The organism is Cognataquiflexum rubidum (genome assembly GCF_022538115.1).
In the GTDB taxonomy this organism is placed as follows: domain Bacteria; phylum Bacteroidota; class Bacteroidia; order Cytophagales; family Cyclobacteriaceae; genus Cognataquiflexum; species Cognataquiflexum rubidum.
Window position 1 is genome coordinate 287,768 of sequence record NZ_JAKZAL010000003.1, and the last position, 57,671, is coordinate 345,438.

The 57,671-nt window shown below is 41.0% G+C and carries 58 protein-coding genes and 1 pseudogene (2 of these 59 running past the window's edge); 36 read left to right on the forward strand and 23 right to left on the reverse strand.

Going from position 1 to position 57,671, the window contains the following annotated elements; genetic code table 11:
- The 8 genes from MMU05_RS05515 to MMU05_RS05550 all read left to right on the forward strand — a co-directional run.
- Positions 1-2,081, forward strand: partial view of a sodium-translocating pyrophosphatase gene (locus MMU05_RS05515; protein WP_241140672.1) — the 3' portion only. 151 nt of this gene lie to the left of the window's left edge; 2,081 of the gene's 2,232 nt are visible here — the last part of the coding sequence; its start codon lies off the left edge, out of view; it ends in the stop codon at positions 2,079-2,081.
- Positions 2,082-2,193: 112 nt separating this feature from the next.
- On the forward strand, positions 2,194-4,290 hold the full coding sequence (locus MMU05_RS05520; RefSeq protein ID WP_241140673.1) for a S9 family peptidase: 2,097 nt from the start codon (positions 2,194-2,196) through the stop codon (positions 4,288-4,290).
- Positions 4,290-5,252, forward strand: a complete 963-nt coding sequence (locus MMU05_RS05525) for a D-alanyl-D-alanine carboxypeptidase (protein WP_241140674.1) — start codon at positions 4,290-4,292, stop codon at positions 5,250-5,252. Before MMU05_RS05520 ends, MMU05_RS05525 begins: the two co-directional genes overlap by 1 nt.
- Positions 5,239-5,574 carry a D-alanyl-D-alanine carboxypeptidase gene (locus MMU05_RS05530; protein WP_241140675.1) on the forward strand — a complete coding sequence of 112 codons (336 nt, stop codon included), beginning with the start codon at positions 5,239-5,241 and terminating at the stop codon, positions 5,572-5,574. The genes MMU05_RS05525 and MMU05_RS05530 overlap by 14 nt, the downstream gene beginning before the upstream one ends.
- A gap of 189 nt (positions 5,575-5,763) precedes the next feature.
- Positions 5,764-6,159 (forward strand): hypothetical protein, encoded by a 396-nt coding sequence (locus MMU05_RS05535; protein ID WP_241140676.1) that lies wholly within the window; start codon positions 5,764-5,766, stop codon positions 6,157-6,159.
- Positions 6,160-6,237: 78 nt separating this feature from the next.
- Positions 6,238-7,011 carry an EcsC family protein gene (locus tag MMU05_RS05540; protein WP_241140677.1) on the forward strand — a complete coding sequence of 258 codons (774 nt, stop codon included), beginning with the start codon at positions 6,238-6,240 and terminating at the stop codon, positions 7,009-7,011.
- Between the two features lie 127 nt (positions 7,012-7,138).
- Positions 7,139-7,762: a hypothetical protein gene (locus MMU05_RS05545; protein ID WP_241140678.1), complete on the forward strand. Its 624-nt coding sequence runs from the start codon at positions 7,139-7,141 to the stop codon at positions 7,760-7,762.
- 94 nt (positions 7,763-7,856) lie between these two features.
- Complete coding sequence (locus MMU05_RS05550; protein WP_241140679.1) at positions 7,857-8,270, forward strand: NUDIX hydrolase; 414 nt, start codon at positions 7,857-7,859, stop codon at positions 8,268-8,270.
- Positions 8,271-8,297: 27 nt separating this feature from the next.
- On the opposite strand, the gene MMU05_RS05555 is transcribed toward MMU05_RS05550, so the two are convergent.
- Complete coding sequence (locus tag MMU05_RS05555; protein ID WP_418884461.1) at positions 8,298-9,065, reverse strand: 3-keto-disaccharide hydrolase; 768 nt, start codon at positions 9,063-9,065, stop codon at positions 8,298-8,300.
- 177 nt (positions 9,066-9,242) lie between these two features.
- Between MMU05_RS05555 and MMU05_RS05560 the strand changes: the two genes are divergently transcribed.
- Entirely contained in the window at positions 9,243-10,145 is a 903-nt protein-coding gene (locus MMU05_RS05560; RefSeq protein WP_241140680.1) for a DUF1684 domain-containing protein, read from the forward strand.
- A 136-nt stretch (positions 10,146-10,281) separates the two neighbouring features.
- Positions 10,282-10,422 carry a DUF2256 domain-containing protein gene (locus MMU05_RS05565; protein WP_241140681.1) on the forward strand — a complete coding sequence of 47 codons (141 nt, stop codon included), beginning with the start codon at positions 10,282-10,284 and terminating at the stop codon, positions 10,420-10,422.
- A 52-nt stretch (positions 10,423-10,474) separates the two neighbouring features.
- On the opposite strand, the gene MMU05_RS05570 is transcribed toward MMU05_RS05565, so the two are convergent.
- From MMU05_RS05570 to MMU05_RS05585, 4 genes are all read right to left on the reverse strand, one after another.
- Positions 10,475-12,922 (reverse strand): zinc-dependent metalloprotease, encoded by a 2,448-nt coding sequence (locus MMU05_RS05570; RefSeq protein WP_241140682.1) that lies wholly within the window; start codon positions 12,920-12,922, stop codon positions 10,475-10,477.
- Positions 12,923-12,987: 65 nt separating this feature from the next.
- On the reverse strand, positions 12,988-15,090 hold the full coding sequence (locus MMU05_RS05575) for a ComEA family DNA-binding protein (RefSeq protein WP_241140683.1): 2,103 nt from the start codon (positions 15,088-15,090) through the stop codon (positions 12,988-12,990).
- Positions 15,087-15,917, reverse strand: coding sequence for a PorV/PorQ family protein (locus MMU05_RS05580; RefSeq protein ID WP_336246858.1), 831 nt, complete (start codon positions 15,915-15,917; stop codon positions 15,087-15,089). Before MMU05_RS05580 ends, MMU05_RS05575 begins: the two co-directional genes overlap by 4 nt.
- Before the next feature lie 101 nt (positions 15,918-16,018).
- The gene (locus MMU05_RS05585; RefSeq protein WP_241140684.1) at positions 16,019-17,473 is read right to left on the reverse strand and encodes a POTRA domain-containing protein; all 1,455 of its coding nucleotides are present in this window, start codon (positions 17,471-17,473) and stop codon (positions 16,019-16,021) included.
- A gap of 73 nt (positions 17,474-17,546) precedes the next feature.
- On the opposite strand from MMU05_RS05585, the gene yidD reads away from it, so the two are divergent.
- Entirely contained in the window at positions 17,547-17,768 is a 222-nt protein-coding gene (yidD, locus tag MMU05_RS05590; RefSeq protein WP_113925465.1) for a membrane protein insertion efficiency factor YidD, read from the forward strand.
- Here yidD and MMU05_RS05595 read toward each other — a convergent pair.
- The 5 genes from MMU05_RS05595 to MMU05_RS05615 are packed head-to-tail and all read right to left on the reverse strand — an operon-like array spanning position 17,765 to position 23,058.
- Positions 17,765-18,871, reverse strand: a complete 1,107-nt coding sequence (locus MMU05_RS05595; protein ID WP_241140685.1) for a prolipoprotein diacylglyceryl transferase — start codon at positions 18,869-18,871, stop codon at positions 17,765-17,767. The genes yidD and MMU05_RS05595 overlap by 4 nt on opposite strands.
- Before the next feature lie 40 nt (positions 18,872-18,911).
- The gene (nadE, locus tag MMU05_RS05600; RefSeq protein WP_241140686.1) at positions 18,912-20,759 is read right to left on the reverse strand and encodes an NAD(+) synthase; all 1,848 of its coding nucleotides are present in this window, start codon (positions 20,757-20,759) and stop codon (positions 18,912-18,914) included.
- Between the two features lie 43 nt (positions 20,760-20,802).
- Positions 20,803-21,543 (reverse strand): ribonuclease III, encoded by a 741-nt coding sequence (rnc, locus tag MMU05_RS05605; protein ID WP_241140687.1) that lies wholly within the window; start codon positions 21,541-21,543, stop codon positions 20,803-20,805.
- Positions 21,544-21,545: 2 nt separating this feature from the next.
- On the reverse strand, positions 21,546-22,799 hold the full coding sequence (gene fabF / locus MMU05_RS05610; protein ID WP_241140688.1) for a beta-ketoacyl-ACP synthase II: 1,254 nt from the start codon (positions 22,797-22,799) through the stop codon (positions 21,546-21,548).
- A gap of 22 nt (positions 22,800-22,821) precedes the next feature.
- Positions 22,822-23,058, reverse strand: a complete 237-nt coding sequence (locus tag MMU05_RS05615; RefSeq protein WP_113925470.1) for an acyl carrier protein — start codon at positions 23,056-23,058, stop codon at positions 22,822-22,824.
- Positions 23,059-23,209: 151 nt separating this feature from the next.
- On the opposite strand from MMU05_RS05615, the gene MMU05_RS05620 reads away from it, so the two are divergent.
- The 6 genes from MMU05_RS05620 (at position 23,210) to MMU05_RS05645 (ending at position 29,181) form a co-directional block, all read left to right on the forward strand.
- Positions 23,210-23,638: an IPExxxVDY family protein gene (locus tag MMU05_RS05620; protein WP_241140689.1), complete on the forward strand. Its 429-nt coding sequence runs from the start codon at positions 23,210-23,212 to the stop codon at positions 23,636-23,638.
- A 13-nt stretch (positions 23,639-23,651) separates the two neighbouring features.
- Positions 23,652-25,082: a pyruvate kinase gene (gene pyk, locus MMU05_RS05625; RefSeq protein WP_241140690.1), complete on the forward strand. Its 1,431-nt coding sequence runs from the start codon at positions 23,652-23,654 to the stop codon at positions 25,080-25,082.
- A 177-nt stretch (positions 25,083-25,259) separates the two neighbouring features.
- Complete coding sequence (locus tag MMU05_RS05630; protein WP_241140691.1) at positions 25,260-26,684, forward strand: fasciclin domain-containing protein; 1,425 nt, start codon at positions 25,260-25,262, stop codon at positions 26,682-26,684.
- Between the two features lie 404 nt (positions 26,685-27,088).
- Positions 27,089-28,060, forward strand: coding sequence for a sensor histidine kinase (locus MMU05_RS05635; RefSeq protein WP_241140692.1), 972 nt, complete (start codon positions 27,089-27,091; stop codon positions 28,058-28,060).
- Entirely contained in the window at positions 28,035-28,805 is a 771-nt protein-coding gene (locus MMU05_RS05640; protein ID WP_241140693.1) for a LytR/AlgR family response regulator transcription factor, read from the forward strand. Before MMU05_RS05635 ends, MMU05_RS05640 begins: the two co-directional genes overlap by 26 nt.
- Positions 28,806-28,812: 7 nt before the next feature.
- Positions 28,813-29,181: a hypothetical protein gene (locus tag MMU05_RS05645; protein WP_241140694.1), complete on the forward strand. Its 369-nt coding sequence runs from the start codon at positions 28,813-28,815 to the stop codon at positions 29,179-29,181.
- A 37-nt stretch (positions 29,182-29,218) separates the two neighbouring features.
- On the opposite strand, the gene MMU05_RS05650 is transcribed toward MMU05_RS05645, so the two are convergent.
- The 5 genes from MMU05_RS05650 to MMU05_RS05670 are packed head-to-tail and all read right to left on the reverse strand — an operon-like array spanning position 29,219 to position 32,965.
- Positions 29,219-30,784 carry an NFACT RNA binding domain-containing protein gene (locus MMU05_RS05650; RefSeq protein ID WP_241140695.1) on the reverse strand — a complete coding sequence of 522 codons (1,566 nt, stop codon included), beginning with the start codon at positions 30,782-30,784 and terminating at the stop codon, positions 29,219-29,221.
- Positions 30,785-30,786: 2 nt separating this feature from the next.
- Positions 30,787-31,548, reverse strand: a complete 762-nt coding sequence (locus MMU05_RS05655; RefSeq protein WP_241140696.1) for an MBL fold metallo-hydrolase — start codon at positions 31,546-31,548, stop codon at positions 30,787-30,789.
- Positions 31,545-31,823 (reverse strand): hypothetical protein, encoded by a 279-nt coding sequence (locus MMU05_RS05660; RefSeq protein ID WP_241140697.1) that lies wholly within the window; start codon positions 31,821-31,823, stop codon positions 31,545-31,547. Before MMU05_RS05660 ends, MMU05_RS05655 begins: the two co-directional genes overlap by 4 nt.
- Before the next feature lie 15 nt (positions 31,824-31,838).
- Positions 31,839-32,216 carry a response regulator gene (locus MMU05_RS05665; RefSeq protein ID WP_241140698.1) on the reverse strand — a complete coding sequence of 126 codons (378 nt, stop codon included), beginning with the start codon at positions 32,214-32,216 and terminating at the stop codon, positions 31,839-31,841.
- Positions 32,213-32,965: a response regulator gene (locus tag MMU05_RS05670; protein ID WP_241140699.1), complete on the reverse strand. Its 753-nt coding sequence runs from the start codon at positions 32,963-32,965 to the stop codon at positions 32,213-32,215. Before MMU05_RS05670 ends, MMU05_RS05665 begins: the two co-directional genes overlap by 4 nt.
- A gap of 72 nt (positions 32,966-33,037) precedes the next feature.
- Here MMU05_RS05670 and miaA point away from each other — a divergent pair, with 72 nt between their 5' ends.
- Complete coding sequence (gene miaA / locus MMU05_RS05675; protein ID WP_241140700.1) at positions 33,038-33,934, forward strand: tRNA (adenosine(37)-N6)-dimethylallyltransferase MiaA; 897 nt, start codon at positions 33,038-33,040, stop codon at positions 33,932-33,934.
- 57 nt (positions 33,935-33,991) lie between these two features.
- On the opposite strand, the gene MMU05_RS05680 is transcribed toward miaA, so the two are convergent.
- The 3 genes from MMU05_RS05680 to MMU05_RS05690 form a co-directional block, all read right to left on the reverse strand.
- Positions 33,992-34,219: a hypothetical protein gene (locus MMU05_RS05680; RefSeq protein WP_241140701.1), complete on the reverse strand. Its 228-nt coding sequence runs from the start codon at positions 34,217-34,219 to the stop codon at positions 33,992-33,994.
- Positions 34,220-34,367: 148 nt separating this feature from the next.
- Positions 34,368-35,342, reverse strand: coding sequence for a 6-phosphofructokinase (gene pfkA, locus MMU05_RS05685; RefSeq protein WP_241140702.1), 975 nt, complete (start codon positions 35,340-35,342; stop codon positions 34,368-34,370).
- 245 nt (positions 35,343-35,587) lie between these two features.
- On the reverse strand, positions 35,588-35,935 hold the full coding sequence (locus MMU05_RS05690) for a single-stranded DNA-binding protein (RefSeq protein WP_241140703.1): 348 nt from the start codon (positions 35,933-35,935) through the stop codon (positions 35,588-35,590).
- Between the two features lie 441 nt (positions 35,936-36,376).
- Between MMU05_RS05690 and MMU05_RS05695 the strand changes: the two genes are divergently transcribed.
- The 17 genes from MMU05_RS05695 to hisIE all read left to right on the forward strand — a co-directional run bounded on the left by MMU05_RS05695 (position 36,377) and on the right by hisIE (position 55,583).
- Positions 36,377-37,249, forward strand: a complete 873-nt coding sequence (locus MMU05_RS05695; protein WP_241140704.1) for a C1 family peptidase — start codon at positions 36,377-36,379, stop codon at positions 37,247-37,249.
- Positions 37,250-37,302: 53 nt separating this feature from the next.
- Complete coding sequence (locus tag MMU05_RS05700; RefSeq protein WP_241140705.1) at positions 37,303-37,641, forward strand: protease inhibitor I42 family protein; 339 nt, start codon at positions 37,303-37,305, stop codon at positions 37,639-37,641.
- Positions 37,642-37,696: 55 nt separating this feature from the next.
- Positions 37,697-38,680 carry a trypsin-like serine peptidase gene (locus tag MMU05_RS05705; protein WP_241140706.1) on the forward strand — a complete coding sequence of 328 codons (984 nt, stop codon included), beginning with the start codon at positions 37,697-37,699 and terminating at the stop codon, positions 38,678-38,680.
- A gap of 92 nt (positions 38,681-38,772) precedes the next feature.
- A complete protein-coding gene (locus MMU05_RS05710) occupies positions 38,773-39,012 on the forward strand; it encodes a carboxypeptidase-like regulatory domain-containing protein (protein WP_241140707.1) in 240 nt (79 codons plus the stop codon).
- Between the two features lie 70 nt (positions 39,013-39,082).
- Positions 39,083-40,588 (forward strand): S10 family peptidase, encoded by a 1,506-nt coding sequence (locus MMU05_RS05715; protein WP_241140708.1) that lies wholly within the window; start codon positions 39,083-39,085, stop codon positions 40,586-40,588.
- A 184-nt stretch (positions 40,589-40,772) separates the two neighbouring features.
- Positions 40,773-42,116, forward strand: a complete 1,344-nt coding sequence (locus MMU05_RS05720) for a DUF418 domain-containing protein (RefSeq protein ID WP_241140709.1) — start codon at positions 40,773-40,775, stop codon at positions 42,114-42,116.
- Between the two features lie 7 nt (positions 42,117-42,123).
- On the forward strand, positions 42,124-42,606 hold the full coding sequence (locus MMU05_RS05725) for a DinB family protein (RefSeq protein WP_241140710.1): 483 nt from the start codon (positions 42,124-42,126) through the stop codon (positions 42,604-42,606).
- Between the two features lie 280 nt (positions 42,607-42,886).
- A complete protein-coding gene (locus MMU05_RS05730) occupies positions 42,887-44,041 on the forward strand; it encodes a baeRF3 domain-containing protein (RefSeq protein ID WP_241140711.1) in 1,155 nt (384 codons plus the stop codon).
- Positions 44,042-44,370: 329 nt separating this feature from the next.
- A complete protein-coding gene (locus MMU05_RS05735) occupies positions 44,371-46,506 on the forward strand; it encodes a S9 family peptidase (protein WP_241140712.1) in 2,136 nt (711 codons plus the stop codon).
- A gap of 414 nt (positions 46,507-46,920) precedes the next feature.
- The gene (locus MMU05_RS05740; RefSeq protein WP_241140713.1) at positions 46,921-47,706 is read left to right on the forward strand and encodes an SDR family NAD(P)-dependent oxidoreductase; all 786 of its coding nucleotides are present in this window, start codon (positions 46,921-46,923) and stop codon (positions 47,704-47,706) included.
- A 66-nt stretch (positions 47,707-47,772) separates the two neighbouring features.
- Positions 47,773-48,861 carry an efflux RND transporter periplasmic adaptor subunit gene (locus tag MMU05_RS05745; protein ID WP_241140714.1) on the forward strand — a complete coding sequence of 363 codons (1,089 nt, stop codon included), beginning with the start codon at positions 47,773-47,775 and terminating at the stop codon, positions 48,859-48,861.
- The gene (locus tag MMU05_RS05750) at positions 48,858-50,117 is read left to right on the forward strand and encodes an ABC transporter permease (RefSeq protein ID WP_241140715.1); all 1,260 of its coding nucleotides are present in this window, start codon (positions 48,858-48,860) and stop codon (positions 50,115-50,117) included. Before MMU05_RS05745 ends, MMU05_RS05750 begins: the two co-directional genes overlap by 4 nt.
- 348 nt (positions 50,118-50,465) lie before the next feature.
- On the forward strand, positions 50,466-51,149 hold the full coding sequence (locus MMU05_RS05755; protein ID WP_241140716.1) for an ABC transporter ATP-binding protein: 684 nt from the start codon (positions 50,466-50,468) through the stop codon (positions 51,147-51,149).
- 79 nt (positions 51,150-51,228) lie between these two features.
- Positions 51,229-52,326, forward strand: a complete 1,098-nt coding sequence (locus tag MMU05_RS05760; protein WP_241140717.1) for a serine hydrolase domain-containing protein — start codon at positions 51,229-51,231, stop codon at positions 52,324-52,326.
- 54 nt (positions 52,327-52,380) lie between these two features.
- Positions 52,381-53,799 (forward strand): Glu/Leu/Phe/Val family dehydrogenase, encoded by a 1,419-nt coding sequence (locus MMU05_RS05765; protein WP_241140718.1) that lies wholly within the window; start codon positions 52,381-52,383, stop codon positions 53,797-53,799.
- Between the two features lie 153 nt (positions 53,800-53,952).
- Positions 53,953-54,708, forward strand: a complete 756-nt coding sequence (hisF, locus tag MMU05_RS05770) for an imidazole glycerol phosphate synthase subunit HisF (RefSeq protein ID WP_241140719.1) — start codon at positions 53,953-53,955, stop codon at positions 54,706-54,708.
- Positions 54,709-54,971: 263 nt separating this feature from the next.
- Positions 54,972-55,583 carry a bifunctional phosphoribosyl-AMP cyclohydrolase/phosphoribosyl-ATP diphosphatase HisIE gene (hisIE, locus tag MMU05_RS05775; protein ID WP_241140720.1) on the forward strand — a complete coding sequence of 204 codons (612 nt, stop codon included), beginning with the start codon at positions 54,972-54,974 and terminating at the stop codon, positions 55,581-55,583.
- 57 nt (positions 55,584-55,640) lie between these two features.
- On the opposite strand, the gene MMU05_RS05780 is transcribed toward hisIE, so the two are convergent.
- Together MMU05_RS05780 and MMU05_RS05785 are read right to left on the reverse strand one after the other, a co-directional pair.
- Positions 55,641-55,952: a helix-turn-helix domain-containing protein gene (locus MMU05_RS05780; RefSeq protein ID WP_241140721.1), complete on the reverse strand. Its 312-nt coding sequence runs from the start codon at positions 55,950-55,952 to the stop codon at positions 55,641-55,643.
- A complete protein-coding gene (locus MMU05_RS05785) occupies positions 55,930-56,286 on the reverse strand; it encodes a type II toxin-antitoxin system RelE/ParE family toxin (protein ID WP_241140722.1) in 357 nt (118 codons plus the stop codon). The genes MMU05_RS05780 and MMU05_RS05785 overlap by 23 nt, the downstream gene beginning before the upstream one ends.
- Before the next feature lie 88 nt (positions 56,287-56,374).
- On the opposite strand from MMU05_RS05785, the pseudogene MMU05_RS05790 reads away from it, so the two are divergent.
- Positions 56,375-56,470: pseudogene (locus MMU05_RS05790) on the forward strand (bifunctional phosphoribosyl-AMP cyclohydrolase/phosphoribosyl-ATP diphosphatase HisIE); the annotation flags it as partial.
- Between the two features lie 98 nt (positions 56,471-56,568).
- On the opposite strand, the gene MMU05_RS05795 reads toward MMU05_RS05790, so the two are convergent.
- From MMU05_RS05795 to MMU05_RS05805, 3 genes are all read right to left on the reverse strand, one after another.
- The gene (locus MMU05_RS05795; protein WP_241140723.1) at positions 56,569-56,841 is read right to left on the reverse strand and encodes a hypothetical protein; all 273 of its coding nucleotides are present in this window, start codon (positions 56,839-56,841) and stop codon (positions 56,569-56,571) included.
- Positions 56,842-57,029: 188 nt separating this feature from the next.
- Positions 57,030-57,476: a YqhA family protein gene (locus MMU05_RS05800; RefSeq protein WP_241140724.1), complete on the reverse strand. Its 447-nt coding sequence runs from the start codon at positions 57,474-57,476 to the stop codon at positions 57,030-57,032.
- A gap of 44 nt (positions 57,477-57,520) precedes the next feature.
- A protein-coding gene (locus tag MMU05_RS05805; protein ID WP_241140725.1) for an arylsulfatase crosses the window boundary here: on the reverse strand, positions 57,521-57,671 show its 3' portion. 1,526 nt of this gene lie beyond the right edge of the window; the window shows 151 of its 1,677 coding nt (coding positions 1,527-1,677); its start codon lies off the right edge, out of view; the stop codon is at positions 57,521-57,523.

Here is a 57,671-nt window from a genome sequence, read left to right on the forward strand (position 1 = left end):
TTTTGAGAGCGGAATGGAAAATTCTTTTCTATTTCGTAGTTATTGCAGGTATTATTTTGGCTTGGTCAGGGACACTCGTAGACAACTCGAGTCCGATCATTGCCATCTCTTTCGTGATCGGTGCGGTGCTTTCCGCTTTTGCCGGATACCTCGGGATGAACATTGCCACCAAGGCGAATGTCAGGACTACCCAAGCTGCCAAAACAAGTTTGAAAAAGGCGCTTGATGTGTCCTTCACCGGTGGTTCTGTGATGGGAATCGGTGTAGCAGGTCTGGCTGTATTGGGAATGGGCTCGCTCTTTATTGTATTCTACAACATGTTTGTAGTCTCTACAGGTGGCGATGTCAACGGTGCTGCCATGGCAACAGCCTTGGAAGTATTGGCAGGATTTTCTTTGGGTGCTGAATCCATTGCGCTTTTTGCAAGAGTCGGTGGAGGTATTTATACCAAAGCAGCTGACGTAGGCGCTGACCTTGTAGGTAAGGTGGAAGCAGGTATTCCTGAAGATGATGTGAGAAACCCTGCAACCATTGCAGATAACGTCGGCGATAACGTCGGTGACGTGGCTGGTATGGGAGCTGACCTTTTCGGTTCTTACGTAGCTACTATCTTGGCATCCATGGTATTGGGAAGAGAAATCGTCTCTGATGATAATTTTGGAGGAATCGCCCCTGTATTGTTGCCATTGGTGATCGCAGGCATGGGATTGTTGTTTTCCATCATTTCCACCTTTTTTGTTAAGATCAATAAAGACACAGACAGTGTTCAGGCTGCTTTGAACAAAGGGAACTGGATTTCTATATTATTGACGGTTACAGCTTCCTATTTCCTGATTGACTACATGTTGCCTGCTGGTGAATTGGTGCTTTCAAGAGGAGGTTCCATTGCATTCACCAAAATGGGTGTTTTTGGAGCTGTTGTCATCGGTCTGATCGTGGGCGCACTCATGAGTGCGATTACTGAATACTACACTTCCATGGGCAAGCGTCCTGTGAATTCCATTATCAAGCAGTCTTCCACAGGTCATGCGACCAATATTATCGGAGGTCTTTCCTTGGGTATGGAATCCACTGTTGCTCCGATCTTGGTATTGGCAGCAGGTATTTATGGCTCTTTCCTAAGTGCGGGATTATACGGTGTGGCTATTGCTGCAGCAGGGATGATGGCGACTACTGCGATGCAGTTGGCGATTGATGCTTTTGGCCCGATTGCGGATAATGCAGGTGGTATCGCTGAGATGTCAGGTTTGCCAAAAGAAGTAAGAGAAAGAACTGACATCCTCGATGCTGTCGGTAACACTACCGCTGCTACAGGAAAAGGTTTTGCCATAGCCTCAGCGGCATTGACAGCTTTGGCCTTGTTTGCAGCTTATGTAGGCATGGCAGGAATTGATTCTATCGATATTTACAAGGCAGATGTATTGTCCGGATTGTTTGTCGGGGCGATGATTCCGTTTATCTTCTCTTCCTTGGCCATTGCGGCAGTGGGAAGGGCAGCGATGGACATGGTCAACGAAGTGAGAAGACAGTTCAGGGAAATCCCCGGCATCATGGAATACAAAGCCAAGCCGGAATATGAGAAGTGCGTAGAGATTTCTACCAAAGCATCTTTGAGGGAAATGGTTGCTCCGGGAGCAATTGCATTGCTTTCTCCGATTATTGTAGGATTTGCTTTTGGTCCTGAGGTATTGGGTGGCTTGTTGGCAGGTATTACAGTGTCAGGTGTGTTGATGGGAATCTTCCAAAACAATGCCGGCGGTGCTTGGGACAATGCCAAGAAGTCTTTCGAAAAAGGTGTTATGATTGATGGCGTGATGCAGTACAAAGGTTCTGATGCGCACAAAGCTTCTGTAACAGGTGACACTGTGGGTGATCCTTTCAAAGATACTTCCGGTCCTTCGATGAATATCCTGATTAAATTGACTTCTATCGTCGCTTTGATCATCGCGCCGCATATTTCTGAAGGAGATGGTCATGGCCATGTTCAGATCAAGGCTGAGGATATCAAAGTAACCCAAGAAATTACGCATGAAGACGGCAAGGAAATTGAAAAAATCGTTACCGTGACGATCAATAAATAATCAAAAAACCATTCATTATTAGAGCCACCTGTGTATAGCGGGTGGCTTTTTTTGTTTTTTGTAAAGGATAGCCGTTTTTTTAGTATCTTTTTAAATCTAAAACCACCACGCTATGAAATTTTCCCAATCAATTCTTTTGTTGCTGTTTGTCCTTTTGACAAATGGGCTTTTCGCCCAATCCTTTACCATGGAGCAGGTATCTTCCTTTTCCTTTCCTTCAGAATTGGTCACGTCCAATTCCGGAAATAAAATGGCTTGGACCATGAATGAGAGAGGACTTAGAAATATCTACTTGGCTCAGGCTCCGGATTTCAGCCCAAGAAAAGTCACAGCTTTTGACAAAGATGATGGACAGGAGATCAGCAGTCTGCAGTTTTCCCCGGACGGAAATTGGTTACTGTTCGTCCATGGCGGAGAGCATGGTAGCAATTGGGATCCGAATGTGGGATTTAATCCTGCACAATCCATCACGATGCCCAAGGTGGAATTATGGACAGTTTCTTTTGAAGGTGGTAATGCCAAAGCCTTGACGGAAGGGGATTATCCCACTATTTCTCCTGACAGCAAAACCATAACTTACATCAAAGGAGGTCAGGTTTGGTCGATTTCCCCTCAGGACGGAAAAGCGTCTCAATTGTTTGAAGCCAAAGGAAATATCTCCTCCATGGAATGGTCACCTTATGGAAAAAAATTACTTTTTGTAGCCAATAGAAGTACACATTCATTGATTGGAATATTTAGCGGTGCTTCCAATCCTATCCAATGGGTCGCTCCATCTTTCAGCCGCGATGTCAGCCCGAGATGGTCCGCAGATGGCTCCAAGATCGCTTTCGTGAGATTACCAGGAGGCAAAGGGCAAGAATTGCCAATATTGGAGCAAAGACATAATCCTTGGGAAATCTGGGTGGCAGATACCGATTCAGGGACGGCCTACAAAAGGTGGAAAGCTCCCGAAACCCTAAGAGGTTCTGTCCCGACAGTCAATGGAGGCTTTAATCTCCATTGGACAGCAGACAATAAAATTGTGTACCTGTCTTACGAAGATGGTTGGCCTCATCTCTATTCCATGGATGCTTTAAGTGGGCAATCGAAACAATTGACCAAAGGCAGCTATATGGTAGAGCATGTCAGGTTGAGTCCTGATAAGAAATTTTTGGTTTTCTCAGCCAATACCGGGCAATCCAAAGAGGACATCGACAGAAGACACATCGGTATGGTGTCTGTCAATGGGGGAGAAATGAAGCTTTTGACCGAAGGGGAGGGTATTGAAGCCATTCCTGCTGTCCTTTCTGATAACAAGGCTGTTGCCTTTTTCTCCGCTACTGCAAAGCGATCTCTCCTACCAGCTGTGGTAGACATTCAAAGTAAAAAAACCAAGTTGCTAGCGGAGAACTTGGTTCCTGCAGATTTCCCTTCAAAAAATCTGGTGGTACCCAAGCAGGTAACTTTCAAATCTCCAGATGGCCTCACGGTTCATGGACAGCTTTTTGAGAAAGAAGGTGGTCCTGCCAAAAAAGCAGCGGTGCTTTTTGTCCATGGCGGTCCGCAGCGACAGATGCTGTTGGGCTGGAGCTATATGGATTATTATTCCAATACCTATGCTGTGAACCAATACCTCGCAGAGCTTGGATTTGTAGTCCTTTCTGTCAACTTCAGGTTAGGGATCGGATATGGGTATGAATTTCACAAACCGGCAAGGACCTATTGGCAGGGAGCGGAAGAATACTTAGATGTCAAAGCTGCAGGAGAATATTTGGCGGGTTTATCTCAAGTGGATGCAAATAGGGTTGGGATTTATGGTGGTTCTTATGGTGGATACTTGACAGCCTTGGCTTTAGGGAAAGATTCTGGTCTATTCAAAGTAGGGGTAGATATCCATGGAGTACACAACCTTTCGGGCAGATTGGAAATGCCGGAAGGCTACGAAAAAGCACCTGATTTTGACGAGGCCGTAAAGACTGCTTGGTTTTCATCTCCCCTCGCTTATCTCGAGACTTGGACTTCGCCCGTACTTTTTATCCATGGTGATGACGACAGGAATGTTCAGGTCAGTCAGACCACTGACTTGATCAGAAGATTTGAGGAGCAGAAGAAGCCTTATGAATACCTGATTATTCCCGGTGACAGCCACCATTGGATGGTGTTTTCCAATATGGTCAAAGTCAACCAAGCCACTGCTGATTTCCTCAAAAAACACCTTAAGCCTTGATGAAAAAAATAGTAATCTCTTTAATCTTAACAGTAATATTTTCTGTACAGCTCACTCATGCCCAAAAACTGAACTCTCGAAAAGTCCGCAAGATGTTTGAGCAATCCGACATCATGCAGGAACACTTTGTCGGATTTATGCTTCAGGAAGAGGGAGGCAAAGTCATTTATGAACAAAATCCGGATCGATATTTTGTACCTGCTTCCAATACCAAGTTATTGACGCTGTATGCTGCTTTGAATATTCTCGGAGATTCCATTCCTGGCTTGAAGTACCATATCAATGGAGATTCATTGATCGTTTGGGGTACAGGAGACCCTTCTTTTTTGCATCCCAGATTGGACAACAGAAAGGTTTATGATTTTCTCTCCAAAAGCCCTCAAACCCTTTATTTTGCCAAAGATCCTGACATAGAATTTGAGCCAAATGCGTGGAGGGCAGATTTGAGCCACTTTCCCATGTACGGCAATGAGACAATTATAAAATCAGATTCGAGCAGAAACCTCCTAGTTAGTCCAAAATCAATTCAGAATTACATCAGGGTAGACTCTTCCCTGGCCACCACTAGATTTAGATTTCAAAGGTCAAAAGCAGGGAATGAATTATTGGTACCAAATCTTCCGGTGCCGGAAGGTTTTAATAGCCAGATTCCATTTTCAATGGATATGGAAGTCACAAGGGTTTTGTTACAGGATACTTTAAAGAGGAACATAATCCTGATCAAAAGACAAAAGCCACTTGAGGTCAAAACACTTTTTAGCATCCCATCGGATAGTTTGTACAAGCACATGATGCTGCCAAGTGATAATTTTCTTGCCGAGCAGATATTACTGCTTTGTTCAGGCATTTTGGGAGATACTTTGGATGTGGCAAAGACCATTGAATACAGTTTGGAAAACCATTTGCAGGATTTAAAAAAACAAACCTGTTTGGGAAGATGGATCTGGTTTGTCAAGGTTTAATCTCTTTACTCCACAGACCGTATTGGATGTTTTAAATAAACTGGAGCAAAAAATACAATACAAAGACAGGCTTAAACTTTTTCTCCCCGCCGGTGGAGTCTCAGGAACACTGAGAAATGCTTATAAAACTGATAACGGAACCCCTTTTGTTTGGGCAAAGACCGGTTCACTCAGGTACATGCATTTGCAGAGTGGCTGGATAGAAACCCGTAAGGGGAAAACTTACCGGTATGTATTTATGAATAATAATTTTGTGAGACCGACTTCCGAAATCAGAAATGAAATGGTCAGATTAATGACCGAAATTCATGAAAAGTACTGACGGGGAGAATTTTTTGGAAATTTAATAAATTGAACTTTTCAAATTTTAACATTGATTTTTACAATCATTATAACTGTTTTCCTTCTTTTTAACAGAATAAATACCCAGTTCTGGGTATTGTTTTAAACTAAGCTGATAAATATATTTAGGTCTGTCATAAGTGATTATCGGACCTTTTAATTGATTGTTATGGATTTGGATAAAAAACAATGCCATTATTGCGGAAAGTCAATTCTTGGAAGAGTGGACAAAAAGTTTTGTGATGATTATTGCCGCAACAGCCATAACAACCAACGACGGATTGGCGACAGTCCGGATGTGAGAAACATCATGGCCTATCTCAAAATTAACCGCAACATTCTTGAAAGCATTCTTGTGGATGGTGTAGAGAAGGTTAAGGTTCCCAAAGAGCGTCTTCAGAGGCTTGGATATTATTTTAAATACCATACCCATACCTATATCAATTGGAAAGGGAATGTGTACACCTATAGTTTTGACTATGGATTTGTGGAATTAGAGGATGGTTGGATTCTTGTGGTAAGAGATCTTGGGGATAATTCTTCAAAAACAGCCAACAGAAATTAATTGGTTTTAAGTATCCGAAAATCGGTACAAACCGTAAAACATACTGCATACCGGAATCATACCCAATGCATAATCTATTTGAATAACAAGAACCTATATAATTCGGGAGTTTCACAGCCTTCGACAAGTTCGTTTTATGACGATATAGCCTTTGCGGAACTGCAGGGATGGTTGGTCAAAACGAGGAAAAAGCCTGGATTTATCAATAAAATCACCAAAAGCACCCAAGAGGGGATCAACAGTTTTATTCCTGAAAAAGTCCATCAAGTCATCACCTATGCGATAGAAAAAATGGTAAAGGGAGTTCTTTTTGGCACCAAGTACATGACACCCGCACCTATGAAGGCGATGACCTTGGAAGAAAGGGAAGTTAAAGTAAGGAAAATCATCAAGATCTATCAGAATACCGCATCCGTTGAGGGTGCGATCACAGGAGCAGGGGGGATTTTATTTGGATTGGCGGATTTTCCGGCATTTCTCACCATCAAAATGAAAATGCTATTCGAAATTGCGGCCGCCTATGGACATGATGTAAAACTATTTGAAGAGCGACTGTACCTTTTATATATTTTCAAACTGACATTTTCAAGTCAGGGTACCAGAAATCAGACTTTGTCCCTCCTTGAAAATTGGCAGGATTACATTTCCAAACTTCCTTCAGAAGTTTCTGATTTTGATTGGAGAGATTTTCAGTTGGAGTACAGAGATTACCTAGATTTGGTAAAATTGGCCCAACTTATCCCGATTATAGGAGCCGGTGTCGGGGCTGTAGCCAATTACCAATTGGCCAACAAACTTGGAACTAATGCCATGCAATGTTATAGATTAAGACAGTTTGATTGGGAAATTTAGTCCTCTTTTATTTGTAGATTGATGAAATTTGGCTAAATAATTGATTTTAATCTCTTTTATGTTAAATTTGCCGATCTATTTCGCTATAAAATCGTATTGCTTAGTACCCACCTAAATTAAATTTTGTATGTTAAAACCTAAGTTATTATCGCCAAAATCGGTAGTGCTAATTTTGTTGAGCATTATCGTCATCTTTTCGGGATGCGTTAAAGAAGAGAGCCCTGAAGATGTTGCAATTGGAGAACCCTTTCAAGGAGGGGTTGTAGGCCATATTTTTGAACCTGGCCAAGAAGGCTATGTAGAAGGCAAAAGGACCGGAATTATTATCGCTCCGGTAGAGGAAGTTTTTGAATCTCAATGGGGGTGCCAAGGTTCAGCTGTAGGTGGTACTTCAACAGCAGTGGGAACCGGAAGGAAAAATACTGAATTAGTCTTGGCGTTTCATGATGCGCTTCCTAATTACTACACCAACCCTACCCAATGCCATCCTGCCAACAATGGAACAGTGGCAGCGAGGCTAACCCTAGATTTTAATCTAGGCGGATTCAATGACTGGTTTATGCCAAGCCTTGAGGAAATGAACTACCTTTATGATAACAGAGATAAAATCGGAGGATTTTCAGATGTAGAATATTGGAGCTCCTGTGAAAGCAACGCTAACAACGCATGTGTGATGTCATTCATCACTGGTGAACAGTTATCAAAGCCAAAAAGTGAATTAAGAAGAGTTAGGGTTATCCGATTCTTCTAACTTTGAAATAAATAAGAAAAAAACCTGTGGGTATCTCTCACAGGTTTTTTTTTGTCAATAAATGAATTAAAATTCACAAAATACTTACATGTCTATGTCAATTCAAATTGCTGATTGCTTCTATCGTGTATCAGTCAAAGCGCTCGTTGTCAATTCGTCCAATAGGTTTCTTTTGGTAAGAGAAGAAAACGGCCTTTGGGAACTTCCCGGCGGAGGATTGGACTTTGGTGAAAAACCGCAGGAAGGATTGAGAAGAGAATTGATGGAGGAAATGGCTTTGGAGGTAAAGTCGATATCTGACCACCCGCATTATTTTTTTCCTGCCATCAATCCCAAAGGGCAACATATCGTCAATGCCGTCTATGCAACGGAGTTTTATCACCTTGATTTCAGGCCGTCTGATGAATGTTTAGAAATTCGATTTTTCAGCCCTGATGAGGTATTTGAAATCAAAGAATGGATGTATCCCAATGTTTTGGAATTTGCCAAAATTTATAAAATGACTTAACTACCAACATTAACTTCTTTATCTAGATCAAAAATCGGTACCTTTTTCTCCCAGATCGATGCTTTTGATCCAAATGTTGCGGTAAAGTACATTGTGTCCTTCAGCTTGTAATTTGATACCACCCGGACGATCTGTGATACCTTTTCCGCCATCATTGCCTCCGTCTTGTCCTGAATTGGGGCCTCCCCAAACTTGGCTTATAGACTTATCTTCATGGATTTTTTTGCCATTGAAGTAAATGGTGACGCGGGCTTTCTCAACCAACTTCCCGTCCTTGAACCTTGCAGCTTTGAAATTGATGTCGTAGGCATTCCATTTCCCCAAACCGTTGTAGGCTTGTTCCGTTGGAATGTGTTCGTTGATAATCGCTGCCAACCCATGATCGCCATAATCTCCGTCAAGTATCTGGATTTCATATCGGTTTTGAAGGTAAACTCCGGAGTTACCACCGGCCTCTTGGATCAGAAACTCGACATGCAGCCTAAAATCCCTGAATTCCTCCTTGGTGACAATATCTGCCGCACCGTACAATCCCCCTGCTGCCGCCGGGTCATTGCTGTTCATCGCTGTACCTTTGTCCACCGGATCTTTTACGATTTCCCATTTGATGGGTAGCTCGGCCTTTAATCTTGGGCCTTCCCAATAAGTCCATTTTTGGTCCAGCATTTTTCTGCTTCCATCAAAAAGCTGCTGCGCATCCTTGGGTTTTTTGGCGCTCACTCCAATTTGGGCCATAGCCAACACAGGCGAGATGATGCAAATGGCAAATAGTATTGTTCTTTTTAAAATTTTCATGGTTATCTGGTTTGATTCAATCATCAAGATAGTCAGCAATCTATTCTTTTTGAAAGAAAATTATGCAATCGGAAGTTATTTACTGTTATCCAAAGTCTTGTCAGGTAAATTTTTGGGAAAGGATGATTTTTGGAAAATAAGATTTTTAAATTGCCCAAAATTCCAACCTTCGGTTTAATGAGACGATCGCCATTCTTTCTGATTTTAGCCTTAATTACTATCGCATTTGCCTGTAATCCAAAGTCAAATCAACCAAATGAACAAGACCATGCCGCAGAAGTGGAAGCGTGGTATCAGGACCGGGTCAAATCCTTGAAAGCGGATGAGGGTTGGCTCAACCTGATAGGATTACATTGGCTTGAGGTAGGAGAAACTACTTTTGGAACGAGTTCTGAATCCGGCTTTCGGTTGGAATCGGAGGGTTTTCCTGATTCGATAGGGGTTTTTTCTTTGGAAGAAGGAAAAGTTTACTTCACGCCGCAAACTGATAGCATCTTTATAGGTGAAAGTGAAGTGAAAGAAAAAACCAAGATTTTTGATTCCGAGGGCCAACTGTCTGAGAAACTCTCCCTCGGAAGCCTCAGGTGGAACATCATCAAAAGGGCAGATGCATATGGGGTTAGATTGCGGGATTTGGAGACAGCTGCAGTAACCCAATTCGAGGTCATTGAAAGGTTTCCTGTTGATATAGAATGGAGACTTGAAGCCAAATTCGTTCCTTATGTACCTGTCCGGGAAATCCCGATCACAAATGTTCTCGGTCAGACCACACCAAATCCATCACCGGGTTACCTTGAATTTGAGAAAGAGGGGAAAACCTATAAGATTGATGCTTTGGATGCCGAAGATGAGCTTTACCTGATCATTGCCGACAATACCAGCGGGGGAGAGACTTATGGTGGAGGTAGATATATGTACGTCAAAAAACCCGTTTCAGGGGATCTTGTTATTTTGGATTTTAACAAAGCTTATAATCCGCCTTGTGTGTTTACCCCACATGCCACTTGTCCTTTGCCACCTAGACAGAATATGCTTGATTTGTCCATTATGGCTGGGGAAAAGACATTTGGAGAACATTAGTAGAAACGAGAAGCTAGAGACGAGAAGCGAGAGGCGAGAAGCAAGATCTGAGACAGAGACTTGAGATATGAGATTTGAGATAAAAGTAAGATGGGGATTTTTTAAAACCTTTTGAGGCAATAATGCTTTTTGGTATATGAAGAAATCGGAATTGCCAACCAAGACTTGCCCTGTCTGCAATCGGCCATTTGCCTGGAGAAAAAAGTGGGAGAAGAATTGGGAGAATGTGAAATATTGTTCTAAAAAGTGTGCTGGTACCAGAAAAACAGTGCAATAAAAAACCCGATTGAAGTAATTCAATCGGGTTTTGCATTTAAATAGGGAATATTTCAATACTCAAAATCGCAACTCAGATCGGTCGTTCCGATAGGGGCACCGTCAGGTATGGCTAATTCTGTGGGAATGCTGAATTCCTCTTTTTCACTGAAGAAATTATTGATTTTGTCAGCCAAATATCTGTGGAAGTCGTCAGAGGTTCCTTTTGTAGAAACGGATTTCTTTTCATTTTTATTCCAGTTCCAATAGGCAATCTCTCTTAAGTGGTTTCTTGTAATGCCTTTTACTGTGGCAGTCGCTCTTGGGTCTTTGGCAAGATTTATCAGGTGGTCTGTCAGCTTGTTTTGAACCAAAAGTTTGATTTCTCCCTGATAGGTGCCATCATAGCCATTTTCAAAAACCTGTGCGGTAACCTTTCCCAATACATCAGAAAAGGAAGGTAACCCGGCATCAAACAGATGCTGCTGATGCAGTCTGTTAGCCCTTCCTGCCTCAAACAAGAATCCAAAAATGTGGTCAACGACATTTTCCGCAGGTGCCAAAGGATCAAAGTTCAGTCCGTTTCTGGAAGGGAAAGTTTCCCTCGTCCTGGAATAACCCATCGGGCGAGGGGGAATTCTGTCCAAAATCTGTGTCGGCACTGCCAATTGTTCCGCCTGAATGGCATAAAGCAAAGCGTCCAAAGCGCCGTTTTGCTTGGATGCTTCTAACCTGGATTGAACCCTTTGGTTGTCTCCTTTGACTTTATAGGTATAATCCAATCCTCCGACAAGCTTGGTCGTTGCTTCTAATTGGTACCTGTGCATCAAAAACAAAGGAACCATCACCTCTTCCATCAATGCTTCGGGCTGGTTTTCTTCTATGGAATTCAATCCAAACGAACTCAGCTTTTTTGCGCGCATGGCCATCATCCTCATGAGCTCTTCCGGTGCGGAAGCCCCGTTGTCCCAAAGGTGAGAAGTGGGGTGGCTTCCGCTTGGATGCCTGGAATCAGTGTCAGAGATAAACGTATGTCCCGCAGCATAGGTGTCTTCAAGTAATTTTTTGAGATGCTCTTGCTCTGTTTTTCCGGCAGGAACGGTCTCATACCCATAGCGGATTGCCCATTTGTCCCATTCTCCGATTTTGTCATCATAAGCATCTGATATGTCAATGTTCCCATTGTTATCCATCTTGATCATCGGGTAAGGATAATCCATGACTGAAGCGCGGTTGGTAGGGGAGGAAGCATACGCGTGTGCCAAACCCAAAGTATGTCCTATTTCATGTGCAGAAAGTTGCCTCAGTCTCGCCAAGGCCATTTCAAGCATCTTAGGGTTTTTTGGTTTTCCATCCTCAAATGGCTGTATCAGTCCCTGCGCTATCAAATAATCCTGTCTCACTCTCAGACTTCCCAACGTCACGTGGCCTTTGATGATCTCACCGGTTCTGGGATCTGTGACCGAGGATCCGTAAGACCAACCTCGTGTAGAGCGGTGAACCCATTGGATCACATTGTACCTGACATCCATCAAATCTGCACCTTCAGGCATCAATTCTACGCGGTAAGCATTCTTGAAACCTGCGGCCTCATAAGCCTGTGCCCACCAATTTCCACCTTCCAACAAAGCTGAGCGGACAGGTTCAGGCGTACCTCTATCGAGGTAATAGATGATGGGTTCAACAACCTCTGACACGGCAGCGGTTGGATCTTTCTTTTCTAACCTATGTCTTGAGATATATTTTTTGACCATAGGTTCACCGATCGGAGTGGTAAAATCCATATAGTCTATATGAAAATATCCTGCCCTTGTGTCGAATTCCCTAGGGGTGTATTTGTCATCGGGAAGTTCGATAAAAGAATGTCTTTGTCTTACTGTTACTGATTCTGGAGAAGGAACCACAGACCTGATGTAAGCACCTGTTGGCGTGCCAGTCAGGGTGACGATGGCTTCTACCTCAGTATTTTTCGGAAAATTCTTGGTCATTGGATAGTGAAGTGCGCTTCGCGAAGGATCAGGTTTGTATGTTCCCTGTCTCGCTGACCCAAGCTTTTCACCTACCATGTGGGCATCCTGCATATAGAAGTTGGTTGCATCGATCAGGTATTTTCCACCTTCACTGTCGCTGATCTCAAAACCCCATAGCACGGATTCTGCAAATGCGTCCCTGACGGATTTGACTTCCGAGGCATTATCACTGAAAGCCCGGAAATCATAATTTTTGTGTACCAACAAAAGTTTGTTGCCGGCTTTTCTGAATTCCACGATCCGGGTTCTTCCAAGCTGTCCGCGATCAAGACCGATATCATTGGAGCCGATTCCTGCCGGCATGGAATTCACATAGAGAAATTCAAAGTCAAGTTTGTCTACTTCAAGGAAGATTTTCCCTTTGTCCTCATCTGTATAAAAGGTGAAGAAGCCTTCTTTCTTGCTGAGCTTACTTTTGTCCACTGCCTGACCCAAAAGGGGTACAGAAAGTAGAGCCATACAAATTAGATGTAGTAAAAATATTTTTTTCATAGAATGGTGGTTTGATGCCTCAATTTATCAAAAACCCAGTTTGAGGGGTGTACCGATGGTGGAAATTATCGGTTGAATTGGTATTGGAGCTGAAAAACAGTTTCAGTAATGGTGTTGCCTTGGATCTCTTGCAGCCCACTTCCGATGACATCCCGATCTGTGAAAATTGTTCGCCCAAACCTTGCCCAGAAAGTAAGTTTGGGGCTGATTTTATATTGGCCCAATATGTAATAACGCATTCCCTGACCGTTCAAGGCCGGGATGGAAAACAGCCAAAGGACATTTCTCTCAAAAATAAATTGCCTGTTGTCATAATCCTCTGTGTCAAAAAGAACAATTCTCGTCGACAGCCGCCACTTTTGGTAATCTACGTTGATGTCTTGACTTATTGCAAAACCCCTTGTTTTCTTGCCATTGAAATCAAAAGTGCTTGACATGATCCTTGATTTGATGCTCCAATGATTGTCGATGGCATAGTCGAGGTTGAAGGCATAATTCCATTTTTTCCCCTGCGAAAGCTGGTAGCTTGACTGGAAATTATTGGGTAGTTCAGAGACATTCCGGGCTTTGGATTCTTCCCTGATTTGGGCAAAAAGCAGGATTTTCCTTGAAGGTGAATAGGTGAATCTTGTTAGCCATTCGTTACCCGAAGAAGGTGCATAAACCCGATATCTCAACCAAGGGAATTTGAAGTAATCGTAATACAATGCCCATGAAAATTTTTGATTGGGCTTGTAATTCAAACCAAAATAAACTCCATGTTCATTGATGGGTCTCGTTCCTTCCGAAAAGGCATTGCCGTAAAAGCTGTGAAAATGCCGGTCAAATCGTCTCCACAAAACCGAAAAACCAAGCTTTGGATGCAGGCTGCTCATCATTCCGAGAACCGAACCTTTTCCGCCGCTTTTCGATACGGCTGTTTCTCCGAAGAAAAAGTAGTTTTGAAAATTGTAAGCAAAGTAAAGGCTATGCAGGTGGTTTTCTTTTCCAAAGAATTCATATTGGTTATAGACCTGCCTGTTTCTTTGGAAATCCTGTCCGAACTGCGTGTAAAGGCTGTTTACACCTATCTGAAAATCCCTTTTGCGACTTTGATAATGGATATTTGCCCCGAGATTCTTTTCCCTTATTCTGTTTTTGTAACTGATTTCTGTTGCAGTCCGGTGAAGTCCGCTGCTTTGAAGAGAGGTGATGATTTCTTCCTCAGTTTCCAGAGTGTCAAGTTGGATTTGGAGATTTCCATCTCTCGGTGCATTGGATGCCATCAGGGTGATATTCACAGGGCCTGCTTGATACGTCGCAGCCATTCCCCGGAAAAACCCAAATTCCAAGGCAGAGGTATAAGGTCGGATTCCAATGGTACTTCGTCTGACTGTAGTAATGGTTTCTGCGCCTTTGCCCACACCAAATCCTGCCCCGAATACCAAACCCTGTCCGGTTTGCATCTGAAAATCCCCTACCGAAATCGACCTGAATTTCCCTTGATTGTATAGGGTGAAATGGTATGATAAGAAATTGAAACCATATCTTTTTGAGTTGGGGTTCCAGATAAACTGCTCCCCGGAATCTTTGTCAATGGTAAACCCAAGGCTAAAATCCTTAGAATGTTGGATCCGAAATCTTCCATACAGGTTACTGGGATCCCCCAAATACCTGCTGGTCAGCGCTCCATTTGCCAATGTATCAGCAGGAGTATATCCTTTTCGGGTTTCCCAAACCCTGTTTTGCCTGAAAATAAAATAGGCATCCCTTGAACCTAGAATCCTGTCCTTCAATGAACCCTGCATCCGGTCAGAATCCTCCAAAACCACGAAGGGCAGCAATTTGTAGATGGTTTCTAAATCAAAATCCGGGATGGCCTGCAATTCATAGATTGAGATCAGTTTCCCGAACTGATTTTGATAGGCAATGAAGCTGTTTACTTGGGCGGGTGTCAGGATAAAAATGGATTTCAGTTCCTCTGCATTTGTTTTGTTGAGATTGATAGGGTTTAGAAAGACCTGCAAGAGACTTTCATAAAGGTCTTCGTAATTTTCATCTGTTCTCTGCATCCCAAAGAGCTCCTCCACAAAATTCTCAATGTTGATTTCCTCTTTCCGATAGGTCTGTGCCTTGCCACAAAAGCTAAAAATCAGCATCAATATTCCTATGGTCAGCAAGGTTTTCATTTGCCAAAAAATAGATAATTAAAGGAAAAATGATGGGTATTCCCTAAGGTTGAATGTTGGGTCAAGGCATAGTCGATGTGGAATCTTTTTGGCCTGAACCCGATACCGAAAAAGAATTTTCCGGGATTGGTATTCATTCCCACCCTTGCCCACACCCTTTCCAACAGGTTGTATTCCAATCCCATTTTCAATAGGGGATCAAGAAGGATGTCTTTTTCTGCCTCCAGATTCACCATTACTTTGGAAGTGGGCCTGTATGAGATCCCAGCCTTGATGGTGGTAGGTAGCCGGTCATCTGAATTTTTTCCAAATTTTGCCCTCGTGACATTATAGACATGGGCACCGAAAAACAGTTCGGGCGTCACTTCTGCCACACCTCCAAATTCGATGACTGCCGCCGCCCCTCTTCCAAACCCCTCAATGCTTGTCTGTAAATAGTTGACTTTGATCCCCAAACTTGCAATCCCCAATTGGTTGGAGAAACCGATCCCGATTTGGTTTTGGGAGAAATACTCCGATCCGAAACTAGAAATCCCAAGTCCAAAAGCTTTGTTTTTTCCTTTGATGGCAGCGCCTGCTGCCAATGTGGTGAGTTCGTCGATACCAAGTCTGTGGTCATAGGAAAATGTAGCCTGAGAAAAATCGATTTTGGACAGTCCTCCAATGTTGTTAAAAATGCTCCAAACGTCTCCTATGGTCACATTTGCATTTCCCGTGCCTATACTCCGGCCACCTCTGGGAAATGCCTCAGTACCTGTTTGGGCTGGCGCTATATTCCAAATGGAAATCAGCCAAAGAACAAGGGATAATTTGTAACAGTTTGCCATACCTTGCCAAACCGGAGAAAAACCGGTTCAATTAAAAATACAAGGACAAAAGGAAAGGAAAAAATAACTATCCGATCTTAAACGTTTAACATTCGACTAACTCAAAATGGAGCCCTGAAGTTGACGAAAAATGCCTGCTCACCTTGGTTGTTGAAGGAGTATTCAAACCTGAAAACCATGTCGTAAAGTGTTACGATATCAAGCCCGGGTCCATAGCCAAAAAGGTATTTGTTTGTCAGGCGGGCATTGTCGGGCAGGTTGTTCCTGTCATTGACGAAGCCATGATCAAAGTTAAATCCAAGATACATTTTAAGCGGAAGGTAGGAAAACTCCTCTAAAGGGACATATTTTCCTATATCATAACCCACATCGATAAACTTAAAGCGGAAGCTGTTTTTGTGAACAAGTGTCTGCTGACCTTCCACTACATTCAGTTCATAGCCTCTGATAAAATATGGATTATAACCAATACCCCTCACCAGGGTAAAGGGTTGTCTTTTTTCAAAAAATGAACTGATGGACAAGCCTGACACGAAATTGAATTTATCGCCGATCTGGAAATATTTATTGGCATTGAGGGTGATTTCTGTATCATCAATGTCATCAGCGGCGAATAAGCCAAACTTTGTCAGACCGATACTGAGCAGCTCGCCTTCAGTGGCATATTGGATATTGTTTCTCCTGTCATGCCTGAATGTATAACCCAAGACGAAGTAGTTAAGCTTGGTGCTTTCATGTAGGAAATAGTCAGGGTTTTGAACAAATACGTCGGGATTTATGATGGTATTGTTGTAACCGAACGTTACAAAATGGAAATTATAGAAACTTGCCCGGTAGCTGTACCTGAAATAAGCAGAAGAATTTTTCCTCAAGACTTCCTCATTTTCATTGGTATAAAAAACCTGTTTGTTGAAAGCTGATTTTACGGGGATTGTTTTCTGTGTAAAATATGTAAACTGACCACTGATGCCATGATTTTGGTTCCTGTCTAGGTATGGAATACTGTACATGACTTCAAACGCCTTTACGAAACCAAATTGAGCTCCGACCTTCAGTTTTTCATTCCTGCCGCCGACGTTGTTATGGACCAGTCTTGCCCCGTAATTTACCCTTGAGAAATCACGGTTTTGGTTGGTCCACCATTCAGCTATGTTCCTGTCAGCAAGGTTGAAGATTATGTTGGGGATGATGTACCACCTTTCGGTGACCGATACCAATAGCTCGATCTGTTCATTGTCGGTAAGGAGAGGGGTGATTTCTACACTGTTGAAGAGCTGGAGATTATAGATTTTTTCTTGATCAGCCTGGATGATAGACATCAGTTCATCCCAATCATAAGTCACCCCTGTCTTTAGGTCTATTTCCCTGAGGATTATATTCTTCCTGGTCTTTTCATTTCCTACAATAAAGATATTGTTGATCACGACCTTTTCGGGATGGTCTATGGCAGTACTGTCCGGCTGGGTCGGTTCCGTTTGGGCAATAGTCATCCTCACCTCAAAAAATCCAAGGAAAACGAAGAAAGCTAGAAGACTAAATTTGTAAAGTTTTTTCAATAGGAACAGTACTTAATTTAAATTTAAGGAACTTTACCTTGCCATATTTCTTTATCTCTGAAATATATCTGCTTTGAAGACAATTCTCCGCAAAATCGCCATTTTCCCTGTATTGGTATATCAATATGTGATTTCGCCGCTTTTTCCTGCCTCCTGTAGGTATACGCCTACATGCAGTCAATATACCAAAGAAGCCATATTGAAACACGGTGTTTTCAAAGGAGGATGGCTAGGAATCAAAAGAATTTTGAGTTGCAATCCTTGGGGAGGTCATGGCCATGACCCTGTTCCCTAACTGACTTTTTCTTTAAATCCTTTTTTTAATGCCAATCCCACCAAAAGCAGCCCTCCAACTACCAAAGGAATACTTAGCCATTGACCCATATTGAGAGTAAGCCCCTGCTCAAAATCAACCTGGTTTTCTTTCAGGTATTCCCAGACAAATCGCATTCCAAAAACCGAGATTAAAAACAATCCCAACAACAATCCATCAGGAAGTCTGGACTTATAGGTTATCCAAAGCCAAAGTAATACAAGGAAAATCACAAAATAGGAGGCAGCTTCGTAGATCTGGGTTGGATATCTGGCAACACCAAATGTATAAACTGTAGCCAAATAGTGGTCTCCTTTATCCATTAAATCAAAATTTAAAGGAGTTTCGGGACTCTCGGCCATATACTTTTGGGAGCTTTTGAATTTTGTCAAAACATATTTGACATCGGTATCCAAGGTCGTCTTGAGGTCTGCCTCGCTGAATCCCCCTTTTTCTATTTTGATGTCTATATTGACCGGTACTATTCCGGTACCTGTCAATTCTGCATCTCTATTTTCAGGCTTGTACGCGCGAACTTCTTGAACAGGAATCCGAAGTGTTTCCAAAATTTCTTCGCTGTCTCTGGCGTAAACGAAGCCGCTGTCGTCACCGGTTGGTTTGCCGCCGATTTCAGAGTTCATCAGGTTTCCAATCCTGATCATGGCACCTGTCATGGCCACCACAATGACTATACGGTCCACCACCCAAAGGTAAGTTTGGGTGGGTACTTTTCTTGCATAGAGGTACAGGGCAAACAAAATGGCAATTGCTGCACCATGACTGGCTAATCCTCCTTCCCACACTTTGAGGATTTCAATTGGGTTACTGAGGTATTTTTCAGGTTCATAAAAAAGCACGTGGCCCAATCTCGCTCCAATGATGGTGGCCAAAACCATGTAAATCGTCAGCTTGTCAACAAGCTTATCGTCCTGTCCTTCTTTGCGGTAAATGTAGATCATCACCTGTTGGGAAATGATAAATCCTAAAGCAAACAACAAGCTGTACCACCTTAATCTTTCAAAACTTGGAAAAACCGCAGGATTTGGACTCCATACGATATAGTCAATTATCAATTGTAATGTCATATTGTTATCTTTTTTTGGATCAGGTGATGGTTTTTATGGATCAATTATCGTCCAATTCTTTCAGTTCTTCGGCATACCCACCGGACAAAATCGGGAACCTATACCAGGTTTTCGGATCAACATTAAACTCATCCAAATGAAAAGATGGTGCTAAGCGTTCTCTTTTCCATTGGTTTCGCGACCAAAGCCGAAAGAATTTTTTGATATAGTTTTTAAGTAACTCATTTTCTACGTTCAATTCTTCTTTTAGGATTAAAAAGATGTCCAGGGGAGACCTTTTGTCCCTGATAGCAAGCCTCTCGATTTCGACAATAATGGAATATGGCATCAGATCAGCCTCATCGGTTTGTTGGTTTTCTGAAGGTCGGAGTTCAGCGGTCGGCTGCAAACCGTTGACTTTTTTCAAACCAGAATAATGGAGTTCAGTCTCTGCCCACCTAAGCCATTGAATTACAAAATGCTTGTCAACACCTGCAATGGGAGAGATACTTCCACTTGTGTCCCCGTCCATAGTTGTATAGCCTACATCCCCTTCACTTCTATTGGAAGTACTCAAAAGCAAGGCGTTTTTTACATTGGCCAGCATCCAAATAATCGGAGACCTTGCCCTTGCCTGAATGTTTTGAAGCGCTATGTCATCTTCTTTCCAAGACAGTTTCCTTCCTATGGATTTTTCGATTTTTTCTGTGTATGATTTGACCTCATCGGTGATTTCCCAGTGAAGGAACTCCGCACCTATACTTTCTGCCAGATTTTTTGCACTTTGATAGGTGGCAAATGATGAGTTGTCGGATGCCTGATAGGCTGTGGTGAGAACCTGTCCTATGATTTCTTTGACCGGATTATTTGTCAAAGGAATAAAGTTTGATCCTAGCTTTTGAAGGAAGGCAGGTACGCCGAGTTCTTCAACCCCACGTCTTACCATTTCAGAAACCAACACAGCAATGGTTGATGAATCTGCCCCACCGCTGAGTGAAAGCACAAAACCTTTGCTTTTGCTTTTTCTCAGGTAATCAAAGAGAGCTAAAGCAGAAGCCTTTACAAATTCCTCGTTCTTTTGATGCAGGCTTTCGACTTCAGGATAGTCTTCAGTTTGTTTGTTATAATCGAAGGTCAAAACCTGAAAGTCATCAAATGAAAGCAGTTTGTTTTTGAAAATAAGCCTTCCGTTTTTGGAAGCAAGGATTTCCCCATCAAAAATCATTCTTCCGGCCTCATTTCCAAGGAGGTTGATATAAAAATAAGTGGCGTCAAAAAACCTTGAGCTGTCATTTACTAGCTGTTCCCTCAACAAGCTTTTTTCCATGGCAAAGTGACTTGCACTTGGATTGAAGATAATGTCTACTTTTCTTTCTTTGAGTCGATATCCGGGTCTGACCTTTCCCCTCCAGGCATCTTCACAAATCTCAAAACCGTATTTTAATCCGTTTTTTTTAAATATCAGATCTCCAAAAGGAACCTGATTTCCTTGGAATTCGAAATTAATCACCTCCCCATGGTCCCATGGAGTAAACCAGCGAAACTCATAGTGAACACCATCGATGGCCATGAACTGCTTGGCTACAAATCCGGTGACTTTTTGGTCCTCTAGAATAGCAACACAATTGTAGACTTTTTCTTGAATCCTAACCGGAAGCCCTACAGCAATGGTTATTCCATCAGAATATGGGAGAAGCTTTTCCAGTTGTTTAAGTGCTTTTTGGGGATACCAATAGCTTAAAAATAAATCTTCACTTCCATAGCCTGTAATGGCCAATTCAGGAAAACAGATGAATTCGGCTTTCAGGGATTTGGCTTTCTCTATCGCCTGTGTGATATGCCCAAGGTTTCCCGTCCAATCTAAAGGTGTTTGGTTGACAGTGGCACAAGCGATTTTTAATGTTGACATTTTACCGGAATAAAAATTTAATTCTAGCCTCAAAGATACTCTTCTAAACAGCTATTTGGAGAATTTCACAGGCATTTTTAGCAGCTTCCTGTTCGGCTTTCTTTTTTGTTGCCCCTTTTCCAATAGCCAAAAGTTGCCTATTGACATGGAGTTCGACGATAAATTCCTTAAACCTCTGCTCTCCGTTTACTGAAATGGTTTTGAAATCAATTTCGGAATTTTCTCTTTGTCCCCATTCAATGATTTTACTCTTGAAATTGGTCGTAGTGGTAATGATATTATCCAAATCGAAATGGATGATGATCCTTTTCAATATGAATTTTTTGCAAAAATGAAAGTCCCTGTCCAGATAAACTGCCCCAACCATCGCCTCAAGGGCATCTCCATAAAGAGACTTATGCGAGCTCAAATTTTTTCCTTTGTATTCCTCACTGATGATTTTCGAAAGGCCGATTTTTATTGCAATCTGATTGAGGGCTTCCCTGTTTACCATCCTGCTTCTTGTTTCTGTAAGGAAACCTTCGTCTCTGTAAGGATATTTGATGAAAAGAAACTCAGCCACTACCGCACCCAAAACGGCATCTCCCAGATATTCAAGTCTTTCATTGGAAATTTTCATTCCGTTGATTGATTCCTCTGCTGCGGATGCATGCTTGATGGCAAGTTTGTAGAGGGTCAAATTAAAAGGCTTGCTTCCAACCATATGTTTGATGGAGGAGGCAAGCCTTTTTTCGTATTTGGAATAAAACAGTGACCTAAGCCTAAGCAATCTGGACAGTTTCAATGTTACTCTGTTATTTTTTTGAAAATGATGGAAGCGTTATGCCCACCAAATCCAAAGGTATTGCTCAAGGCAGCCCTGATTTCTCTTTTTTGGGCTTTATTGAAAGTCAGATTCAATCTAGAATCAAAATCCTCATCATCTGTAAAATGATTGATAGTAGGAGGGATGAGACTATTTTTGATAGCAAGTATAGAAGCTATGGCTTCAATGGCACCTGCCGCACCCAGAAGGTGTCCTGTCATTGACTTGGTGCTGCTTATATTGATTTTATAAGCATGTTCGCCGAATACTCTTTGAATTGCTTTTACCTCACTGATATCTCCGAGGGGAGTAGAGGTACCGTGTACATTGACATAGTCAATATCCTCAGGCTGCATCTCTGCATCCTCTAATGCATGCTTCATCACATTGCTGGCGCCTTCTCCTTCGGGATGGGGAGCAGTAATATGGTAAGCATCTGCTGTCATTCCGCCGCCGACCAGTTCGGCGTATATTTTTGCCCCACGTGCTTTGGCATGTTCATAATCTTCCAAGATCAGACATCCGGCTCCTTCACCAAGGACAAATCCATCTCTTTCTTTGTCAAATGGCCGGGAGGCAGTAGTGGGGGAATCATTTCTTTGAGAAAGTGCCTTCAAGGCATTGAATCCACCGACTCCAGCTTCTGTGATAGTAGCTTCTGTACCACCGGTGATGAAGATGTCGGCTTTGTTGAGCCTGATATAATTGAAAGCATCTATAATAGCGTTTGTGGCAGAAGCACAAGCTGAAACTGTTACAAAATTTGGTCCTCTAAATCCATATCTAATCGAAATGAAACCTGCGCAGATGTCAGCTATCATTTTTGGGATAAAGAAGGGGTTGAATCTCGGGGTACCATCACCTCGTGCAAAGTCGGTCACCTCGTCCTGAAAGGATCTGAGACCGCCAATACCTGAACCCATGATGACTCCGGCTCTGTGTAAGTTGATTTTTTCTAGATCAAGACCTGCATCTTTGATCGCCTCATCTGCGGCAATTAGCCCCATCTGAGTAAAAAGATCCATTTTTCGGGCTTCTTTTCTATCAATAAACTGCTCTACGTCGAGATTCTTGACCTCGCATGCAAATTGGGTTTTGAAAAGTGAAGCATCGAACCTAGTAATAGGTGCAGCACCGCTTACACCAGTTGACAAACTGTTCCAGAATTCCGGAACAGTATTTCCAATCGGTGTAAGGGCACCTAAACCTGTTACTACAACTCTTCTTAAATTCATAAATGAATTTTGAATGAATATTTTATTTTACGTTTGCCTCCAGATAGCTGATAGCCTGACCTACTGTACCGATTTGCTCAGCTTGGTCATCTGGAATAGAAAGGTTGAATTCTTTTTCGAATTCCATAATGAGCTCAACTGTATCCAGTGAGTCTGCACCAAGATCATTAGTGAAGCTAGCCTCGGGAGTTACTTCAGATTCTTCAACGCCTAATTTATCAACGATAATGGCTTTAACTTTTTGTGCAATTTCAGACATTTTTCGAACAGTTTAATTTAAAACACTTCGCAAAGAAATAGATTTAAAACCTTATTGCCAAAAAAATGCCGTACCTAAATTGAAGATATTATTTATGGTAGCAGAAGTTGGTGGAATATTTTTAATTTTGTATGGTCAAATTCTTCCACAAATGAAGAAAAGTAAATTAATTGTTGAACACCTATATGAATTTGAACTTCTTGGTTTTGTGGCACCTGTCAAGGACTACAAAATAGCATGGATAGTGAATACTTGTTTAGATTTGAAATTGGCCAAAATTGAGGATTACGAACTTGAATTTATCAACGGTTCTAAACTCTGTGTGTCCCAATACAAATTCGAAAAAGAAAACGGTTTTATCCAGTTGTTGAAAAACAAATCATTTATCCATGACACCAATTCGTTATACCTCATTCCCGAATTGAAAATCTTTGATTACTTCCTCCTCGTCCAAGATTTTACTTCCGAAGTGGATATTAATGACTATATTGACCGCCTTTCGAGCAATGCATTAATCCAAAATGTAGTCAAACTCGACATCGATAAAATCAAATCAAAAGAAAATCTATTAACCTATTAAATCCCAATATTCTATGAGTATTGCTCTTTACAATAAGACAAAAATATTAGCTACTATCGGTCCTGCGTCCAACAATATTGACACTTTGAGAAGTCTAGCCAATGCAGGCGCCAACGTTTTCAGACTTAATTTTTCGCATGGTACACACGCCCAGCATGCAGAAGTCATCAAAATGATCCGTGAAATCAATGAGAAACTTACTGTCAAAATCGGGATTCTTCAGGATCTGCAGGGACCAAAAATCCGTGTGGGTGAAATGGAAAATGGGGGTGTTCAGATTGTCCCCGGAGGAAAAATCACCATCACCAACGACCCTGTCGTAGGCAATGCAGAACTTGTAAGCACTGTATATGAGAACCTTCCAAATGATGTGAAATCAGGTGACAGGATTCTGATTGACGATGGCAATATCGAACTTGCAGTCAACAATACTGATGGGAAAAATGTCCGTTGCGTAGTTATCCATGGCGGCATCTTGAAATCCAGAAAAGGTATCAATCTTCCCAATACCAAGGTGTCTGCACCATCACTTACCGAGAAAGACCTCGAGGACCTTGAGTTCGGATTGGCCAATGATGTGGATTGGATCGCTCTTTCTTTTGTAAGGTCGGTGGATGATATCATTGATTTGAGGGAAAGAATCACCAAAGCTGGAAAAAGCTGTAAAATAGTGGCCAAAATTGAAAAACCTGAAGCACTCCAAAATATAGAATCCATCATCGAGGCGACAGATGCCATCATGGTGGCGAGAGGAGACCTCGGGGTGGAAATGCCAATGGAAACTGTTCCACTATGGCAGAAGAAAATGGTGACGCTATGTAAAGTTGCCTGCAAGCCGGTAATCATCGCCACCCAAATGTTGGAGAGTATGACTACCCATCCAAGACCAACAAGAGCCGAGACCAATGACGTTGCTACAGCTGTATTGGATGGAGCAGATGCCGTGATGCTTTCTGCAGAAACGGCCTCAGGTCAGTTTCCTGTCAATGCTGTCAAAGCAATGAGCACCATTATCAATTACATTGAAACCAACGAGGATGTCTTCCATCACCTTTATAAAATAGAAGAAAACGATCCGAATTTCCTGAGCAAAAACCTCACTTTGATGGCTGCAAGGCTTTCTAGAAACGTGAAAGCAAAAGCTTTGGTCGGAATTACAACCTCAGGTCAGACTCCATTGAGATTGGCTTCTTTCAGACCACTTGCCAATCTTTTGATATTTACCAGAAACAAAAACCTTTTGACCCAATTGAGTTTGGTTTGGGGAGTGAGGGCTTATTTTTATGAGAGTAGCACTTCCACAGACGCTACTTTCATGGATATTCAGGATCAATTGAAAAAGGATGGCTATGTCAAAAACGGTGATATCATTATCAATACTGCCAGTATGCCTTTGAAGGAAAAAGGAAAAACCAATATGCTTAAGATACATGTTGTGGAGTAAATCCATTTAAATTTTTGACTTAGAATAAAGCTGCCTCCCGAGGCAGCTTTTTTTTTTATTCTTTTTACAATTCAACCGAAAAATTGGACAGTTCAGCTTGGAAAATAAACAACTCAAAGTTATTTGAATTCCATTTTTAATTTAGAATAGTTCATATGAGAAATAAACTAATCAGCTATGGAAAAACTATTAAAATTTCTGATCTTCGGTTCAATGTTCTTTGTTGTTTTGTCTTGTCAAGATGAAGACGTCACACCGCAACCACCTGCGCCCACAGTTTTGGCAGCGGCAAGCAATGCCGGATTGTCTACCTTGGTGTCTGCAATCGCAGCAGTCCCAGGACTTGGTTCTGTATTGATCAATGCAGATGAAATTACAGTTTTTGCTCCGACCAATGATGCATTTGCTGCAGCATTGACTGCTTTTGGAGCAAGTGATTTGAATGATCTGGTAAATAAACTTGGAGGTGTTGACAATCTGGAAACAGTTTTGGGATTCCATGTCGTTCCTGCGGTTGCTTTTGCTGCCGACCTTCAAGCTTCAAATACCTTTACTACAGTATCAGGTCAGAAAATCACTGTTGCTAAATCCGGCAACAATGTGACAGTAACTGACTTTGCAGGCAATGTTGCAAATGTAGTTACTGCTGATGTGGCCATCGAAAATGGTGTTGTCCATGTGATCAATAAAGTATTGATTCCGGATATTGATCTTCCTAAGCCTACTTTGGTAGAAGCTGCTACTTCTGCAGGTTTGACCACTTTACTGACTGCAGTCACCGCCGTGGATGGATTGGCTAATGCTCTATTGAGTGCCGAGGGGATAACAGTTTTTGCACCGACCAATGCTGCATTTGGAAATGCGCTAGAAGCCTTTAATGTAGCAAACTTGAGTCAGTTAGTAACAAAAATTGGAGGAATTGAAAATCTAGAAAAAGTATTAGGTTTCCATGTCGTGCCTGCCGTTGCGTTTGCAGCTGACCTTCAACCAACAAATAGTTTTCCAACATTAGGAGGCCAAAATATTACAGTTAACCGTTCGCCAAACGGTGTGACTGTAATTGATGCAGCAGGAAATACCTTCAAGGTAGTCACTGCAGATGTGGCTATCGATAATGGGGTGGTACATGTGATTGACGGAGTATTGCTTCCTTCTTTAGATCTGCCTAATGTCGTAGAAGCTGCTACAGCTGCCAATCTTACTGTACTATTGGATGCAGTGACAGCAGCAGGATTGGGTCAGGCATTATTAGATGCTGAAGCAATCACTGTGTTTGCGCCAACCAATGCGGCATTTACAGCTTTGCTTGCAGCGCAAGAAGTAACCTCCCTTCAGGCACTGATAAATAAACTTGGTGCTCCAGCAGTAATTAAGGTTCTTCAGTTTCATGTTGTTCCGGCTACTGCCTTCTCCTTTGATCTGGCAGAAGGTCCTCAGTCCGTACCTACTCTGGCAGGCGAGAATTTGACCGTAACAAGGACAGGTGCAAATGTCACAGTAAGAGACGCAGCAGGTACAACATATAATGTGGTAGCGGCAGATGTTGCGATAGAGAATGGCGTGGTACATGTCATTGATGGAGTTTTATTGCCTACACTTTAAATATTTAGTAAAGGCTATATTATAGAAGGGGGACATACGTTCCCCTTCTATTTATTTTAAAAAATTATGTTTAACCGCTTTATTGCACGCAGGCAAATGGAGAATGATTAGCAGGCTCAATGTACAGTGGACTGTCGCCCGTGGACGAGTATCCGCATCCGATAAAGTCTCGTCAATCCCGTCTTGCAACATTGCGGATACTCATTTAAATAATCGTTATACTCCTTTTCTAAAATGAACAAATCAAATTCCTTTTGTTTAATTATAATTCTGAAGCGAGCAGGTGTGATTTGTTTGAAATAAAATTATCGCCACATTGGTCAGTCTTTTCCAATAATTTATGATTTATGTTCCATATTAGGTTCAAATTTGTTTATCCGGGACTTCTAGCTCTGTATTCATTCATGAATATCAGGATATTAGGTGGTGACAGATTATATCAGGCCGATTTAACTTATGACAAATTATTTGTAACAGTAGTAGCTTTATGCTATGCCGTTTGGTTTTCAAATTTCTATATAGAAAAATTTGCAGGATTTGATCCAAAGAAATTTCATCCTTTATTGGTTCAGTTTTTAGGAAGTTTAGTTGCAGTGAGTATCATTAGTTTTTTATCTGTTTCAATCACAGGATTAATATTGGGTGAACCCTATAACCTTTCCTTTCAAAATTTAATTCTTACTAGTGGCTTTGCATTTAGGATCAACTTATTCCTAAACTGTGTGAATGCTATATTTTTCTTCAGTAAAAAATTCAAAGAAAAAGCGGTGGAGGCGGAGAAGTTGCACACATTCAATGTGTCGGCAAGATTAGAGACTTTGAATTCACAGATCAACCCACATTTTTTCTTCAATAACCTAAGCACCTTGTCGGTATTGATTCATGAAAATCCTGTCAAGGCTGATGAATACCTTCAAAAACTCTCCAACATCTACAGGTACATTTTAAATAACAGAGACAAGGAACTCGTAACTTTGAAGGAAGAATTTGGTTTTCTTCAAAATTATATCGACCTGCTTTCAATTAGATTTAAAGATTCTTTAAAATTCAATTTACAGGTTGATAATGATCTCAGCAATTTAATGTTGCCCCCTGCTGTGATGCAGCTTTTGGTAGAAAATGTGGTCAAACATAATTATTTTACCATTAAAGAACCTTTAGAGGTATTCATCAAATCCGATAACAAAGAATTAATTGTGAAAAACAAAAAACAGGTAAAAGAAGCTGTAGAATTTTCAACAGGAATCGGGTTGCAAAACATTTCTGATAGGTATAGGTTTTTAGGAAATGAAATCATCATTCTTGACAAAGAAGAATATTTTGAAATAAGGCTTCCTTTAATTTCGGCAAATGAAGATACTCATAGTAGAAGATGAACCTCTAGTTGTACAAAGGATCGGTAAAATCATTAAAGACAACAAACCTGATTGGGAAGTCGTCGGTACCGTCCAAAGTGTCAAAGAACTCAATCAGATACTTAACGATCAATTTCACTTTGACCTGATGCTTTGCGACATCCACCTTGCTGATGGATTGAGTTTTAAGGCTTTTGCAAACCGAAAAATCAGCTTTCCGATTATTTTTATAACTGCTTATGACCAATACGCACTTCAATCATTTGACCATAATTGTATTGATTATGTGCTAAAACCTATCCAAGAAGAAAGACTTTTGAAGGCCTTTGAAAAAGCTGAGTCTTTGATCAAAAACCATGTTCCAAAACTTTTTAACCAAGAACTGATCAATGACCTCCTTAATAAATATATGGAGAAGAGCTATAAGAAGAGATTCTTAACCAAGTTGGGGAACAAAATCAGGTTTGTATCAGGGGAGGATGTTGCCTATTTTTATACAGAAGATGGGATAAGCTATCTTATAGAAAAGGGTTCAAATAAAAAAAACATTATAGAACAAAGTCTGAACGAATTGGAGCGGGAGCTTTTAGATCCTACAAAATTCTACAGGATTAATCGTTCTATAATTATCCATCTTGATGGTTTGGTGGATATGAAACCTTACTTTAATGGAAGGTTGCTTCTTTCGATGAATGCTATGATTGATAATGAAATCATCGTAGCCCGGGAGAAGGTTAATGAATTTAAGAGTTGGTTAAATCAATAAGCCTAATATGAAAATAAAGTTCTTGATTATAGCTATGGTTTTATTGACCGTTTTTCCGGTCACAGCGCAGGAAATTGATTATTCAAATTTAGATTCCTTAGTAAGGGCTGTTACTAAATTGGAAAATGAGATTTATGAGGTCAAGCTAAATCTGCACCAATCACAAAAACAGCTAAAAACAGGAATTCTTGTGGCAACGGTAGGGTATTCGGTAACAATTTTAGGTGGACAGCTTTTGGGTTCCAATCCGGATTTAGGAAAAGCATTGCTTTATGCAGGCGGAGCTATTGGAATTACCGGGACTGTGGTTTTGGTTAAGGGATTCAATAAAATCAGTATAGGTCCGCCGAGAAGACCAAAGTATTATGGGAAATAAACTTTTCAATGAATTTCTAAAGAAACCTATTTGACTTTTATGAGCTTGTTGGTCCGGTAGGCTTTACCATCAGTACATTTTCTTTTTCGACCATCACTGCCCCGGGAGCTGACCCTTTTACTTTCCTCACAAACTTTGCCGGAGTATACATCACGGGTGAAAGGCTTTCGTTTTTGTTTTTCGAATAATACGCCGCCAATTCAGCCGCCCTTTCCAAAACTGTTTTTGGAAAATTGATGCCCGAACGGTATTTGATCAGAACATGCGAACCTGATACATCTTTGGCATGAAGCCATAAATCTTCTTTCCAGGCATAATTGCGAAGCATATCGTCATTGGATTTTGCTGATTTTCCGACTAGAATCTCAAAACCTTCGATTTCAAATCTTTTGAACGGTAGCTGTTCCTCCTGTTCCTTCGATTTTGGAGTCAAGTGGTTGTTTTTGACAAAATCCCTAAGGCTCCTAAAGTCTTTAAACCCTTCGATTTCTTCTAGCCATGAAGCTGTCTGTCGGGATAGTTTTTCTTTCTCTGCAAGGTTTTGGGAAAGTTGTTCAATTTCTTTCTTTCTGTTTTTGGATTTGCGATAGAGGTTTTCAGCATACTTTTGAGGACTTTGTCCCACTTTGAGTTTGAAAATTTCCTCTTTTCCTGAGTAAAAATTAAAAAGCGCTATCTGTTCGGTATTGGGTTCTATCGCATGGAGATTGGCCATGATTACATCTGCCACTTGAGAAGGCGGTGTTTCATGGAGAAGTTGCTCCAATCTTTCCCCGGTCTTTTGAATGTAGGACTTCGTTCTCTTTTGTTGTTCCTGAAGCTGCTTCAGCCAAGAATGTTTTTCTTTTTCAAATGACTGGATGACTACCCTATATCTGAAAAGTTCATTACATGCTTTGATAGGATCAGAAGTTGTAAATATTGCTTCTTTCTCGGGGAGCAAAGACAAAAGATATTCATTTTCATCACTGATGATGGCATATAGCGGGCTTTCCAACATATCCAAAAGTTCTTGCATCAACTCCCATTTCTCTTCTAATCCGGCCTCTATATAGCCTTGGTTTTTGAGCCATTCTCTTGGGATTTTTCCCAGAGTCGGCAAGAATTTTGAGGCATTGCCTTCCAACGAGGAGAAAGTGTTCCAGTCTAATTGGAGGTTTTTTAAAAGTTCGGAGACCAAAAGGTTTTTGTCATCCCTCAGTTCATTCCTAAACAACAAAGACGGTAAGGCTTCTTCTTTCGGAAAAAAAAGGATGTTACTTCTCGTTCCGTGAAGCTTGAAAGCTATTTTGTCACCGGAATCCAAATAGGCTATAAATGCCCTTTCAAAATTGACGACTTCGATCTTGCTGATCTTTTTTCCGATGATTTGAGGAAAAAGGGAGACAGTATTTCTTTTGCTTCTTTTGAAATTGTCGGGAAAGGAAAGACAGGAAATTGAAGGAAGCAGGTTGGCCCGGATGAAAATATCCTCTCCATCTTTCGTACATCCGATTACCAATTCGTCTTTATTTTGGGAAAAACATTCCACAATCTCAGCGCCTGAAAAGGTTTTATCCAGCTCTGGGCAAAGGAATTTTAAAAAGTGGAAATTGAAGTGCATCGTTAAATGGAGATTTTCAATCCATCAAAAGCAAGATGGATATTTGGAGGTAATGTTTTTTCCACCTCTTGGTGCGTGCCTAGGCGATGGCTGATGTGTGTAAAATAGGCCAATTCGGGCTTGATTAGGTGCACGAGTTGGATGGCCTCCTCCAAAGTGAAGTGAGAAAGATGGTGTGATTGCTGAAGGGCATTCAGCACAAGGACTTTGGTTCCTTTTATTTTTTCAAGTTCAGTGTCATCGATGTATTTGGCGTCTGTGATGTAAGTAAAATCCCCAAACCTAAACCCAAATACAGGTAATCTATAATGAAGCACCTGAATCGGGACGACCTGGATTCCTTCTGCTGAAAATGGTTCGTTGACGATTTCATGGGTAATCACCGAAGGAACTCCGGGGTACCGCACTTCCTCAAATATGTAGGCAAATTCACGCTTGATCTGATTGAGAACTTTTTTGGTCCCATAGATTGGCATGTCTTTTTTTTGAAGGAAATTATAGGAGCGGATATCATCCAGTCCGCCTGTGTGGTCTTTGTGCTCATGGGTAAAAAGTACCGCATCCAGATGATGGATTTTTTCCCTGATCATCTGTTGTCTGAAGTCGGGACCTGTATCTACAACAAGGCTTTTGCCTTCTATTTCCAGGTGGATCGAACTCCTCAATCTTTTATCCCGGTAATCAAGTGAACTGCACACCGGACAGTCACAGGCTATCACGGGTACGCCCTGAGAAGTGCCTGTGCCTAAGAATGTGACCTTCAAAGTTTTAGTTCGGTTTGTTGTAATTCGGAAATTAAATCCTGCAGTTTTTTATCTGAAAAATCTTTGGGGCTGAACCCCAACTCTTTGATAATATCGAGCAAGGCATTGATCTTGCCTTCTAAGGTATAATATTTATTGACGATGACGATCTTGTTTTCTTTGAGAACACAATATCCTGATTTGAAATTTCCTTTTTCATACCTCAAAATATATTCTGATGAGGCAAAGAGATCTTCGATTTTGTCCAGAAAGTTTTTCGTGTATTTGACTGTCATTCCGGTTCTTTCTATTTAAGAAAGGTGTTTTCTTACAGTTGCAAGTAACAAATCATAATCCAATGGTTTTTGGATATAATCATTGAGGCCGGCTTTTTTGAAATCATCCAGCGTATAGTTTTTGTAATTCCCTGTAATGGCGACGATCGGAATGCTTGCTTTATTTTTGTCCTCCAGGGCCCGGATGGTTTTGGTGCATTCTATCCCGTCCATGACAGGCATGTTGATATCCATCAAAATCAAATCAAAATCCTCATTCAAAAGTTTTTCCAAAACTTGTTTGCCGTTTTTGACAGCTGTAATTCTATATTTCTCGAAAAGGAGTACGTTCTTGGTAAGGTTTATTATAACAGAACTGTCTTCTGCTACCAAAACTTTCTTATTTTCCGTCATGGATTAAGCAATTGAGATGATTTGATTTTTGAACTAAATGACTGAATTAAGTCTGTCAAATATAAATATTCTTCCGTGGTATTCTCAAAGTTGGAAGATTTTATGTTTTTTTCAAATTTTTGACAAAAATAGAAAATATCCATCGCGCCAAGCGTTCCGGAATTTCCCTTGATGATGTGGAGCTTTTCTCCTATTTCCGGAAAATTTTCTGAGGCTATCAAAATCTGGATTTCACTTAACAAATTTATACTCTCTTGCACAAACTCCTCATATACCGACCTGATGTTATCCGCATTGTTAAATTTGAGCAGGGAAGTTACCACCTTGGGATCCAATTCCGAATCGGGAGTTTTTATATAATCTTCTGTTTTTGCGGGCTGTTCGGATTTTCGCAAATGCCTGTCAAGTGTTTCAAGTAGATTACGGGGTTTGATGGGTTTGGCAATAAAGTCATCAAACCCTGTCGAAATAAAATATTCCCGGTCACTATCATTGGCGTAAGCCGAAACCGCGATAACGGGAATATTTGAAATTTTCTCGTTTTTGAGGATGTTTAAAGTGTTGATACCGTCTAAAGTTGGCATCTGAATATCCATCAATACAAGGTCATATTCTCCAGTCTTGATTTTTTCCAAAGCCTCGCTGCCATCAGATGCGGTTCCAAATTGATATAGCTGACCGATGATATGCTCAAAAACTTTTCTATTGAGCGAATTGTCATCTACAATAAGTACCTTTTTGGTTTTCATTATTGAATATTGATAATTTTGATCCCGACTTATTGTATCCCAAAGACTTTGGAACCGAAAAATAAACATTTATTGGTAATTGCTGGCCCTACTGCTGTGGGTAAAACGGAAATCTGCCTCCAACTTGCCGAAAAATTTCATACAGAAATCATTTCTTCTGATAGCCGACAGTTTTACAGGGAGACCAATGTGGGTACAGCCAAGCCTTCAATTACTGAATTGGAACAGGTTCGGCACCATTTCATCAATTCACTCTCTATTTTTGATGCCTATGATGTCAAAAAGTTTGAAATGGACGCCATCAAACTTTTGGACCAACTATTTATCAAACACGATATAGTGATCATGACAGGAGGATCGGGGCTTTATCTCGATGCTATCTGCTTTGGTTTTGATGAAATCCCAGACGTAAATCCCGCCATCAGAAAAGAACTGATTTTGGATTTTGAAAATTTGGGGATCCAAAATTTACAATCGAGACTCCAAAAACTTGATCCTGATTATTTTGAGAAAGTGGATATCAACAATCCCCAAAGGCTGATGAGGGCATTGGAAGTATGTATCGGAACAGGGAAAACGTATAGCTCATTTAGAAAAATGAAAAAAAACACCAGGCCTTTTAAGGTAATTTTGATAGGTCTGGAAAGGGAAAGGGAAGAGCTGTACCAAAGAATCGGTGAGCGGATGGATGGAATGATCGGCCAGGGGATTTTCGAGGAAGCTGAAAAATTATTTCCTTATAGGGATCTGAACGCTCTTCAGACGGTCGGCTATTCTGAGATTTTTGGGTTTTTGGAAGGGAATTATGACAGGGAAGAAGCTGTGAGGTTGTTGAAAAGGAATTCCCGTAGGTATGCTAAAAGGCAAATGACCTGGTTCAAAAAATACGATCAGATGATTTGGTTCCATCCCTCGGACCTCAAAGGAATTACAGCCTTTGTTGAAAGTAAAATAGAACAAGGTCAGTGATTCAGGAATTTTTTAAATCACTGACCTTGGGTTAAAAGATTTTCTTTAATGGAACCATCAACCAAGCGGTTTGTGTCCCATTACTTTGGCCACAAAGCTGTATGGTTTTTTCCCGATTAATTTATTGTATTGAGAAACGGTGATTTTTAAAGATTGAATTATTGGCCTGACTTCATTTTCAAATGTTGAATTGCCTTTAGGGCTATTTTCAGCTTTGGCTTTAGCGAATTCTTTTTCAATTTTTTTGAGGATAGCAGCATCAAGGCCAACTTCTTTTTTATGCACAATTCCCAATTTTTCTAATTCATCAAAGAAAGCTTGTTGGATTAGAAGGATCGATTTTTTTTTGGCTACCAGCGATTGGTTGACAACCAAAAAAAACAACCCAATAAAACAGGAAAGTGTAATGATAATAGGCAGATACCCCATATTTTTAAATACTTAATATTTCAATTAATTTCAAATGGTCGGGATTTAAGGCTTTGCTTTTTCCGATACAATCAGCAAATGGCGTATATACGACCAGGCCGTTCATGACACCGGCCATACAGTTGGATTCTCCCGCGATCAACCCTTCAACAGCAGCCATTCCACACCTTGAAGCCAAAACCCTGTCCCTTGCTGTCGGTCTTCCGCCCCGCTGGATATGTCCTAATGTGGTGACTTTAAATTCTTTATCGGGATCATTTACTTTTTCCCGGACTTTTTCCATGATTTCTTCAGCACCGCCATCATCATCTCCTTCAGCTACCACGATGATGCTTGAGGATTTGGTTTTTCTCAGGTTTTTGAGGGATTTGACCACTGCCTTGAGGTCTGTGGAGGTTTCCGGGACCATTACAAATTCTGCCCCTCCGCCAATACCACACTCCACTGCAATGTAACCGCTGTCCCGCCCCATCACTTCTATGAAGAAAATCCTGTCGTGGGCCGCAGCAGTATCCCTGATTTTGTCGATTGCATCCAAAGCGGTATTTACCGCCGTATCAAATCCTATGGTATAATCGGTGCCATAGATGTCATTATCGATTGTACCCGGACAGCCGATAATAGGAATTCCGTATTCTTCAAAAAATATCTTTCCACCGGTGAAAGTGCCATCACCTCCGATTGCGACCAAGCCTTCGATACCGTTGGCTTTCAGCTGTTCATAGGCTTTTGCTCTTCCTTCTTTTGTCTTGAATTCATCGCTTCGGGCAGTTTTTAGGATAGTTCCTCCACGTTGGATGATATTGCTTACAGAGTGGGATTGCATCTTTTTGATGTTTCCGTTGATCATCCCGTCATAACCGTATGTAATACCATATACTTCCAAATCTCTAAAAATTGCTGTTCTGACCACAGCCCTGATGCAGGCATTCATCCCCGGGGCATCACCTCCAGACGTGTATACGGCTATTCTTTTCATATTTAATAGGTTTTCAAAACTCAAAAATACGCTTATTTGGGTGTCATTGTAATACAATCCGAAAATCTTTTGAATTGTTCATGTTTCTTCATCTGTTTGTTTCTTACAGAAAAAATAATGCAAGATTATATCGAATCAGGAAAAATTTGGCTTTTAAAAAAGTCTTGTTTCTGGTCTCTTTGTTTTTTCAAAACAACCGTCACCCTGAAAGTCTGACTTTGAGGATGACGGCGGGTTTTGGTGGATCAGGCGGAAGTTACTTTTTCACCCAGGAGCAATACCTCTTCAGCCACTACCTCAGTAATATATTTCTTTTGGCCATCCTTGTCTTCGTAGGACCTGTTGGTAAGCTTGCCTTCAATCGCAATTTCAGAGCCTTTGTCAGTATATTTTTCTATGACTTCGGCGGCGTTTCCCCAGGCGATGATGTTATGCCAAGTGGTTTCTTCTACTTTTTCCCCTTTTGCATTTTTAAAAACATCCTTTGTAGCAATGCTGAAGAATGCCTTTAATTTTCCTGAATCAAAGCGTTTTGTTTCTGCTTTGGCACCCAATCTCCCGATCAGTTGTACCTTGTTTCTCATGTTGCCCATGTTTTTTTTGTTTTGGTTTGGAAAGAATACATGTTGCCGGTTTTGTTTGGCAATGAGTCAAAGGTCTGCAGGGAAAAATGGCTTAGTCGGTATTTTGTCGTTTCTAGTCGATTATAAGCGTTTGTGAAACGGATATCTCCAACCCTGATACTTGTTCTGTTCTCTTTTGATCTGGAACAGGAAAAAGATCAAGTCCAGATTTTGACATTCATTATTATCAGTAAATACCTGCTCAAAAAATCAAATTCTAATATTTTTTGGTATTAAAGCATTTAAAATCAGGATATAAGTTTTATTTTCTACTGTAAATTGTCTAAATTTAAGGAAGATCGAAAGCTTCATTTAGTTTTTAACTCAATTGTTTTTTTGTGATTTGGTTCTCGCTTGGGCGGGATTTTATGAAGTAGAATAAAATAGTCAAAAATTTAATTTTTAATTAAAATGGAAACCCAATATACTTTTGGTTGGCAAAAGGACCTTCCTGACTTTCGTGACTTTAATGACCAAACCCCTGTGATAGTAGCATCATTTGAATTGATGGACAAAGTCAAAAAAACCAGAAAAAAATCTATTCCTTCCCATATTGATCTAAGAGAGTTTTGTTCACCTGTCCATGACCAATCCACCATAGGGTCTTGTACTGCACAGGCAGCAGTCAGTCTGATTGAATACCTCGAAATCAAAGCCTATGGCAAACATATGGATTTTTCAAGGCTATTTCTCTACAAAAGTACTAGAAACCTGCTCGGTTGGAAAGGGGACCGCGGGGCGTACCTCAGGACCACTATCGGAGCCTTGGCTTTGTTTGGGGTACCTCCGGAGCAATTTTATCCCTACGTCATCAGTAAGTACGAAGATGAACCAACAGCATTCCTTTATTCATTGGCAAAGAATTTTTCAGCTTTGAATTATTTCAGGCTGGATACACCCGGAAAATCTACTTCGGATTTATTAGCTTCTGTAAAGGAAAGCCTTTCTAAGGGACTCCCGCTCGTTTTTGGATTTTCGGTATATGATTCGATTAATCAGGTCGAAAATTCTGGAAAGATTCCATTTCCTTTGGTTTCAGACAGGAGTTTGGGTGGGCACGCAGTTTTGGCTGTCGGCTATGATAACAACATGGAAATCAAACATAAGAGACCGGGATCCCCCACAACTAAGGGAGCGATACTGATTCAGAATTCTTGGGGGACGTCTTGGGGGGATGCCGGTTTTGGATGGTTACCTTATGAATTTGTGAATAGAGGACTTGCAGTAGACTGGTGGAGCATTATCAATAAAAGCTATGTGGAGACCGCCCAGTTTGGAATTTAGTTTTGATTGAATTTAAGACATCAAGTTATGATGACTAGGTAAAATAAACCCAAATGAAAACACCCATGGAGAACAGGATTCTAGAAATCAATGAAAATTGGCATGGGCAGACTGTAACTTTGAACAAGGGTGATTATTTGAATATTAAACTAATTGAAAATCCATCTACCGGATTTTCTTGGGAAATTTCAGAAATGGACGATACCCAGTTTAAGGTAACCGAAGATACCGTCAGCAATCAGATGAAGGGTGAATTTGGCGCAAGCATCGAAAAAGTGATCCAACTAAAGGCCTTAAAATCAGGCATAAGTAGCCTTGAAATCATATATAAAAGGCCATGGGAAAAGGGTAGTCAAGAGAATAAAATATTTATAGAATTGGTTGTGCAATGATAATTTAGAATAGAGACTAAACATATTTTTAACATATAAACCAAAATAAATAGCCATGAAAAAAAAAGTTAGCGAAACCGCAAAAGTTGAAAGTGAATTATTGGAAAGCCACAGTGCTGTTTCCAACGACAATGATCAAAAAGTGTCTTTAGAATCTTCTTTTCAAGGGATGTCCCTCGAATCCGTAGAAGCAGAAAGTAAAGGTACAGAGGAGATAGCCGCCGGTTCGACTGCATCAAAGGAGTCAGGTATAGAATCTTCCTCCGGCCAATCAATCGAATCTTTTGAATTGGACGCTTGGTATGGAAGCTTTCCGGAGGATCTGAAAGAATTCCGTGAATTCAGAAGTCCGGATGCTTTGGAAGTAATCATTGGGGCAGATGACAGAACCAGAATCAATCCGACAACAGCCTATCCATGGAGGGCAATCTGTTCTTTATTGATCCGCACAAAAACCGGTAAGAATTATATTGGAACTGGATGGTTTGTAGGGCCGAGGACAGTTATCACAGCCGGACATTGTATTTACCTTCACAATGAAGGAGGTTGGCCACAAAGTGTAGAAGTTATTCCCGGAAGAAATGGAACTTTGCGACCATATGGTTCTGCTTCCTCTAGCACATTTAGGAGCGTAACAGGGTGGACACAAAACAAAGACAGAAACTTTGATTATGGTGCGATAATTCTTCCATTGTCTGCTAATCTGGGTAATACTGTGGGGTATTTCGGGTATGGAATCAAGAATGATGCTTTCTTAAAAAGCCTGACATTGAACCTCAGCGGGTATCCGGGAGATAAAGATGGCGGATCAACACAATGGTTTCATTCTAGGTTGGCAAAGAGCGTTTCGACAAGGGTTATCACCTATGATATCGATACCATGGGGGGACAAAGTGGCTCTCCGGTCTGGTACAAAGACGGGAATTCAAGGTATGCAGTAGGTATTCACACCAACGGTCATTCTACCGGTAATTCAGCAACAAGAATAGTGCAGGCTGTTTTTGACAACATCCAAACCTGGAAGCAACAGGGAATGTAAATTCAAATTCAAAGAGAAAAAGGCCTTAATCATGAAATCCAAAATTTCTGTTTTGAGGTCTTTTTCTATTTAATTCCTAATTTTGTTATGAAATGGAAATAAAAGGCAAAGTCCTCGCAAAAGAAGGGGCGCCTATAGAAGGTGCAACAGTAATGGTCGTAGATGGGCCAGGTTCCTGGAGTGACATGGCAGCAATCACCTCAAAGACCGGAGAATTTTCCTTGGATGTCAATGAGGCAGGAGTTTTTAAAGTCAGTGTATTTTTTAATAATCAGAGTAAAAATTATTCACTTGAACCCTCAAGTAAAAACCAAGAAATCGTATTTAAGTAATTGGGATGAAATTTGCTTTTGAAAATTATTAGATTGCCTGACAAATGACCATCAACCAATCTGACATAATATGAAAAAACCAATTTTACTCCTTTATGTTTTTCTGCTCTTTTCTGTAAACGTAATTGCCCAAGAAAAGCCTGCTGAAAAGCCCATTCCGGAAGGCGAAGTATTTACCTCTACCCAAACGGTAAAAATCAACGGTGCCACCCACAGTCTAAAAACCCGGGCAGGTACGCTTCAACTCCGTGATGAAAACAATGAACCGATTGCCTTACACGGCTTCACAGCCTATTTCAAAGAAGATGGACCATCCAAGAGACCGATTATTTTCTCTTTCAACGGCGGTCCCGGTTCCTCTTCTTATTGGCTTCATATGGGTGTGATGGGACCAAAAAGGATCGTCGTCAACGATCCCGGATATACCAAAGCTGCTCCTTATGAATTGGTCAACAATGATTATTCCATCCTCGATGTAGCTGATGTGGTGATGATGGATCCTATCGGTACAGGGCTGAGTATGCCGATCGGAAAAGCAGAGGGAAAAGATTTTTGGGGTGTGGATCAGGATATCCGCGCTACAAGCCTGTTTATCATGCAGTTTTTGAAAGAATACGACCGCATGCAGTCACCAAAATACCTCTTGGGAGAAAGCTACGGGACATTTAGAAACGCCGGAGTCATGAGTTATTTACTGGACAAAGGATATGCCCTCAATGGTGTGGTCATGGTTTCTTCGGTATTTGATATCAGGTCATTGGCTTTTCCTGTCCAAGAAAGTACTTCCTACCTTGTTCATTTCCCATCCTATGCTGCTACTGCTTGGTATCATGACAAGATTCCCAACAAAAACCCCAACTTGGAAGCTTTTGTCGATGAAGTGAGAAAATTTACCGAACAGGAATATTTGCCCGCATTGTTTAAAGGAGGAAGGTTGAGTGATGCTGAAAAAAACAGTGTTGCTGAAAAAATGGAAAGATATGCAGGCGTTTCCAAAGAAACCTGGAGCAGAAACAATTTGAGAATGACCGCAAGCGAATTTTTCAATGAATTGCTGAGAGAAGAGGGAATGACTGTGGGTAGATTGGATTCACGATTCAAAGGCATCAATCCTTTTCCACAAAACCAATATGCCATCACTGACCCCCAAAGTGATGCTATTTCGCCCGCGTATACCACAGGATTCTTGGATTACTTCCACAGGGACTTGGGTGTAAGCAAAAAACTGACCTACAAAACTTCCGCCTATGCATCTCCGGGATTTAAATGGGATTGGTCACACCGAGGGAACGAAGGTTGGGGCAGTATGATTTCAGTGAATACGGCCATCGATATGGCGGATGCCATGAACAAAGATCCAAATGTAAAAGTGCTGCTTATGAACGGCTACTACGATTTGGCTACTGTGTTTTATGGAGTGGAACATACCATTGATCAAATGAACCTGAGACCTGAAATCAGAAAAAACATCATCATGACTTATTATGAAGGAGGTCATATGTTCTATACCCACATGCCATCGCTCCAAAAATTCAAGAAAGATTTGGCGGACTTTATCAAGGATACGACCCATTGATTTGGGATTTTGATATTTGATTAAAAGGAGGGCGAGAGATCGCTCTCTTTTTGTTTGTTGTGTTTGTAAGGTCAAAATTAAACCCAAGGAATTTTAATATTTAATGATGAAAAATTTTTTTCTTTTGAGTTTATATTTTGATTAATTTTTTTTGTTAACTAGCTGACTATAAACCTTTTTAACCATGTCTCTACAAACCACCACCGAAACCGAATGGGTTGACAAATCCATTAAACCGGCAGTTCAAATTGAAAGAATCGACATCATTGACATCATCCGCGGTGTCGCCCTTTTGGGGATTTTACTTTTGAATATCCCGTATTTTGCCATGGCGGAGTACTTTGAAGAAGCTTGGGTGCAGGATACTTCCAATACCAATTTTTGGGTAAATGCTGTCAATACCGTGTTTTTTGAAGGAAAGATGCGTGCACTTTTTTCCATGGTTTTTGGGGCAGGGATTATTCTTTTTACCTCCAACAAAGAAAGAGCAGGGAAATCTGCCACCTGGCTTTTTTACAAAAGGATGATCTGGTTGACCATATTCGGATTGATCCATTCCCATATTCTTCTGTGGATCGGAGATATCCTTTACTTCTACGGACTGATCGGGATGCTGGCTTTTTTGTTTAGGAAAATGAAACCCAAATACCTTGCCTTGGGTGTTCCGATTGTGGCGATTATCGGTTTTGTAGCCAATACCCTATTTATGCAAAACATCAGGGGTACATATCTGGAATACAAAGAAGTGAAAACACTGCAGGACCAAGGAATTGCCCTTAGCCCCGCACAGGATTCCATCGTCATGGAATGGACCGAAATCCAGAAAGAGTTTATCCCAAACAAGGAAGAGGCGGCCGAACATACCGCATTGATGAAAGGAAGCTACTCAGAGGTCGCAAGCTACATCAGGCCAAAATCCTGGGATGGTCAGTTCAAATACCTGATTTTTAGTATTTGGGACATGCTTGCCTTGATGATGTTGGGCATAGCGCTCTACAAATGGGGTTTTCTGACACTCAAATGGACCAAAGCCCAATACAAAAAGACAGTGCTGATAGGTTATGGAATCGGTCTCCCTTTGGTGGTATTTTCTTTTGCGTTCAATACCATCCATTTCCCCAACGTGGAAGCAGGATTGAAATATATAGAAGATCATTCCATCAATTGGGTTGCTTTGATCTATGATTTTCAGCGGATTGCGATCATGATGGCGCATGTGGCTTTGGTGATGTTGGTCTATCAGGCAGGTTATCTTACTAGGTTGATGAATGGACTCCGGGCTGTAGGGCAGATGGCTTTTACCAATTATATCATGCATACCGTGATTTGTAGCTTGGTTTTTTTCGGATATGGATTGAACCAATATGCCGAATGGGAATATTACCAACTCTATTATTTGGTTATTGGAATCTGGATTTTTCAATTGATCGTCAGCCCGATATGGTTGAAATATTTCCTTTTCGGACCTTTGGAATGGCTATGGAGATGCCTTACCTATAGTAGGATTCAGCCATTTGTCAGAAAATAAATCTTACATGGTAGAGACTTTCAAAGATGTTTTATGGAAAAATTTTGGGGCAGCCATAGACATGCTCGGGGATTCCATTTCCCTTTGCCCGGACTCTTTATGGCAATCGGAAAAGAAATTCTTTTTCCTGTCTTACCATACCCTCATTTTTCTGGATTATTATTTGACCGTTCCGGCAAGGGACTTTAAGCCGGTTTTACCATTTACGCTTGTCCCCATGGATCGCTTACCGCAAGATGCTGTCGACGATGTAATCCCAAATGCGGCTTATACGAGAGAAGAGATGTTAGATTATCTTTCCTCAATCCGCGAAAAATGTAAAAAACTGATCCTAGATTCCTCGGAGGAAAAGTTAAAGATGAAATGGATTGCTAAGGAGGAAATCAACCTTCATGGTTTGTGCCCTTCGCTTGTGGAGGATTATTCTGTTATTGAAATCCTCTTTTTAACCTCCGCCATGTGCAGCACCATGTCGCCCAACTTAATCTGATACTTCGGCAAAAAATCAATGCCGCACCGGATTGGGTTTCACATTCGGATTGATTTTGCCTGTATTTTTTGATTTGTTGGTTTTGATTTGATCAACCCTTTGTCTTCCATTTGAGAAAGATTTTTAAAGTAAATGTGTAACTATTTGTCACAATTGAGTAATGTTTTGAGGGATCACTCTCCATACCTTTATTAGTCAATTTTCGGGAATCTTTATACAAGATAGTTGAGGATAGCACAAATCCTAAATCAAACCCCGGCTCAAATTATTTATCCATATTATGAAATTACTCACCAAAAAACTGGTTCAAGACTTGTTGGCAACCACCGACAAGACCTGCCTTTCCCTCTACATGCCTACGCATCGGAGCCACCCTGATAACCTTCAAGATCCTATCAGATTCAAGAACCTTTTGAAAAAGATGGAAGATTCTTTGTTGAAAAAATATTCCAAAGATGAAACCAATTCATTTATTGAACCTCTCGAAGAACTCATCCAAAACCCTGAAATCTGGAACCAAAACCTTGAAGGATTGGCAGTATTCAGCGCAGGCGATTGGTTACAGGTCGTCAATTTGCAGATTCCCGTTGAGGAGCTGGCCATTGTGGCGGACAGTTTTCATACCAAACCTTTGCGTAAATATTTACAATCTTCAGATCGGTTTCACATTTTGGGTTTGGATAGACACGAAATGAAATTGTTTGAAGGAAACAGGTTTTCTATATCTGAGATTGATATTTCAGAAATCATCCCAACAACGATAGAAGAAGCGTTAGGATCAGAGTTGACCGAAAAGCATACTACTGTTGCCTCCTATGGTGGTACCGGGGGTGAAAGTTCCAACATGCATCACGGCCATGGAGGCAAAAAGGATGAGGTCGATGTGGATACTGAGAGATTTTTCCGATTTGCTAGCGAACATGTGGAAGAATATTATTCAAAACCAATTGGTTTGCCTTTGATTTTGGCGGCACTGCCCGAACATCACCACACCTTCAGAAAAGTGAGTAAGAATTCCCATCTTTTGAAAGAAGGAATACAGATTAATCCTTCTGCTATCAGTACTGATAAACTGGCAACGATGACTTGGGAACTAATGGAGCCGGTGTATCTGAAAAAGTTGAATGATCTGGCAGATTTATTTGGTCAGGCTAAAGCAAATGGCAAGGGCAGCACCGTGATCAAAGAAGTCGCTCTTGCGGCTACTGAAGGACGTATAGAAACTCTTTTGGTAGAAGAGGATAAGATTATTGCCATTAGGATTACCAATCTTGTCACCGGAAATACCCAAAATAAAGACTTGGACAATCCAATCGTGGACGACCTTTTGGATGATATGGGTGAGCTGGTGATTAAAATGGGAGGTGAAGTAATGGTGCTTCCTGCTGACAAAATGCCTTCGGATACCGGGCTTGCTGCGATTTATCGTTATTAAAGAATAGCATTTTTAAAAAACATGGGAAATCGACCTTCTAAGTCAAGTCCGTTTCCCGTGTTTTTTGTTTTTTTTATTGGAGAAAATTTCCAGTCCTTGAGTTTTAAACCAACTGGTAATTCAAATTACTTAGTCTGGGTATCTTGATTTACATTTTCTCCAAATTCATACCCTGCTAATTAAGACCGCAGCCCTTTCATTTTTTGCACAGCAATTGGATTCCAAAACCTTTAAATTTTTCCTTACCGGTCATAACCATGATCCAAGATCACTTGCCCGATTTTCTATGTTACTATTTCCCTATATTTGCACCTCATTCGCTAGCAACTATGAATAAATCAATCCAAAACATCCTAATTATCCTAACAGGAATGAGTATCGCATGTTCCCCGGAAAAACCGGAATCAACTTTACCTGATGTAGCACCGCCTTTGGCTACCGTCAAACCATTTGAAATCACAGCCAAACACGGACATAAAAGAACCGACAATTATTATTGGCTCAATGACCGTGAAAACCCTGAAGTCATCGATTACCTGAATGCTGAAAATGCCTATCTGGACACCATGATGGCGCATACCAAGGGCTTTCAGGTAGAATTGTTCAATGAATTGCGTGCAAGGATCAAAGAAGACGATTCGTCTGTTCCTTACAGATTGGACGATTATTATTACTATACCCGCTATGTGGAAGGAGGAGAGTATCCGATTTATGCAAGGAAAAAAGACTCTCTCGAAGGTGCTGAAGAAATCATCATGGATGGAAATGAACTGGGAAAAGGAAAATCTTTCCTCAACTTTTTTACTTCAGTAAGTCCTGACCATAACCTCGCCGCCATCATTATGGATACGGTGGGTAGAAATTTCTACACCGTGATGATCAAAGACCTCCGTACCGGAGAAATACTTCCTGACAAAATCGAAAATATCAGAAGTTCGGCAGTCTGGACCAATGACAACAAATCCTTTTTCTACTCCATCCCGGATCCGGTTACACTGAGGAATTTTCAGGTGAAGCGACATTTCCTTGGCCAAGACCCCTCCAAAGATGAGGTGGTATTTGAGGAAAAAGACCAGACTTTGAGCTGTGGCGTCGGAATTACCAAATCCAAAAAATACATCATCATTGGTTCAGGCCGTACAGATGCTTCCTACGCCATGTTTATGGATGCAGACAATCCCGGCAAACCAAAACTGATTGCTCCGGTTCAGGACAATGTACAATACAGCGTGGACCATGCTATTGGCGATAAATTCAACATTTACACCAATCTGAATGCAGTCAATTACCGATTGGCAGAAGCACCTGTTGCTGATCCATCTGTCGCCAATTGGAAGGATTTGATCCCACACAGGGCAGATGTTTTCTTAGAAGGAGTGGAATATTTCAAGGATTATTATGCTGTGCAGGAGACCTTAGAGGGCCTTGCCAATATCCGAATCATCAAGTGGGCTGATAATTCAGAGCATCAGATGATATTTGACGAACCGGCTTACTCAGCAGGGATCGGTTATAATCCTGAGTTTGAAACCAAGACTTTGCGCTTTTCTTATACTTCTATGACCACGCCAAACTCGACCTACGACTATGACATGGAAACCAAGGAAAAAACCTTGATGAAAGAGCAGCCTGTCTTGGGGGATTTTGACAAAGCCAATTACAAGACAGAAAGAATCATGGTTCCTTCCCGTGATGGAAAGAGAATCCCGATGTCCATTGTGTACCGTGCCGATCTATTCAAGAAAGACGGCACTTCTCCTGGATGGATTTATGCTTACGGATCTTATGGTGCATCCATGGATGCATATTTCAGCAGCTCTAGGTTGAGTCTGTTGGACAGAGGTTTTGTATATGCCATTGCGCATGTGCGTGGAGGTCAGGAAATGGGTGGAGATTGGTATGAGGATGGCAAGATGATGAATAAGAAGAATACCTTCAATGACTTCATCGATTGTTCCAAATGGCTTCAGGATAACCAATATGTGGCCAAAGACAAACTCTTTGCCTCGGGTGGAAGTGCAGGAGGATTGCTGATGGGAGCGATAGCCAACATGGCTCCGGAATTATATAGGGGAATTGTAGCCGATGTTGCCTTCGTAGATGTCATTACCACGATGATGGATGAGACTATTCCTTTGACCACTTTTGAGTGGCAAGAGTGGGGAAATCCAAACATTCAGGAGCAATATGAGTACATGCTTTCCTATTCCCCGTATGACAATGTCGAAGCAAAGGATTATCCTAACATCCTGGCGACCACAGGACTTCACGATTCACAGGTTCAGTATTGGGAACCTGCAAAATGGGTAGCCTTGCTGAGAACCAAAAAAACCGACAATAACCGCCTTTTCCTCAAAACCAATATGGATGCGGGACACGGCGGTGCAAGTGGCAGGTTCGAAAGTCTGAAAGAATTGGCTTTTGAGTATGCTTTTGTATTTGATATACTTGGGATTTCTAAATGATCAAAAATTGAAATAAGCTCTACTTAAGATTTCTTCAGATTTTGAAGTTTTTCATAAGAGCGAAATACATAGGAATAAGCCTCCGGCGAAATAATTTCAGCATCAATCCTTTAAATCAGGGTTGGTGCTTTTTTTTGATCGTCTACACTTCCCGCAAAACCTATAAAATTGAGTAAAGTTCTGATATGGACCAATATCAATTAATATCCAATATCAATGAATATCTGTGCCTAATTCAATAAACATCAAGTTTGGTGCTTTTTTATTTCAATTATATTTCAATGTATTTCTACCTTATTTCAATTTAGACATCCAATATCAACTAATATCTAATTTTCATTAATATCTAATAATTGATGCCTTTTTATTTCGATTATATTTCAATTTATTTCTACCTTATTTCAAAATTTCAATATGTTCCAAAACCAAGTCATCTGGATTACCGGCGCTTCCTCGGGATTGGGGAAATACATGGCCCTTGAATTTGCCAAGCAAGGAGCAAAACTAGCATTAAGTGCAAGGAGGGTTGATAAACTGGAAGAAGTATTGCAACAGGTAAAGGCTTTAGGGGCCGAAGGTATTTTGGTGCCCTGTGATGTCCTTGAGGAATCTGAAATCGAAAAAGCTGTTCAGGAAGTTATCAGCCATTTTGGGCGCTTGGATGTGGCAGTTGCCAATGCAGGGTATGGTGTTTTTGGCAAGATTGAAGACTTGTCTGCCAAAGAATGGCGGAGGCAGATGGATGGCAACGTCACAGGACTGGCGATGACAGCCAAGTTTGCGATCCCTCATTTGAAAGCAAGCAAAGGAAGGTTGGGGCTTATTGGGAGTGTGGCCGCTTACGTTCCCAATCCCAAAACCGGTGCCTATGGCGCTTCTAAAGCTGCCGTCCGTTCTATCGGACAGACTTTGCAGTTGGAATTGAAAGGAACGGGTGTAAGCTGTACGGTAATCCATCCGGGATTTGTGGATTCCGATATCACGAGGGTGGACAATGACGGTGTGTTTCATCCTGAAGTTAAAGACCCAAGACCGAAAAATCTCATGTGGCCAACAGACAAAGCTGCCCGGGTAATGGTCAGTGCCATTTCGAGCCGAAAAAAATCCTTTGTCTTTACAGGACATGGTAAATTAATTGCTTTTATCGGTCAGCATTTTCCAAGAATAGGGGAGTGGATAATCGGGAAAATGGGCAATTAAAATAGAAAAAGTGTAACCTTTTATAATTAATAATCCTTTAAATTCAGGTCATCAAACCTGTCTCATATGAAATACTTCAATGCTATTTTTTTAGGGTTAATATTTGTTTTTAATTTTTCCTGTGACTCTTCTCAAGAGTCTGTCTTCCCGAGAAGAGAAAGTATCTCGGAATCTGTTTACGCCTCCGGTCTTATCAAAGCACAAAACCAATATCAGGCTTTTGCCAATGCAAACGGGATTGTTCAGGAGATATTTGTGAGTGAAGGGGATTCTGTAAAAATAGGAAGCCCGATTTTGGCGATTTACAACGAAACAGCCAGACTGAATAGGGAAAATGCCGAGCTGACACGGGCATTTGCAGACCGAAAAGCGAATCAAACGCGGCTGCGAGAATTGGAAAACAACATTAAAAATGCCGAGAATATTTGGCAAAACGATTCATTGCTTTACCAAAGACAAAAAAGGTTAAAAGATCAGGGGGTAGGCTCTGAAGTGGATTTAGAACAGAGGCTATTGGCCTTCCAAAATTCCCGAAATGCATATCAAAGTGCCAGGTTGATCTATCAGGATGTCAAAAGGGAAATTGAATACAACGAGAAAAGTGCAGGTAAAAACCTTTCTATCTCCAAGGCTTTGGAAAGTGACCTGATCTTGAAAAGTGAGATTAACGGCAGGGTATATGACCTGCTCAAAGAAAAGGGAGAAATGGTCAATGCCCAAACACCCTTGGCTGTTTTGGGAAGTGCTGATGAGTTTGTTTTGGAGATGCAGGTGGATGAATATGATATCGTCAAGGTAAAATTAGGACAAAAAATCATCGTGATCATGGACAGTTACAGGGGAGAGACATTCGAGGCGGTAGTGTCCAAAATCAACCCCCTTATGAATGAAGCGTCGAAAAGCTTTTTGGTGGAAGGGGTTTTTGTGAATGCTCCGGCTGTTTTGTATCCTAACCTTACTTTGGAAGCCAATATTGTGATAGAGGTGAAAGAGGACGCTCTGATTTTGCCAAGGTCGTACATTTTAGATGATAGGTTTGTGATCAATGCTGAAGGCGATACTTTGCCTGTCAAATTGGGACTCAAGGATCTACAAAAAGCAGAAATATTAGAAGGGGTTGACGAGACAACCGCCGTAATCAAACCTGCCAAATGAAAGCTTCCCTCATCCTAGAAATAGCCAAGGCGCTGATGCTTGCCCGATTCAAACAAACCATGATAGCTGCAATAGGTGTGGTATTCAGCATTACGATGTTTGTGGCTTTGTTGGGATTCATGAACGGCTTAAACAAACTCTTGGATGGTCTGATTCTTAACCGCACGCCCCATATTCGTTTTTACAATGAAATCAAACCAACGGTGAATCAGCCAATCGACCTTGCCGATGAATTCAGCAATTTTTACAATATCATCAGGTCAGTCAAACCCGCTGCCGGCCGCCTAAGCATTTATAACAATGAGGCAATTATCAGGACACTTGAAGAGGATCCAAGGGTTTTGGGTGTGGCACCAAAGTTATCCGCACAGGTTTTTTACAATGTAGGGACCATTGATATCACCGGTGTCATCAACGGCATAGATGTCGAAGCTGAGAGCAAACTTTTTGCTTTTGCAGATTACGTGACAGCGGGGAATTATATTGATTTGAAAAATACCTCCAACAGCATTATTTTGGGAAAAGGCGCTGCGGACCGGATGATGGCTGAAATCGGGGATGTCATCCAAGCGACCACTTCTCAGGGCAACAGGGTTCAATTGAAAGTTGTGGGTTATTACCAATCCGGTTTGGGGGATTTGGACAATGTCCAATCTTACGCGTCCATTGGCACCGTCCAGAAAATGATGGGAGAAACCGCTTCCTATGTGACTGATATCCAAGTCAAATTGAAGGACTTCAACCTTGCTCCCTCTATGGCAGGGGAATATAGAGATATCTTTGGGATCGATGCAGATGACATACAGACTGTAAATGCACAGTTTGAAACGGGGACAAATATCAGGACTTTGATCAGCTATGCCGTGGGGATTACATTGCTGATTGTTTCAGGTTTTGGGATTTACAATATCCTGAACATGATGATTTATGAAAAAATGGATACCATTGCCATCCTGAAGGCCATTGGCTTTTCGGGTAGGGATGTGAATAATATTTTCATCACCATCGCCTTGACCATCGGTTTTGTAGGAGGAACTATCGGATTGATTCTTGGATTTATGGCCGGTTTGGGCATTGAGCGGATCCCTTTTGAGACGGAGGCACTTCCGACGGTCAAAACCTTTCCGGTAGATTTTAACCCGAAGTATTATATCATCGCGGCGATATTCAGTATTGTGACGACGTATTTTGCCGGATATTTTCCTGCCCGCAAAGCAAGTGGAGTGGATCCGGTGGAGATAATTAGGGGAAAATAATGAGAGGTGGGAAGAGTAAATTCTGAATTAATAATGAAGAATGAAAAACAGGCGAGAAACGAGAAAAGTTGGCAGTTGGCAGGCACAGTCAGCAATAACAGCGTTAAGTCAAGAAAGAGCCTAAACTAGTCATTTGGAAGGAGGTACGACTGAGAAATCTTTTAATAAATGAAAGAAATGTAAAGTAGACCTCTCCTTCGTCGAGGTGACAAGGTAAAGTCTTTGTTGATAAGAATCATTTTCATTTAGAATGTCCGCTTCTCAACCCGATAACCTGACAACGCGAAGCAGACAACAATTAGAACCACTACAACAATTATAACGACTACAACAACTACAACCACTACCATGCAGGAAACACCTGTCCTAGAAGCACAAAAAGTAAACAAATACTTTTACAGCCCTGATAAAACCCAGGTGCTGAAAGAGGTGACTTTTAAGGTGACCCGAGGAGAATTCGTGTCCATCATGGGAAAATCAGGCTGTGGCAAATCAACCCTCCTTTATATCCTCAGTACCATGGATACGGATTATGAGGGTAAATTGTCGATTGACGGTGAGGTGATCAGCGGAAAAAGCCCAAGCTACCTTTCCAAAATCCGAAATGAAAAAATCGGATTCGTTTTTCAGTTCCATTATTTGCTCAATGAATTTTCGGTTTTGGAAAATGTCATGATTCCCGGCCTAAAACTCAACAAGAAATCCCGGCCCGAACTCGAGCACATCGCCATGGAAAAGCTGAAAATTTTTGACATGCAGGACCATGCACTGAAGAAAGCAAACCAACTTTCCGGTGGGCAAAAGCAAAGAGTCGCTATCGCCCGCTCTTTGATGAATGATCCTCTCATCATCATGGGTGACGAGCCGACCGGCAATCTTGACAAAAAAAACTCAGATATTGTCTTCAATATTTTCAAGGAACTGGCAAAGGAATTCAAACAGACCATGCTTATCGTCACCCACGATGCTGAATTTGCAGCAGGTACAGACAGAATCATTGAAATGGAAGACGGCTATATTATCAAACAATAAACTTTTGTTTTTAAACCTGACACTTTCGAAAGTGTCTAATGATCAAATCTTTTTTTTAAAAAAATCTATCTCCACACCCATGAAAAATTCACCCCTTTTGCTCCTTATTTTGGCAGTATTATTTTCCTGCACGGAAAAAGAAACTCCCAATTCCAACCCCTCCGCCTTGTATTTCCCACCTTTGTCAGGCAATACTTGGGAAACGATCACACCTGCTTCACTCAATTGGGATTTGCAAAAATTAGAAGAACTCAAGCAATTATTAAAAAGTAACAGTTCACGTGCCTTTATTATTCTAAAGGACGGGAAGATAGTTGTAGAGGAATATTTCGGCACCAAAATTACCGGAGCACAACCTTTTGACCAAAGTTCGCTGTGGTATTGGGCATCGGCAGGCAAAACCCTTACAGCAACCTTGATAGGAATCGCACAGGAAGAGGGAAAACTGGGCATTCAAAAACCAAGTTCTGATTATTTGGGCAAAGGATGGACTTCCCTAACTCCTTCTCAGGAAGAAAAAATCAAAGTCTGGCACCAATTGACCATGACCTCAGGCTTGGACGATGGAGTGGCTAGTCGGGATAATTTTTCACCGGAGGCGCTTCTCTATAAAGCTGAACCGGGCACAAGGTGGGCATACCACAACGCTCCCTATACGCTTTTGGACAAAGTGATTGAAGGTGGAACAGGGAAGACCTTCCCCCAATATTTCAATGAAAAACTTGGGTCAAAAATCGGTATGACCGGGGCTTGGCAGCGGGTCGAATTCAACAATGTGTTTTTCAGTGATGCCCGATCGATGGCGAGATTTGGTCTTTTGATTTTGGCAAATGGTGACTGGGACGGAGAAAGCATCATCAAAGACAAAAACTACCTGAAAGACATGGTCAGCACCTCCCAAAACATCAACCAAGGCTACGGCTATCTTTGGTGGCTGAATGGCACAGACTCTTTTATGCCTCCTACGGTTCAGATCAAAGTCCCTGGTTCCTATGCACCAAATGGTCCTGATGACATGTATTGTGGCATGGGCAAAGATGGACAGTATATATGTGTGGTTCCTTCTCAAAACCTCGTGCTAGTGCGAATGGGAGAAAGTCCGGATCAGTCTTTGGTGCCATTTACTTTTTTGGATGATATCTGGGGAATCCTGAGAAATATCATTCCTGCCAATTAAGTACTTCAGTCAAATGATTTGTATCTTCGGGGCATAACCAAAATACCAGTTTTTATGAGCAAGAAGACCGAATACAGTTTGTTTGAGGATGTTTGTGGGTTTGTGGATGAGGCAGCCAAGCACTTGGATATCCATCCGGGGTTATTGGAGCAGATCAAAGAGTGCAACAGTATTTATAAATTCAATTTCCCGATCCGAAACGATGATGGGACTTACGAAACCCTCACAGGATATAGGATCCAACATTCCCACCACAAACTTCCTTGTAAAGGCGGTATCCGATTCAGCGACCATGTGGACGAAGAGGAAGTAAAAGGACTTGCTTCCCTGATGACTTACAAATGTGCTTTGGTCAATGTTCCTTTTGGTGGAGCAAAGGGCGGGGTCAGCATCGATCCAAAGAAATATTCTGTCAATCAACTCGAAAGAATTACGAGGAGATATACTTCAGAATTGATCAAAAAGAAATTTATCGGTCCGGCCATTGATGTTCCTGCGCCTGATTACGGTACGGGTGCCCGCGAAATGGCTTGGATTGTGGATACTTATGAGGCTTTCAATCCCGAAGTCATCAATGCCAAAGGCTGCGTTACAGGCAAGCCTCTTTCCCAACACGGGATTGATGGTAGAACCGAAGCTACTGGACAGGGAGTATTTTTTGGAATCCGGGAGGCAGTCAGTGTTGCCGAGGACATGGCTCCACTTGGGCTTTCCACTGGATTGAGAGGGAAAACCGTCATTGTTCAGGGATTGGGAAATGTTGGTTTTTATTCTGCCAAATACCTGAGCGAAGCCGGTGCAAAAGTGATAGGCATTGCTGAGTGGAATGGTGGTATTTACGATGAGAAGGGAATCAATATCGAGGCTTTGAAAAAATACCAAACCCAAACAGGAAGCTTCAAAGGTTATTCATCGGGAGTATTTGTTGAGAAAAGCAAAGAATTGCTGACCTATGCCTGTGACATCCTAGTGCCCGCAGCATTAGAAAATCAAATCACCAAAGACAATGCCGCCAAGATCCAAGCCAAGATCATAGGCGAAGCTGCCAATGGACCTGTGACCCAAGAAGCTGAAAAAATACTGCTCGAAAAAGGTATAATGATCATCCCTGACATGTACCTCAACGCCGGCGGTGTGACCGTTTCTTACTTCGAATGGCTCAAAAACCTTTCCCGCGTTTCTTTTGGTAAACTCGAAAAGCGCTATGACCAGGAAAAATACAGGAAACTTCTAGGCACTATCGAAAATGCTACCGGGGAGGAGTTCACAGATGATGAAAAAGAACAGTTGATCCAAGGAGCATCTGAAAGGGACTTGGTTCTTTCCGGTTTGGAAGAGACCATGGTCAATGCCTACCATGCCATGAATAAAGTGAGGCAGGAAAAAAACATCAAAAGCCTCAGGACTGCCGGGTTTATCCTGGCTTTGGAGAGAATTGCGGTGAGTTATACCGATTTGGGAATTTTTCCTTGATCAAAATTGGTTAAAAGGAAAAAGTTCGAAAGGTTGGAAGGTTTTAAAGTTGAAAAGTTAAGGTCGACCAAATTGCCAGCGCTCCAGTCTTGGATCTTTTGTCTCCCGTCTCAAATCTCATATCTCAAGTCTCATGTCTCCTGTCTTAAAAAAATGTTAACAAAAAGAATAATCCCTTGCCTAGATATTAAAGACGGCAGAACAGTCAAAGGAGTAAATTTTGTCCAGTTGCGCGATGCGGGAGACCCAGTGGAGTTGGCCAAAATTTACTCCGATGAAGGGGCAGACGAGCTTGTTTTTTTGGATATTACCGCTACCGTAGACAAGCGTAAAACCTTGGCCGAATTGGTAACCAAGATTGCAAAGGCTATCAATATCCCATTTACAGTCGGTGGTGGAATATCTACTGTGGAGGATGTAAAAGTCCTTCTCAACGCCGGCGCGGACAAAATCTCCATCAATTCAGCCGCAGTCCACAACCCACAAATCATCAATGACATGGCACAGGAATTTGGCAGTCAGTGCGTGGTTGTGGCCATCGATACCCGAAATGTGGATGGGATAGACTTCGTCCATACCCATGGTGGAAGGAAGCCGACCCTACTCCAAACACAAGCTTGGGCCAGGGAAGTCTGTGATCGAGGTGCTGGAGAAATCCTCCTTACTTCCATGGACCATGATGGTACCAAAGGAGGCTTTGCCAATGAGATTACAGCAGAGATTTCTTCCATGCTTTCGATTCCGGTCATCGCTTCAGGTGGGGCGGGAAACAGCGAACATTTCAAAGATGTGTTTACCTTTGGCAGGGCGGATGCTGCCTTGGCGGCAAGTATTTTCCATTTTAAAGAGATCCCAATTCCTGAACTCAAGGACTATTTGAATTCAGAAGGAATATCTATAAGGAAATAATGTAGAAATATGCTTCGCGATATAAAAACTGAAATAACGTTGAAATATGCTTCGCGAAATAAATAGAAATAAGCTTCACAAATTGGCCTTTTTTCATTCTATTTCTACTTTATTTCTATTTTCTATAAATGAAGAAAAAATAGAATTAAGGGAAGCAAAAAAGATCAGAATGAGGTGAATTGACCCTATATCAATTTATTTCTACTTTATTTCTACCATATTTCCATAAATAATCAAAGTAAATAATTACCAATTAAACTGTAATGAATAACCTAAATATAGATTTTGACAAAGTAGATGGTCTGGTGCCTGCCATCATTCAGGATGAGGTCACAGGTGCTGTCCTGATGCTTGGCTATATGAACCAAGAATCTTTGGACCTGACCATTTCTACTGAAAAGGTTACTTTTTACAGCCGGACCAAACAACGGCTTTGGACAAAAGGCGAAACCTCCGGCAACTTTCTGATGCTCAAATCCATCAAACTCGATTGTGACAATGATACGCTTTTGGTCAGGGTCAATCCTGTCGGGCCTGTTTGTCACAAAGGCGATGATACCTGTTTTGCAGAAGAAAATAAAAGCAAAACACTTTTTATCGACCAACTCAGGGATATCATCAAGGACCGCAAAAATAATCCAACCGAAAAATCCTACACCGCCTCGCTTTTTGCAAAAGGCATCAACAAGATCGCCCAAAAAGTAGGGGAGGAGGCAGTGGAAATCGTCATTGAAGCCAAAGACGACAACAAGGATTTGTTTTTAGGTGAAGCTGCCGATTTGCTTTTCCATTACCTTATCCTCCTGGAAGCAAAAGAAATCGAACTCGACGAGGTGATGGAAGTGCTGATTAATAGGCACAGGGGAGGTAAATAATACTTGAATAAGGAATATTGCACATTTTGGATTTAGAGGAAGTTGTAAGGCGCAATTTTATTGAGTTACGCTTAATTTTAGGTTTCCCCCTAAACCCTCTCTCACTATCCTCATCAGTGTAGAAAGTCTAATATCACTTGCATCATTTTCAATTCGGGAAATATAAGTTTTTGTCGTACCGCATTTTGCAGCAAGCTGTGCCTGAGTCAAACCTTGTTCTTTCCGAAGTTCTTGAATCATTACTCCCAATTTGAAAGTTTCAAATTCCTCCTCGTATTTTTCTCTTTGATCTGTACCTTTTTTCCCGTATTGTTCATCTAAATGAGCGGAAAAAGAAGTTAACTTCTTATTTTCTGATTCGCTGTTCATCGAAATATTGTTTTTTAAGTTTTTCTGCTAATTCTAATTCTTTTTTCGGCGTTTTTTGACTCTTTTTTTGAAACCCATTTACCAATATCACCAAATTACCTTTGTCAAAAAAACTGAAAACTCTATAAATATCTGAGCCAACTTCAACCCGAATTTCATATACTCCTGAAGAACCAGTTATATGTTTGAAGAACTTTTCAGGAATTCTATCTAAAGTGGCTATTAACTGCAAAGTCCAGTTAAATTTCTTTTTAACTTCTGGTTTTAATGTCTGAAAAAAGTTCATGTAATGATTTTCATAGTAGAAAATCTCTCTGTTGAAACTATCGTTCATTCATTACCAATTTTTAAATTTTCACAAAGTTAGCTAATTAGGTAACTGTAATCAAGCAAATTTTTTATTTTCAAAGACGAAAGGGTTTGACTTGCTATTTTACTACCTTATCCTCCTCGAAGCCAAGGAGATCGAGCTCGATGAAGTGATGGAAGTGCTTATAAAGAGGCATATAGGAGGATAATGTTCAAAATTTCTGTTCTACTCTTTCTTTTTTTCCAATGAAAAAATTTGGTTGTTTTAAAATAAGCAAAATTTCGACTTACCTTCTGAAATAAGTATTTAAAACTGCTTCTCCAAAATATGGTATTCTATTTTTGACATAAAAGGAAAGTATGGCAATGATTCTATAAGCTTTTTGCTATTGGATTCATCTATGTCTTTGAATATTAAAACAGCACTTTTCTTTGAAACTGAAATAAAGAAATTTTCCAGAATGCTTTCTTTTTTCCACTGATTTAATAATACCATTTCTTTTTCTGGCAATTCATGATTGGACTTAATAATTTCTATACCACTGTCTGAGAGTGTGATTAAAACCAATATCCTATGCATGTTATTTAATTATTTTAAAATTTAATTTTAATTATTTACTAAATTAAAGAATAATATTTTTTTGCTTAGAGCAATTTGTTTTATAAAAGATTTGTCAGCAAATATTTCCCCAAAAAGGATTACCTGTCAATTGCTGAATTTACTCTTTAAATATTCCTCCAATCGTCCTTTATTTTTTATTCAAATTGTCAGTGTTTTAGCAATTTAGAACTTATCGAAAACATCACCACTGAAGTAGGGATGATCAGAATTTCCCAATCTAATGGTCCGTTTGCCCTCAAAACATGGGTCCCGAAAGTGATGAGCAATGTCAGCAAAATGGCATTCCATGTTAAGTTTTTAAGTTCAAAGAAATTATTGATGAGAAGCCATGGCAATTCCAATTTTTTGAACCCGCCAAAATCAGGATAAAACAATTTCATGAAGCCTAAGGAGAGTATAAGAAAAACCAAAGCTACCAAAAACAGATCAAGAGATTCGACAATTTCAAGTCCCGGTTTTCCTTTTATTCCTTCAGAATACAAAATCGAATAGGCATGAATTGTTTTATATACTCCTAAACCTGCCGTAAAAAGGAAGTTTGAAAACATGGTTAAGGAAATAATCAAAACAGTAGATTTATATACTTTAACCATGATTTTGTTTAATTTTTTACCTTCTTTTTATCGCTTCGGATCAATCAATGTTCACCCATAAGGCTTCTTCCAAAAAGAGAATCATAATGTCCGTTGTGGTCAAAAACATCATTCTTTTTGGCGTATTGAAGCCAATCATTGATAAGTGAATCTTTTATATCAGGATACTGTAGTGAAAGGTCATAGATTTCTCCT

Bases quoted from the DNA above. Each gene is read 5' to 3' on its own strand.
- MMU05_RS05520 (WP_241140673.1), top strand. From the start codon at position 2,194: ATGAAATTTTCCCAATCAATTCTTTTGTTGCTGTTTGTCCTTTTGACA.
- MMU05_RS05525 (WP_241140674.1), top strand. From the start codon at position 4,290: ATGAAAAAAATAGTAATCTCTTTAATCTTAACAGTAATATTTTCTGTA.
- MMU05_RS05535 (WP_241140676.1), top strand. From the start codon at position 5,764: ATGGATTTGGATAAAAAACAATGCCATTATTGCGGAAAGTCAATTCTT.
- MMU05_RS05545 (WP_241140678.1), top strand. From the start codon at position 7,139: ATGTTAAAACCTAAGTTATTATCGCCAAAATCGGTAGTGCTAATTTTG.
- MMU05_RS05550 (WP_241140679.1), top strand. From the start codon at position 7,857: ATGTCAATTCAAATTGCTGATTGCTTCTATCGTGTATCAGTCAAAGCG.
- MMU05_RS05555 (WP_418884461.1), bottom strand. From the start codon at position 9,065: ATGAAAATTTTAAAAAGAACAATACTATTTGCCATTTGCATCATCTCG.
- MMU05_RS05560 (WP_241140680.1), top strand. From the start codon at position 9,243: ATGAGACGATCGCCATTCTTTCTGATTTTAGCCTTAATTACTATCGCA.
- MMU05_RS05565 (WP_241140681.1), top strand. From the start codon at position 10,282: ATGAAGAAATCGGAATTGCCAACCAAGACTTGCCCTGTCTGCAATCGG.
- MMU05_RS05570 (WP_241140682.1), bottom strand. From the start codon at position 12,922: ATGAAAAAAATATTTTTACTACATCTAATTTGTATGGCTCTACTTTCT.
- MMU05_RS05575 (WP_241140683.1), bottom strand. From the start codon at position 15,090: ATGAAAACCTTGCTGACCATAGGAATATTGATGCTGATTTTTAGCTTT.
- MMU05_RS05580 (WP_336246858.1), bottom strand. From the start codon at position 15,917: ATGGCAAACTGTTACAAATTATCCCTTGTTCTTTGGCTGATTTCCATT.
- MMU05_RS05595 (WP_241140685.1), bottom strand. From the start codon at position 18,871: ATGACATTACAATTGATAATTGACTATATCGTATGGAGTCCAAATCCT.
- nadE (WP_241140686.1), bottom strand. From the start codon at position 20,759: ATGTCAACATTAAAAATCGCTTGTGCCACTGTCAACCAAACACCTTTA.
- fabF (WP_241140688.1), bottom strand. From the start codon at position 22,799: ATGAATTTAAGAAGAGTTGTAGTAACAGGTTTAGGTGCCCTTACACCG.
- MMU05_RS05615 (WP_113925470.1), bottom strand. From the start codon at position 23,058: ATGTCTGAAATTGCACAAAAAGTTAAAGCCATTATCGTTGATAAATTA.
- MMU05_RS05620 (WP_241140689.1), top strand. From the start codon at position 23,210: ATGAAGAAAAGTAAATTAATTGTTGAACACCTATATGAATTTGAACTT.
- pyk (WP_241140690.1), top strand. From the start codon at position 23,652: ATGAGTATTGCTCTTTACAATAAGACAAAAATATTAGCTACTATCGGT.
- MMU05_RS05630 (WP_241140691.1), top strand. From the start codon at position 25,260: ATGGAAAAACTATTAAAATTTCTGATCTTCGGTTCAATGTTCTTTGTT.
- MMU05_RS05635 (WP_241140692.1), top strand. From the start codon at position 27,089: ATGAATATCAGGATATTAGGTGGTGACAGATTATATCAGGCCGATTTA.
- MMU05_RS05640 (WP_241140693.1), top strand. From the start codon at position 28,035: ATGAAGATACTCATAGTAGAAGATGAACCTCTAGTTGTACAAAGGATC.
- MMU05_RS05645 (WP_241140694.1), top strand. From the start codon at position 28,813: ATGAAAATAAAGTTCTTGATTATAGCTATGGTTTTATTGACCGTTTTT.
- MMU05_RS05650 (WP_241140695.1), bottom strand. From the start codon at position 30,784: ATGCACTTCAATTTCCACTTTTTAAAATTCCTTTGCCCAGAGCTGGAT.
- MMU05_RS05660 (WP_241140697.1), bottom strand. From the start codon at position 31,823: ATGACAGTCAAATACACGAAAAACTTTCTGGACAAAATCGAAGATCTC.
- MMU05_RS05665 (WP_241140698.1), bottom strand. From the start codon at position 32,216: ATGACGGAAAATAAGAAAGTTTTGGTAGCAGAAGACAGTTCTGTTATA.
- MMU05_RS05670 (WP_241140699.1), bottom strand. From the start codon at position 32,965: ATGAAAACCAAAAAGGTACTTATTGTAGATGACAATTCGCTCAATAGA.
- pfkA (WP_241140702.1), bottom strand. From the start codon at position 35,342: ATGAAAAGAATAGCCGTATACACGTCTGGAGGTGATGCCCCGGGGATG.
- MMU05_RS05690 (WP_241140703.1), bottom strand. From the start codon at position 35,935: ATGGGCAACATGAGAAACAAGGTACAACTGATCGGGAGATTGGGTGCC.
- MMU05_RS05695 (WP_241140704.1), top strand. From the start codon at position 36,377: ATGGAAACCCAATATACTTTTGGTTGGCAAAAGGACCTTCCTGACTTT.
- MMU05_RS05700 (WP_241140705.1), top strand. From the start codon at position 37,303: ATGAAAACACCCATGGAGAACAGGATTCTAGAAATCAATGAAAATTGG.
- MMU05_RS05705 (WP_241140706.1), top strand. From the start codon at position 37,697: ATGAAAAAAAAAGTTAGCGAAACCGCAAAAGTTGAAAGTGAATTATTG.
- MMU05_RS05710 (WP_241140707.1), top strand. From the start codon at position 38,773: ATGGAAATAAAAGGCAAAGTCCTCGCAAAAGAAGGGGCGCCTATAGAA.
- MMU05_RS05715 (WP_241140708.1), top strand. From the start codon at position 39,083: ATGAAAAAACCAATTTTACTCCTTTATGTTTTTCTGCTCTTTTCTGTA.
- MMU05_RS05720 (WP_241140709.1), top strand. From the start codon at position 40,773: ATGTCTCTACAAACCACCACCGAAACCGAATGGGTTGACAAATCCATT.
- MMU05_RS05725 (WP_241140710.1), top strand. From the start codon at position 42,124: ATGGTAGAGACTTTCAAAGATGTTTTATGGAAAAATTTTGGGGCAGCC.
- MMU05_RS05730 (WP_241140711.1), top strand. From the start codon at position 42,887: ATGAAATTACTCACCAAAAAACTGGTTCAAGACTTGTTGGCAACCACC.
- MMU05_RS05735 (WP_241140712.1), top strand. From the start codon at position 44,371: ATGAATAAATCAATCCAAAACATCCTAATTATCCTAACAGGAATGAGT.
- MMU05_RS05740 (WP_241140713.1), top strand. From the start codon at position 46,921: ATGTTCCAAAACCAAGTCATCTGGATTACCGGCGCTTCCTCGGGATTG.
- MMU05_RS05745 (WP_241140714.1), top strand. From the start codon at position 47,773: ATGAAATACTTCAATGCTATTTTTTTAGGGTTAATATTTGTTTTTAAT.
- MMU05_RS05750 (WP_241140715.1), top strand. From the start codon at position 48,858: ATGAAAGCTTCCCTCATCCTAGAAATAGCCAAGGCGCTGATGCTTGCC.
- MMU05_RS05755 (WP_241140716.1), top strand. From the start codon at position 50,466: ATGCAGGAAACACCTGTCCTAGAAGCACAAAAAGTAAACAAATACTTT.
- MMU05_RS05760 (WP_241140717.1), top strand. From the start codon at position 51,229: ATGAAAAATTCACCCCTTTTGCTCCTTATTTTGGCAGTATTATTTTCC.
- MMU05_RS05765 (WP_241140718.1), top strand. From the start codon at position 52,381: ATGAGCAAGAAGACCGAATACAGTTTGTTTGAGGATGTTTGTGGGTTT.
- hisF (WP_241140719.1), top strand. From the start codon at position 53,953: ATGTTAACAAAAAGAATAATCCCTTGCCTAGATATTAAAGACGGCAGA.
- hisIE (WP_241140720.1), top strand. From the start codon at position 54,972: ATGAATAACCTAAATATAGATTTTGACAAAGTAGATGGTCTGGTGCCT.
- MMU05_RS05780 (WP_241140721.1), bottom strand. From the start codon at position 55,952: ATGAACAGCGAATCAGAAAATAAGAAGTTAACTTCTTTTTCCGCTCAT.
- MMU05_RS05785 (WP_241140722.1), bottom strand. From the start codon at position 56,286: ATGAACGATAGTTTCAACAGAGAGATTTTCTACTATGAAAATCATTAC.
- MMU05_RS05795 (WP_241140723.1), bottom strand. From the start codon at position 56,841: ATGCATAGGATATTGGTTTTAATCACACTCTCAGACAGTGGTATAGAA.
- MMU05_RS05800 (WP_241140724.1), bottom strand. From the start codon at position 57,476: ATGGTTAAAGTATATAAATCTACTGTTTTGATTATTTCCTTAACCATG.